This is a genomic window from Robiginitalea aurantiaca (genome assembly GCF_030380815.1).
Taxonomy (GTDB): Bacteria; Bacteroidota; Bacteroidia; order Flavobacteriales; family Flavobacteriaceae; genus Robiginitalea; species Robiginitalea aurantiaca.
Genome location: NZ_JAUDUY010000004.1, coordinates 1 through 57,671 on the forward strand (window position 1 = coordinate 1; position 57,671 = coordinate 57,671).

General features: G+C 46.7%; 51 protein-coding genes and 1 pseudogene (1 of these 52 running past the window's edge). 18 read left to right on the forward strand and 34 right to left on the reverse strand.

Features of this window, described 5'->3' with window-relative positions:
* Window positions 1-209 precede the first annotated feature (209 nt).
* Both QU605_RS09005 and QU605_RS09010 read left to right on the forward strand, forming a co-directional pair.
* Window positions 210-584: a hypothetical protein gene (locus QU605_RS09005; RefSeq protein WP_289724971.1), complete on the forward strand. Its 375-nt coding sequence runs from the start codon at window positions 210-212 to the stop codon at window positions 582-584.
* A 261-nt stretch (window positions 585-845) separates the two neighbouring features.
* Window positions 846-1,532, forward strand: coding sequence for a recombinase family protein (locus QU605_RS09010; RefSeq protein ID WP_289724972.1), 687 nt, complete (start codon window positions 846-848; stop codon window positions 1,530-1,532).
* Here the strand turns inward: QU605_RS09010 and QU605_RS09015 are convergent.
* The 6 genes from QU605_RS09015 to QU605_RS09035 form a co-directional block, all read right to left on the reverse strand.
* Window positions 1,510-1,995, reverse strand: coding sequence for a hypothetical protein (locus QU605_RS09015; RefSeq protein ID WP_289724973.1), 486 nt, complete (start codon window positions 1,993-1,995; stop codon window positions 1,510-1,512). The genes QU605_RS09010 and QU605_RS09015 overlap by 23 nt on opposite strands.
* A 54-nt stretch (window positions 1,996-2,049) precedes the next feature.
* Window positions 2,050-2,514, reverse strand: coding sequence for a hypothetical protein (locus tag QU605_RS09020; RefSeq protein ID WP_289724974.1), 465 nt, complete (start codon window positions 2,512-2,514; stop codon window positions 2,050-2,052).
* A 178-nt stretch (window positions 2,515-2,692) separates the two neighbouring features.
* The gene (locus QU605_RS09025) at window positions 2,693-3,235 is read right to left on the reverse strand and encodes a hypothetical protein (RefSeq protein ID WP_289724975.1); all 543 of its coding nucleotides are present in this window, start codon (window positions 3,233-3,235) and stop codon (window positions 2,693-2,695) included.
* Window positions 3,236-3,282: 47 nt separating this feature from the next.
* Entirely contained in the window at window positions 3,283-3,417 is a 135-nt protein-coding gene (locus QU605_RS15465; RefSeq protein WP_434967922.1) for a plasmid mobilization protein, read from the reverse strand.
* Window positions 3,414-3,605, reverse strand: a complete 192-nt coding sequence (locus QU605_RS09030; protein ID WP_289724976.1) for a hypothetical protein — start codon at window positions 3,603-3,605, stop codon at window positions 3,414-3,416. Before QU605_RS09030 ends, QU605_RS15465 begins: the two co-directional genes overlap by 4 nt.
* Window positions 3,606-4,001: 396 nt before the next feature.
* Entirely contained in the window at window positions 4,002-4,718 is a 717-nt protein-coding gene (locus QU605_RS09035; protein ID WP_289724977.1) for a hypothetical protein, read from the reverse strand.
* A gap of 159 nt (window positions 4,719-4,877) precedes the next feature.
* On the opposite strand from QU605_RS09035, the pseudogene QU605_RS09040 reads away from it, so the two are divergent.
* Window positions 4,878-5,597: pseudogene (locus tag QU605_RS09040) on the forward strand (ATP-binding protein); the annotation flags it as partial.
* Between the two features lie 172 nt (window positions 5,598-5,769).
* On the opposite strand, the gene QU605_RS09045 reads toward QU605_RS09040, so the two are convergent.
* Window positions 5,770-6,576, reverse strand: coding sequence for a DUF6090 family protein (locus QU605_RS09045; protein WP_289724978.1), 807 nt, complete (start codon window positions 6,574-6,576; stop codon window positions 5,770-5,772).
* 235 nt (window positions 6,577-6,811) lie between these two features.
* Window positions 6,812-7,297 (reverse strand): hypothetical protein, encoded by a 486-nt coding sequence (locus tag QU605_RS09050; RefSeq protein ID WP_289724979.1) that lies wholly within the window; start codon window positions 7,295-7,297, stop codon window positions 6,812-6,814.
* Between the two features lie 421 nt (window positions 7,298-7,718).
* On the opposite strand from QU605_RS09050, the gene QU605_RS09055 reads away from it, so the two are divergent.
* On the forward strand, window positions 7,719-9,023 hold the full coding sequence (locus QU605_RS09055) for a serine hydrolase domain-containing protein (protein WP_289724980.1): 1,305 nt from the start codon (window positions 7,719-7,721) through the stop codon (window positions 9,021-9,023).
* Window positions 9,024-9,064: 41 nt separating this feature from the next.
* Here QU605_RS09055 and QU605_RS09060 read toward each other — a convergent pair whose 3' ends face one another.
* The 10 genes from QU605_RS09060 to QU605_RS09105 form a co-directional block, all read right to left on the reverse strand.
* Window positions 9,065-9,787: a DUF6090 family protein gene (locus QU605_RS09060; protein ID WP_289724981.1), complete on the reverse strand. Its 723-nt coding sequence runs from the start codon at window positions 9,785-9,787 to the stop codon at window positions 9,065-9,067.
* Between the two features lie 85 nt (window positions 9,788-9,872).
* On the reverse strand, window positions 9,873-10,766 hold the full coding sequence (gene ypfJ, locus QU605_RS09065; RefSeq protein WP_289724982.1) for a KPN_02809 family neutral zinc metallopeptidase: 894 nt from the start codon (window positions 10,764-10,766) through the stop codon (window positions 9,873-9,875).
* 157 nt (window positions 10,767-10,923) lie between these two features.
* The gene (locus QU605_RS09070) at window positions 10,924-12,651 is read right to left on the reverse strand and encodes an amidohydrolase (RefSeq protein ID WP_289724983.1); all 1,728 of its coding nucleotides are present in this window, start codon (window positions 12,649-12,651) and stop codon (window positions 10,924-10,926) included.
* 132 nt (window positions 12,652-12,783) lie between these two features.
* Window positions 12,784-14,013, reverse strand: a complete 1,230-nt coding sequence (locus QU605_RS09075) for an aminotransferase class V-fold PLP-dependent enzyme (RefSeq protein WP_289724984.1) — start codon at window positions 14,011-14,013, stop codon at window positions 12,784-12,786.
* Between the two features lie 155 nt (window positions 14,014-14,168).
* Window positions 14,169-14,444 carry a hypothetical protein gene (locus QU605_RS09080; protein ID WP_289724985.1) on the reverse strand — a complete coding sequence of 92 codons (276 nt, stop codon included), beginning with the start codon at window positions 14,442-14,444 and terminating at the stop codon, window positions 14,169-14,171.
* 183 nt (window positions 14,445-14,627) lie between these two features.
* Window positions 14,628-15,899, reverse strand: a complete 1,272-nt coding sequence (locus tag QU605_RS09085) for an MFS transporter (RefSeq protein WP_289724986.1) — start codon at window positions 15,897-15,899, stop codon at window positions 14,628-14,630.
* 190 nt (window positions 15,900-16,089) lie between these two features.
* On the reverse strand, window positions 16,090-16,302 hold the full coding sequence (locus QU605_RS09090) for a hypothetical protein (protein ID WP_289724987.1): 213 nt from the start codon (window positions 16,300-16,302) through the stop codon (window positions 16,090-16,092).
* A 175-nt stretch (window positions 16,303-16,477) separates the two neighbouring features.
* Complete coding sequence (locus QU605_RS09095) at window positions 16,478-17,590, reverse strand: pyridoxal phosphate-dependent aminotransferase (RefSeq protein WP_289724988.1); 1,113 nt, start codon at window positions 17,588-17,590, stop codon at window positions 16,478-16,480.
* A gap of 91 nt (window positions 17,591-17,681) precedes the next feature.
* Complete coding sequence (locus QU605_RS09100) at window positions 17,682-17,975, reverse strand: hypothetical protein (RefSeq protein WP_289724989.1); 294 nt, start codon at window positions 17,973-17,975, stop codon at window positions 17,682-17,684.
* A 16-nt stretch (window positions 17,976-17,991) separates the two neighbouring features.
* Window positions 17,992-18,435, reverse strand: coding sequence for a hypothetical protein (locus QU605_RS09105; protein ID WP_289724990.1), 444 nt, complete (start codon window positions 18,433-18,435; stop codon window positions 17,992-17,994).
* 198 nt (window positions 18,436-18,633) lie between these two features.
* Here QU605_RS09105 and QU605_RS09110 point away from each other — a divergent pair, with 198 nt between their 5' ends.
* Genes QU605_RS09110 through QU605_RS09125 form a run of 4 tightly spaced genes read left to right on the forward strand, consistent with a single transcriptional unit; the run spans window position 18,634 to window position 22,143 of the window.
* Complete coding sequence (locus tag QU605_RS09110) at window positions 18,634-19,821, forward strand: Nramp family divalent metal transporter (RefSeq protein WP_289724991.1); 1,188 nt, start codon at window positions 18,634-18,636, stop codon at window positions 19,819-19,821.
* Between the two features lie 7 nt (window positions 19,822-19,828).
* The gene (pxpA, locus tag QU605_RS09115) at window positions 19,829-20,572 is read left to right on the forward strand and encodes a 5-oxoprolinase subunit PxpA (RefSeq protein WP_289724992.1); all 744 of its coding nucleotides are present in this window, start codon (window positions 19,829-19,831) and stop codon (window positions 20,570-20,572) included.
* Complete coding sequence (gene pxpB / locus QU605_RS09120) at window positions 20,565-21,308, forward strand: 5-oxoprolinase subunit PxpB (protein ID WP_289724993.1); 744 nt, start codon at window positions 20,565-20,567, stop codon at window positions 21,306-21,308. Before pxpA ends, pxpB begins: the two co-directional genes overlap by 8 nt.
* The gene (locus QU605_RS09125; protein WP_289724994.1) at window positions 21,295-22,143 is read left to right on the forward strand and encodes a 5-oxoprolinase subunit C family protein; all 849 of its coding nucleotides are present in this window, start codon (window positions 21,295-21,297) and stop codon (window positions 22,141-22,143) included. Before pxpB ends, QU605_RS09125 begins: the two co-directional genes overlap by 14 nt.
* Here the strand turns inward: QU605_RS09125 and QU605_RS09130 are convergent.
* Complete coding sequence (locus QU605_RS09130) at window positions 22,140-22,868, reverse strand: nitroreductase family protein (RefSeq protein ID WP_289724995.1); 729 nt, start codon at window positions 22,866-22,868, stop codon at window positions 22,140-22,142. The two genes, QU605_RS09125 and QU605_RS09130, sit on opposite strands and share 4 nt — an antisense overlap.
* Before the next feature lie 287 nt (window positions 22,869-23,155).
* Between QU605_RS09130 and ilvD the strand changes: the two genes are divergently transcribed.
* The 5 genes from ilvD to QU605_RS09155 are packed head-to-tail and all read left to right on the forward strand — an operon-like array spanning window position 23,156 to window position 30,312.
* Window positions 23,156-24,829 carry a dihydroxy-acid dehydratase gene (gene ilvD, locus QU605_RS09135; protein WP_289724996.1) on the forward strand — a complete coding sequence of 558 codons (1,674 nt, stop codon included), beginning with the start codon at window positions 23,156-23,158 and terminating at the stop codon, window positions 24,827-24,829.
* Between the two features lie 21 nt (window positions 24,830-24,850).
* Window positions 24,851-26,584, forward strand: a complete 1,734-nt coding sequence (ilvB, locus tag QU605_RS09140) for a biosynthetic-type acetolactate synthase large subunit (protein WP_289724997.1) — start codon at window positions 24,851-24,853, stop codon at window positions 26,582-26,584.
* Window positions 26,585-26,628: 44 nt separating this feature from the next.
* Window positions 26,629-27,153 (forward strand): acetolactate synthase small subunit, encoded by a 525-nt coding sequence (gene ilvN, locus QU605_RS09145; protein ID WP_289724998.1) that lies wholly within the window; start codon window positions 26,629-26,631, stop codon window positions 27,151-27,153.
* Window positions 27,154-27,189: 36 nt separating this feature from the next.
* A complete protein-coding gene (gene ilvC, locus QU605_RS09150) occupies window positions 27,190-28,665 on the forward strand; it encodes a ketol-acid reductoisomerase (protein ID WP_289724999.1) in 1,476 nt (491 codons plus the stop codon).
* A gap of 57 nt (window positions 28,666-28,722) precedes the next feature.
* Window positions 28,723-30,312, forward strand: a complete 1,590-nt coding sequence (locus QU605_RS09155) for an NADP-dependent glyceraldehyde-3-phosphate dehydrogenase (protein ID WP_289725000.1) — start codon at window positions 28,723-28,725, stop codon at window positions 30,310-30,312.
* A 16-nt stretch (window positions 30,313-30,328) separates the two neighbouring features.
* Here the strand turns inward: QU605_RS09155 and QU605_RS09160 are convergent, their stop codons facing one another.
* The 4 genes from QU605_RS09160 to recG all read right to left on the reverse strand — a co-directional run bounded on the left by QU605_RS09160 (window position 30,329) and on the right by recG (window position 36,235).
* Entirely contained in the window at window positions 30,329-31,849 is a 1,521-nt protein-coding gene (locus QU605_RS09160) for a hydroxymethylglutaryl-CoA lyase-like TIM-barrel protein (RefSeq protein WP_289725001.1), read from the reverse strand.
* A gap of 37 nt (window positions 31,850-31,886) precedes the next feature.
* Complete coding sequence (leuD, locus tag QU605_RS09165) at window positions 31,887-32,483, reverse strand: 3-isopropylmalate dehydratase small subunit (protein WP_289725002.1); 597 nt, start codon at window positions 32,481-32,483, stop codon at window positions 31,887-31,889.
* Between the two features lie 11 nt (window positions 32,484-32,494).
* Window positions 32,495-33,907: a 3-isopropylmalate dehydratase large subunit gene (leuC, locus tag QU605_RS09170; RefSeq protein ID WP_289725003.1), complete on the reverse strand. Its 1,413-nt coding sequence runs from the start codon at window positions 33,905-33,907 to the stop codon at window positions 32,495-32,497.
* A gap of 222 nt (window positions 33,908-34,129) precedes the next feature.
* Window positions 34,130-36,235 carry an ATP-dependent DNA helicase RecG gene (gene recG / locus QU605_RS09175; RefSeq protein WP_289725004.1) on the reverse strand — a complete coding sequence of 702 codons (2,106 nt, stop codon included), beginning with the start codon at window positions 36,233-36,235 and terminating at the stop codon, window positions 34,130-34,132.
* Between the two features lie 60 nt (window positions 36,236-36,295).
* Here recG and QU605_RS09180 point away from each other — a divergent pair, with 60 nt between their 5' ends.
* Both QU605_RS09180 and QU605_RS09185 read left to right on the forward strand, forming a co-directional pair.
* Window positions 36,296-38,404: a M1 family metallopeptidase gene (locus QU605_RS09180; protein WP_289725005.1), complete on the forward strand. Its 2,109-nt coding sequence runs from the start codon at window positions 36,296-36,298 to the stop codon at window positions 38,402-38,404.
* Window positions 38,401-39,306 carry a patatin-like phospholipase family protein gene (locus QU605_RS09185; protein ID WP_289725006.1) on the forward strand — a complete coding sequence of 302 codons (906 nt, stop codon included), beginning with the start codon at window positions 38,401-38,403 and terminating at the stop codon, window positions 39,304-39,306. Before QU605_RS09180 ends, QU605_RS09185 begins: the two co-directional genes overlap by 4 nt.
* Before the next feature lie 3 nt (window positions 39,307-39,309).
* On the opposite strand, the gene QU605_RS09190 is transcribed toward QU605_RS09185, so the two are convergent.
* The 4 genes from QU605_RS09190 to QU605_RS09205 all read right to left on the reverse strand — a co-directional run bounded on the left by QU605_RS09190 (window position 39,310) and on the right by QU605_RS09205 (window position 42,674).
* Complete coding sequence (locus QU605_RS09190; RefSeq protein ID WP_289725007.1) at window positions 39,310-39,828, reverse strand: DUF7935 family protein; 519 nt, start codon at window positions 39,826-39,828, stop codon at window positions 39,310-39,312.
* Window positions 39,829-39,910: 82 nt separating this feature from the next.
* A complete protein-coding gene (locus tag QU605_RS09195; RefSeq protein ID WP_289725008.1) occupies window positions 39,911-40,702 on the reverse strand; it encodes an HlyD family secretion protein in 792 nt (263 codons plus the stop codon).
* Window positions 40,703-40,838: 136 nt separating this feature from the next.
* On the reverse strand, window positions 40,839-42,122 hold the full coding sequence (locus tag QU605_RS09200; RefSeq protein ID WP_434967923.1) for an amidohydrolase: 1,284 nt from the start codon (window positions 42,120-42,122) through the stop codon (window positions 40,839-40,841).
* 12 nt (window positions 42,123-42,134) lie between these two features.
* Window positions 42,135-42,674 carry a DsrE family protein gene (locus QU605_RS09205; RefSeq protein ID WP_289725009.1) on the reverse strand — a complete coding sequence of 180 codons (540 nt, stop codon included), beginning with the start codon at window positions 42,672-42,674 and terminating at the stop codon, window positions 42,135-42,137.
* Window positions 42,675-42,792: 118 nt separating this feature from the next.
* On the opposite strand from QU605_RS09205, the gene QU605_RS09210 reads away from it, so the two are divergent.
* Both QU605_RS09210 and QU605_RS09215 read left to right on the forward strand, forming a co-directional pair.
* Window positions 42,793-45,135, forward strand: coding sequence for an ATP-dependent helicase (locus tag QU605_RS09210; protein WP_289725010.1), 2,343 nt, complete (start codon window positions 42,793-42,795; stop codon window positions 45,133-45,135).
* 60 nt (window positions 45,136-45,195) lie between these two features.
* Window positions 45,196-45,816 carry an L-threonylcarbamoyladenylate synthase gene (locus QU605_RS09215; protein ID WP_289725011.1) on the forward strand — a complete coding sequence of 207 codons (621 nt, stop codon included), beginning with the start codon at window positions 45,196-45,198 and terminating at the stop codon, window positions 45,814-45,816.
* 55 nt (window positions 45,817-45,871) lie between these two features.
* Here QU605_RS09215 and QU605_RS09220 read toward each other — a convergent pair whose 3' ends face one another.
* The 3 genes from QU605_RS09220 to QU605_RS09230 form a co-directional block, all read right to left on the reverse strand.
* The gene (locus QU605_RS09220) at window positions 45,872-46,735 is read right to left on the reverse strand and encodes an OmpA/MotB family protein (RefSeq protein WP_289725012.1); all 864 of its coding nucleotides are present in this window, start codon (window positions 46,733-46,735) and stop codon (window positions 45,872-45,874) included.
* Between the two features lie 93 nt (window positions 46,736-46,828).
* On the reverse strand, window positions 46,829-47,845 hold the full coding sequence (locus QU605_RS09225; protein ID WP_289725013.1) for a glycosyltransferase family 2 protein: 1,017 nt from the start codon (window positions 47,843-47,845) through the stop codon (window positions 46,829-46,831).
* Window positions 47,846-47,945: 100 nt separating this feature from the next.
* The gene (locus QU605_RS09230; protein ID WP_289725014.1) at window positions 47,946-48,389 is read right to left on the reverse strand and encodes a type I restriction enzyme HsdR N-terminal domain-containing protein; all 444 of its coding nucleotides are present in this window, start codon (window positions 48,387-48,389) and stop codon (window positions 47,946-47,948) included.
* 20 nt (window positions 48,390-48,409) lie between these two features.
* Between QU605_RS09230 and holA the strand changes: the two genes are divergently transcribed.
* Entirely contained in the window at window positions 48,410-49,414 is a 1,005-nt protein-coding gene (holA, locus tag QU605_RS09235; protein WP_289725015.1) for a DNA polymerase III subunit delta, read from the forward strand.
* A 1-nt stretch (window position 49,415) separates the two neighbouring features.
* On the opposite strand, the gene QU605_RS09240 is transcribed toward holA, so the two are convergent.
* From QU605_RS09240 to QU605_RS09255, 4 genes are all read right to left on the reverse strand, one after another.
* On the reverse strand, window positions 49,416-49,796 hold the full coding sequence (locus QU605_RS09240; RefSeq protein ID WP_289725016.1) for a DoxX family protein: 381 nt from the start codon (window positions 49,794-49,796) through the stop codon (window positions 49,416-49,418).
* 37 nt (window positions 49,797-49,833) lie between these two features.
* Complete coding sequence (locus QU605_RS09245) at window positions 49,834-52,080, reverse strand: aminotransferase class III-fold pyridoxal phosphate-dependent enzyme (protein ID WP_289725017.1); 2,247 nt, start codon at window positions 52,078-52,080, stop codon at window positions 49,834-49,836.
* Between the two features lie 234 nt (window positions 52,081-52,314).
* Window positions 52,315-54,726, reverse strand: a complete 2,412-nt coding sequence (locus tag QU605_RS09250) for an alpha-ketoacid dehydrogenase subunit alpha/beta (RefSeq protein WP_289725018.1) — start codon at window positions 54,724-54,726, stop codon at window positions 52,315-52,317.
* 156 nt (window positions 54,727-54,882) lie between these two features.
* Window positions 54,883-57,671: the 3' portion of a gluzincin family metallopeptidase gene (locus QU605_RS09255; protein ID WP_289725019.1), read on the reverse strand. It continues 58 nt past the right edge of the window; the window shows 2,789 of its 2,847 coding nt (coding positions 59-2,847); its start codon lies beyond the right edge, outside the window; it ends in the stop codon at window positions 54,883-54,885.

A 57,671-nucleotide genomic window follows, 5' to 3' on the forward strand; every position in this document is an offset into this window, starting at 1 on the left:
TCGATTATGAAATACCCGCTGAAGTATTTAAAAAAGCAGCATGAATATTTATATAAATTTGAAAGAAAGCTGTCCTAAAGATTGGGGGATCTACAGGTAAAACAGACCTTGAATTTTCCTTATCAGGATCATCCAAAGCAATCAACTACGTAACAAAACCATATTTTGATCAAGTAGAAAAAAGTGCTGAGGAAAGAAGAAAAAAAGAAATGCAAGAGGAAGAGCAATTCATATTAACTGTTGAAGCGATGCCCGATAAATTTGACTGTAATACGCCATTACAAGCGGTTTATAGTTTTGAACCATATGAATACTATTTAAATTTCGAAGATAAAGACGGGTACGATGGTCAATTTTGGTTGGATAAATCAAATGAAATAAAAATTTATAATAGGTGGAAAGGAGATAAAATCTTAATAACAATAGATTTACCAAAAGGTTTAAAAGCATACTATACAACTATATCTGATTTAAACAAAGTAACGCTCGATCCTGTTGTAGAGTTTTTTAAAAACAACGAAATAGCCTTGAAGAATAATTGCCCAGGATTAACAGATGATCAATTTAACATGATTGAGAATTAGCATAAGCGTCCGTACGACTCAAAACCGTAGATTTTCAAACAGGCCGATATTAAGACCGATATTATTCATCGAACGTCCAACTGCAAGTTTGGTGCAGTCCAGGAGCATATATTTAACCAGCTTAATTGTTTTCATTAACCCCTGAGATTTTTGAGGTGAATCTTGGGGGTTTTCTATATGTTAATGATATCACATAACTTAAACGGTCGTTTGTGATTTGTGAAATTTATTGTATCTTAGATATAACAAACAAGAGAAGCCATGAAATACGTTGTCTATTATCGGGTTAGTACAAAGGATCAGAACTTAGGACTGGATGCTCAACGGAGTATGGTAGAGAAATCCTTGAAGGCAGAAGATGAGGTGCTGAGGTCTTTTACAGAGAAGGAGACAGGAACTAACAAGAAGTTTCGTCCTATTCTGCAAGAGGCTCTTAACTTATGCAAGGAGACAGGAGCTATATTGCTTATAGCTAAATTGGATAGGTTAGCCAGGAACGTTAGCGTTATCTCTACTCTTATGGAATCTGGTATTCAGTTCCAGGCGGTGGATATGCCTGCGGCAACTAATCTTACTATTCACATATTTGCGGCTATTGCAGAACATGAGGCCGATATAATTTCACAAAGAACAAAGTCCGCTCTTAAAGAAATCAAAAGCAACATAAAAGAGAATGGACATCATATATCCAAAAGTGGTAATAAGGTAACCTCTCTTGGATCTCCTTCTAACTTGACAGACGAGGCGAGGAGGAAGGCGGTTGAGGCCATAAAGAATAAGAAAAGGCTGAACCCAAGAAACAGGCAAGCAAAAGCGCTTATACGCTCTTTACACAAGGAAGGCAAGAAACTGTCAGAGATAGCGAGAGAACTTAATGATAACGGCTTTACGGCTTCAAGAGGTGGTAAGTTCAGAGCGGAGCAAGTTAAGAGGCTAATTGAGGCATAATCATTGCCCAAAATTGGCTAATGGCAACTGCAGCACCTAAAAACGTAAGGATGACCATTAGTATTTTAACCCATGCACGCTCATACCAATGAATATCCCTCTCGTGAGCATTTACTGTAGGCTGATCCTCCTCAGAAACAATTACCGTAGACCGATCCTCCGCATATAATGGCCCATTTGTTAAATATTTCCTGTCCTCTATCGGTATGTTCCATCCATTATCCAAAATATATAGTCCACGGGCAATATTATTGCCAGTAGCAAACGGAAATGGATATCTTCCTAAATTTCTACGCTGGTTTTGTTTTGCGTACCTTAATACAACTTGTACAGGGTACTGAGAATCATCTGCCTTAGAGGGAATCCTTCTAATCTCTCTAACCTTTGGATCAATTTCCCAAGTCTCGGAGAACTTATCTGTTAATTCTTCTAAATCTTTATTTGAGAGGTTGGATGGATTCATTACATAAAGATACATTATCGTAATCTTTAATACTTAACAGTACCCCAATTCTGTTCAAGAGGAAGGTTCAAACATCTTCTTATATTCTGCCTCGTTCTCGACAGAACCTATAAAGTGGTAATTAACCTCCTGACCTTCTTTGAATACGTCAAACACATGGAACGGATAGTTTCCTTCTGTCTGTACCACCATAAAGAACTTAGCCTCTTCTTTATCCATTATTGACCTGGACATATTAATCTCTTCGACCAAAGACAGGAAGGCTTTAATCTGTGGTGTAGGCTCAATGCGGTTGTGAACGAGGTCGCTGACAAACTGGGTATGGTGATGCTTTACTTCTATGATCTTTGTTATACTCACATCGTCATTACGAAATTGGTACTGCGCATAGGTGGCGTTCTCTGTCCATTGTAACTGAATACCGTCAATGTCGGTGGCATAGCAGTTGTTAAGACTGTAATGCTCTTTAGCCCACCTGGGCTGACTCTCACGTCCATATTTCCTACGCTCCTTTGGCATTACTTATCTCCTGATTTTGGACGCTTAATGTATCTCCCAAATGCGTTACAGAGACCGTAGTCCTCAGGCTCTACGAAAGGCAGGAAGATATAACTATCCTTGATTTTCATATCAGAGAACCTTTCATGAATTTGCTGACGGAAAGAGAGGTCTGACTTCTTCTTCTTGCGACCAAACATCAAGCAGAAACTTTTTGTAGCAATCGACAGGCTTGTTCATAGCGATGAATGTTCACTTCATGCACCCCGTCAGGCCGTTTAATGATAGAATGTCGGATAGGCTCAGGAAAAGAGTTTATAACGTCCATAGCCTTACGGAGGACATCGTAATCTTCTCTCAAATCTTCTTCGAGATAGGCTACATGAGATTCTTTCACCTCTTGCAGAAAGTCCTCTTTGATGCGAGGCTTACCGTCCTGTCTTTTAATGGCCTTCTTTGGGGGAAATCCAGCCTCCTGGAGTGCAATTAAAGAGTTGTATTCGGCTTTTATGCCAAAGGCATCAGATGCTACTTGGAGGTTCTTAAAATGCGTCTCCGCCTTTAAAACGGCTTCAAGCTGACTCAGAGTTTTTACTTCCTTTTCTACGACCTCCGAACATTCAGTAAGGATTGCCTCGCATTTATTCAAGCGTATTAGTTGCTCACGCAAATCTTCTACGTCCTTGGCGTATCTCGCACCATCAAAGTGCAGTTGATAGTCTTCATTTACAAATGGAATCATAGTATTTAGTTTTTAATGTGGGGCTATCGCCCCGATGTTTATAAAAGTTAGAGGATGGCCTCTCGTATGTAGTTGCTGATCGTTTTACCTTCAAGCAGAGCCAGTTCACGTACTTGTAACTTCTCGTCCTTAGTCAGCCTTACGAATAAACGCTCGGACTTTCTTTCTTCTCGTGTTTTCATTTGATGCCGTATTTGTCTTTGATATTTTGTAGCATCTTATTTAACTCATGAACTTTCCTTGCACGATCTGTACTTGCCTGGGATTTAAGAATGAGCCGTTTTGCAAAGTCAGCATCTTGTGTTACGTGGAGGTATCCGTAACCCGATTCGGCTACTCTACCTGTTGTGTTGTTATTAGACTTTTTCATAGTATATTGATTTACAGTTGTTTAAAAGAGGTCTCTAATCCTCATTATTATTCTCTCTCTGAGTATCAGTCATTTACAGGATTTGTTCAATGTATTGATATAGAGTATTTTATGTGATTTCTTATTAAATTGGTTCTTTCTGTGTTATTCCTTTCTGTATCGTTCCAGGCTACGCTGTTTGTGCGCTTCGCCTTTCACTAATTCAGATCGTATTTCTTAGACATCTACTTTTTCTTAAATATCCGAGCCGTCAGGCGAGCCGCAAACTTGCTCTATCCGTACAGTTGCTCAATCCTTCTCTATGATTGTTTAGACACGCATCCATTTTGTAAAAGCGGAAATTCGGTCTTATATATAAGTAGAGGCGTTTTTCCAGTTTTACAATTCCTCGATTCACTAGGCCGATCTTCGGTTCTCTTCATAGTATCGTCTTATCATCTGTTGTTCTTCAGTTCCCGAATTGGATTTAATTGCATCATACATTTCTCTCAACTCAGGGTGTTCTTTTAGGTAGCTGCTAACGGTTTTATTACTTAAACCGATAAGGTCAGCCAGATGGCTTTTGGTTAACGTCCTGCTGTTAAGATCGTAGTCAGCCAGGGCAATTTCAATAATCTCAAACGTCTCGGATCTGCGCTCTTGTCCAAGTAGCTGATTGATTTCTTTGGTCTCAGAATTATCTTCACTAACCTTCCTTAAGTAATAAGGATTCTTTAAAAACCGAATACTCCTGTTCGGCCTTATCTCCATGGTATCCTTTTCTATTATGGCATCATTGACAAATTCAAGAAGTACATCATCTGGAATCCTGTAGCCTAGACATCTATTTTGAATGTCCACGCCGACCTTCATTAAATACCCTCGTAGAATTGATTCATCCAACCATTTGTAGGCGTTCGATATTAGTTTTAAATAATATTTCGTCTCGCTGATGATCTGGTGACGGTCAATTACCCCGACCATTGAAATATTGAAATCGAATACCTTTACCGAGTCACCTTTTCTTGCAATCGCAATCCTGGACTTATCGGGATTGGACATAAGAAATTCCTTATGTTGTCTTTTTAGCAATTTGACTGTATTGACAACTGGGAGTTCGAATTCTGATTCCATATACTTAAGTGTTCTTAGATTAATTGGTCTCGTCATAGGAATAACGAAAAAGTGTATATTCCGTTTTAAAATCTATACGTTCAAATCGTATGATATTCCTATAAAGGCAATGGATATAGGTATTACGATACATAGCGTATATATTTCGATACCGCCACAAATAACACTATAACAGATATCGCACTAATTGGAGGCGGGAGTTACCCCCAACCAGGGGAGATCTCCCTGGCCCATAACGGGGTGCTTTTTCTCGATGAATTGCCTGAGTTTAAGCGGCATGTACTTGAGGTATTGCGTCAGCCTCTGGAAGACCGGCAGATTACAATTTCAAGATCTCGTTTTACCATTACCTATCCCAGTAGTTTTATGCTTGTAGCGAGTATGAATCCGAGCCCCAATGGATATTTTTCATCCTCCCTTTCAGATGCGTCCGCAAACAGCCCGAATGAGATGCGCAGGTATATGAGCCGTATTTCAGGTCCTTTACTGGACCGGATCGACATCCACCTGGAGGTGAACCCTGTTCCTTTTGATGAAATGTCCTCCGGGAGACAGGGAGCATCCAGTGCACAGATTCGTTCCAGGGTAGTACAGGCACGAAACCGCCAGTTGATACGGTTTAAGCAGGAGGCCGGGGTGTATTCAAATGCCCAGATGAACTCACGGCTCATCAGGAGGCATTGTGGACTGAGACCCGGGCCAAAAAAATTACTCAAGCATGCCATGCAGCGCCTGGGACTATCCGCCCGGGCTTATGACCGGATTTTGAAGGTAGGGAGGACCATTGCGGATCTGGATGCAAGCGTGGACATCCGGGAGGTCCATCTCGCCGAAGCCATTCAATATCGGAGCCTGGACCGGGAGGGGTGGTTGGGGTAGATTTTAAGCGTCGTATATGACATGGGCACGAGGAGAAAATTGGCAATGGCAGTTCATTGTTCTATCTCAAGCTTTATTTGTTCAAGCTCGTTGGAGCCCATTACAGAGCATTTATATAGGCAGATCCCGAACTGGTTTTATGAGGAAACGTAAAACCCAAAGAGAACTATAATTACTCAGATGTCTTTAAAGAGTTATTTTCAATATACTCTATTAAACCGTCGGCATAGTCTATGACCCCATTCCCAACTGTAATGATCCAGGCCGCCTCTCGAATAAGTAATTTAATCAGAAATATCCGCTTCTGGTGGTCTTTAATCGCCATTAAAGGATCATCTATTTTAAAAAACATATTGGTTAATAAGCCATCTTCACCTAAAGAGGCTTCCCATTCGGCTATCTGATCATGAAACTTGATTTGATTTCGCTCTCCCAGACGATGGGACCAATAATCGTAATAGCCGTTTATGGCATTTTTGAGTTCATGGTTATCGATATATGAAAATACACCGGTGCTTTTTAATTCGTCAATTGTCGAGGTATTTAAATTTTGAGATACAGACCGATGAGACCATAACAAGGCTAATCCAATGAATTCTTTATCATATTCTTCCGGTATTTCTTCTGTCCAAATTGCACTTGGGCTATAAACAGGCATAAGCACCTCGTCTGTGGTTGGATCATAGATGTCTTCCCCAAGTTGCGTTAAAATATACTGCAACGAATGATATCTGAAATTATGGACTTCGACGGCACTTTTCATCGTTTCCTGATCTTCCTTTAGATCATCAACAAAATCCTCAAGGTAAAGTTTAACCACCTCTTTTTTTTGCAACTCTTCATTGTAATTATCTATGCTTAAGGCAATTAATATCCCAATTACAACAAGGATTATTTCGCCAATAGCATATTTTAAATAGTTCCCTATTTTATTTTTTTCGATTAAATCAATTCTATTTTTTCTGAATAATTTTAACATTGGTTGATGAATGATTAAAGGACCTTTAGTTAAAGTTTGAATGGACCAGTAACGTGACGCCTAACACGCTTAAATGTTTACGAGTAACTATTCAATGTTCAAAAACCTAAGATAATAAATAAGCTTTTACCGGACCGGGAGGGGTGTTTTGGTATATCGCGTGAAAGTTTCAAATGATCTTCGGCGATAGTCCGGTCTATTTCTGTGATTTCTATGTGTTTTTGAGGAATGATACCTAAGACTTCCTTCTAAAGGTATATCCTATTTTCAAGGAAGCGGAAATAACACCTGTATTGGTTTGGCTCCAGTTTTCCGCAGCGATATTAGGCCCTGCATCAATTTGAAGTGTCAAGCCCTTATGAGCCATGAACTCAAAGCCTATGGGAACATAGACGATCGCCTGCCGGTCGCCCCAGTCACCCAAAAAATTCCATTCCCTTATGGAACCTACCTGAGCCCCGATATAGAAGAAAGCCTTCTTTGCAGGTTTTCGGTTGAAATAGTAATTGGCCCCGGCATGGCAGCTAAAACCTACCCCAAAACCCGCGTTGACCGAAAATTTCTGGTTTATGTTGTAATTCAAATGCACCCCGAGAGCTTCAGCCCCCCCGAGTTGTCCCAAAAGGGAAGCGCTACCCGCAATGCCTGAGGTCCTGTCCTGGGCAAAAAGGGCGCCTTGAATAAGGAGTATGACCAGGATGACACATCGGTTGAAAGGCATATTCAGCTTATTTTTCCTAGCATTTTGACATTGTTTTATCATCGCTTTTCAGTTTAAATGAGACCTTGAGGCCAATTTAGGAGTCGGGTTGGATTTGCCGTCCGGATTTTCATTTCCATCAAAATCCCGGACAAATTCTTCCTTTTTTTTATATCATACACTGAGGTGCCACCTTTAGCATGCTCAGGGCCTATGAGGCAGAAATATGAAGGAACACTTCCTGCGCTCTTCGTCTTAATGGGAAACGTACCCTTCACATAACTTTGAGGGGTCGGGAATACAGGTGCTTCAAGTGCTTAGAGAGCCTTTTAACAAGGTAAGAATGCGAGGAATGCATAATAATTGTAGTTTTATTGGGTTAATAAAGTAGTAATTCCCAATTTTTACCTGGGTTCCCAAGAGGGGCCATTGCTTAATACAAATGCAGCGATTCAAGATTTTAATCACTTCAGTTTTACTGATCATTACCCTTTTTGTGCTGGCCATTGGGGGAAATCACGATGTTTCGGGGTCGGAATCGAAACCAACTGTAGTATTGGATAAGCCAATACAAAATGCCCTGGAAAGGGAAGCCGCTGAGCTTGCCAATCGCCAGCGGAAAGCCCTGCAGAAGTCCTTAAACACTTACTTTCTCAATGCGATTTCCAGAGGAGATATCGTTGGAGCAGGGGTGAGTATCGTCAAAGGGGACGAAATTCTTTATTCTGATGGTTTTGGGAAACGCAACAGCGACGAAGCGGACGGGGTAGACGGAGAAACCATCTTCAGGCTTGGATCCCTTTCAAAAGGATTTACAGGGGTTTTGGCCGCTAACATTAAGCATGATGGCAAGGTAAACTGGGATGATAAGGTAACAGATTATATTCCTGGTTTTCAGTTGGGAAATAAAGAAAACACAAGTCGCATTACCCTTGCACACCTATTGTCCCATTCCTCCGGGGCTCCATATCACAGTTATACCAATTTGGTCGAAGCGGGCCTGTCTGTATCCGAAATTGCGGAGCAATTTAATAAGGTAGAACCGATTAGCGAACCTGGAGCCATGTACAGCTATCAGAATGCGCTATTTGCGCTTTCTGGTGAAATATTGTGTAAAGCTTCAGGAGAAGAAGTCGCTGTGTCCCTGGAGAACCGGTTGTTTAACCCTTTGGAAATGTGTTCCACAAATATGGACCACGAATCCCTGATGCTGGAAGATAATGTGGCCCTGCCTCATTACCGCAGGGGAAGGAGTTGGAAGCCCAGAAAACTAGTTGACAATTACTACAATGCCATCCCCGCGGGAGGTATTAACGCTAGCGCCGCTGACATGGCCCGTTGGATGCGTTTCCTGTTGGGATACAATCCAGAAGTTATGGATCGCTCAGCGATTGCAGAAGCCTTTAAGCCTGTAATTGAAATCCCCGGACGCAGTAAATACTATCAACGCTGGCCAGGGCATATTTCTTCGCATTACGCCTTCGGGTGGCGGATCCATAAATTTCAGGAGGAGGGCAGCAAGGACGAGAAAACGATTTGGCACCACGGGGGAAGTGTAAACAATTTTCGCAACGAAATCGCCATTTTTCCGGAGGCCGACCTGGGGATATGCGTCCTTTTGAATTCCAATTCAAAAATTTCCAGGAACCTCATTCCGGATTTATACCGGATTGTTGAGGAGGTCTACCAGACCGGGGAGTCAGCATTGGCTTTGAACCACGGGACCGTAGCAGTTCACAAAAAATAAGGGTCAGAAGGGCTTCCTTTTCACAGATAGTGCTGTTTTCCTTAGAAGGATTGAATTTCAGCATTAACCTGCTGAATGATTTCCTCGAGTGATTTTAGGAGGTATCCCTGAAAGTTGCACATTTGAGAGCAAATTCGCACGGTGTGCATCAGGACCTGTTTGTATTCCCCATTGGCAATAAATCCGTCGTAATCATTTAGGATTAATGTGTTATCGGCATTTACACCGAAAGCCTCCATGACCATTGGTCTGAAGTAGTTTTCGTAGTGCTCGTTTAGCATCCGTTTTTCAAGTTCCAGATACAGATTGATTGGGCGGGTATAAAATTCCGATACTGAAATCCGTATGGTATCATTGGAAATCATATTCACGCCGTTCTGCCTGATATTGTCGAAGGTCGTTCGATTAATGGAAAAGGTCTGGAAGGGCTCCATCCATAAAAAATGCGGCAGCAGGGAATCGTGATAGGGTAGGGACGCTTCAATATGCTTTAAAATCACTTGGTTAGAACGGATAATATGTTGAAAATTAGAACTGTCGCTCTTAATGTCTTCTCGTGTCTGTAGCAGATCTGCTTTTAGTTCTTTCAGGGTCTTTAATTCGATGTTCCTCGATTTTCTATCCTCGTTCCAATCATTGATTTGCAATGCGATGAGAATACCAATAACCACAAGTACAATCTCCCCCAAGGCATACTTTATGTACTTCCCGGTTTTGTTAGTGGCCAGAAGCCGCGATCGGATTTTACGGAAATAGGTAATCACTTGAATCTTTTTAGTTTACTGCCCTTTTGAGAAACCCGGGATTAACAAAAAATATTCTGGAAAGACCCTTGGTTGAATACTTATTTCACAAAGGATTCGCATTAAAAGTATCTCCCTGGCTCAGGTCCCCGGTGTCGTAACCTTTTTTAAACCATCGCATACGTTGTTCCGATGTTCCATGGGTAAAGGAATCGGGTACGACAAATCCCCTTTGTTGTTTTTGCAGGCGGTCATCACCAATCGCGTATGCCGCATTCAGCGCTTCCTGAAGATCCCCTGCCTCCATCATCTGGCTCATTTCCTGTGAATGGTGTGCCCAGACCCCTGCAAGGAAATCAGCCTGCAATTCCAAACGTACGGAGTACTTGTTGAATTCTGTTTTTGACATCTGCCCCCTCATTTGATCCATTCTGTCGGTGATCCCCATCAGGTTTTGAATATGGTGACCAACCTCATGGGCGATGACGTAGGCCTGGGCAAAATCTCCGGGTGCGTTCATTTGGCGATCCATTTCGTCGAAAAAACTCATATCCAGGTACAATTTCTCATCCCCCGGACAATAGAAGGGCCCTGTAGCACTCGAAGCGCGGCCACAAGCGGAGGCTACCGAGCCGCTAAACAAAACCAGGGTGGGCTCCCGATAATTTTCAAGCAGGTTATTCCAGACATCTTCTGTATTGGCCAGAATCGTTGAACTGAAAGCGGCCATTTCTGTTTCCTTGGCATTTCCCTGATAGGTTCCCGGAGCAGAACTTACTGCCGGATTCCCCCCACCCATAATAAAACTTAAAGGATTTGTGCCGGTTACCAGCCCAAGGACAATCAGAATACCTACTATAATAAGGCCTGTTTTGGAAAACAAAAGCCTAAGTAGCGGACCTATCAGTAAAGGGTTGAATCCCCTGCCACCTGTACTAGGTCCCCTTTGACCTCTTCGATCTTCAATATTTGAGCTTTGTCGCCTGCCTTGCCATTTCATAATGATTAGTTTATCAGAGTTATCGATGTATTTAAGTTAATGCGTTAGATCTATAATTAGATATATAATTTGGATTGAACTACATGTTTATGCTGGGAATCCCAACTTAAATCAATGCCGGATTCACCTGTCATCACTCGGGCCGAAAGAGCCGATATCAGTCCGTTTTCTCATACACGATCCGTCCATCAAAAATGGTCATTACTACTTCAGTACGGAGAATATCCTCTTCGGGCACCGTCATTAAATCCTGATTATATATTGTAAAATCGGCTAATTTTCCGGGGGTTATAGAACCTTTAATCTCTTCTTCAAAAGCGCCATAAGCAGCATCAAGGGTATACGATTTTAAGGCTTGATCACGGGTCATGCGCTCTTTGGGTTCGTACCCTCCATCCGGATTTCCTTTTAAAGTTTTCCGGGTAACACTGGCATAAAAACTCGGGATGGGGTTCAGCGGTTCTACGGGTACGTCTGTACCGTTTACGATCGGAATCCCACTTTCCAGGAGGGATTGCCACATATAGGCCCCTTCTTTTATGCGTTTTTCCCCTAATCGATCGATAGCCCAGGGCCGATCTGACGACAAATGAACGGCTTGCATGGCGGGGATTACCCCTAATTCCGCAAACCGGGGGATATCCTCCGGATGCAGGTGCTGGGCATGCTCAATCCGATATCGATGGTCGTTGGTAAGTTCTGGTAATTCTTTAAAGGCAGCTTCATACCGATCGAGTATTTCGCGGTTGGCCCGGTCTCCTATGGCATGTGAACATACCTGAAACCCATGCTGCAGCCCGTTAAGGGCGGTCTCTTTCACAAAATCCATTGGTAGGGTTTCATGCCCAAAGTGGCCAGGCCTGTCCGAATACGATTCGAGAAGCCATGCCCCTCTTGATCCAAGGGCACCATCGCAGTTCAGCTTTACGGATCGGATAGTCAAAAGGTGATCGGGATCTACAAGGGGACCTCTTTCGTACCATTCCTGCAGTAATTCCTTGTCCCAGCCGGTGAGCATGGTGTAGAGACGTACATTCATTTTGCCTTCGGCCTTCATTTGCTCAAAAAGCGCAATGGCCTCCCTGCCGATGCCCGCATCGTGAAAACCTGTAATTCCATCTCTCTGGCAGGCAGCCACCGCTAATTCAAATGCCTTTCTGTCCGTTTCCGGAGTACTTTCTGGGATTTGTCTTGTAATCAGTGTTTGGGCGCGCTCATTAAAGACACCTGTGGGCCTGCCCAGATCATCGCGAATAACCTCACCGCCTTCGACTTCAAATTCATCAATGCCTTCCTGTGGTAAAAGCTTAAGGCCGGAGATTTCCATGGCTTTGGCGTTGGCAAAACCCGCGTGACCGCTGGCGTGGCGAAGGTAAACCGGATTGTCCGGGGATACAGAACTCAATAAATCGTGGGTTTGAAAGCCCTTTACCGTTTCCTCGGGCATTTCGTCCCACTTGCTCTGATGCCATCCACGTCCGGTAATCCATTCGCCGGGTTCGGCCGTTTTTACCCGTTCCGCAACGGCATCTACAATTTCCTGATAACTTGTAGTGTTTATCAGGTCCAGATTCATTTCATTGTAACCCAGGCCCATAAAGTGTCCGTGCCCTTCAATAAGTCCGGGAGTCATTGTCCTGCCCTGTAAATCAATTACCTTAGTCTGTTCCCCTTTATAGGCCTCGGCCTCTTCGAGGCTTCCAGCGAAAAGGATGATATTATCTTTAGTCGCCACCGCCTCTACGACAGCCTGAGTCGTATCCACAGTATAAATCGGACCTCCGTATATAAGCAGGGTGGCAGGTTCTTTTTTAGGGGTGGAACAAGCTGCAATAGTTAGCAATATGACTACTGCAGTCAGAAAAGGAAATTTGTGGATTCTCATTAATGGTGTTTTTAGTTGGTTTAGGCAATTTACAAAATTGGCTTTCAGCTGGGCGAAGGGGTCCAAGAGATTTTCAATTTCCTTTGTACACGATCAGAAAACCTGATAAAAATAATTAAAGTGAAAGTTTATTTAATCTAATGCATTATTCAATCCTTCAATTAGTTGTGATATATCATCAGGGCTTGTGTAATGCATAAAAGACATTCGGATGACGCCTGGGTCTTCAGGGATTTCCATATCCATGAGGGGCCTTACGGCATAAAAATCGCCCATACCGAGCATGAGTTTGTGCGCTGTCAGGGAATGATATACTTCCTTCAAATCCTTCTTCAGAGGAATAATTGAAACGATAGGGGCCCTGGACTCTGAACGTTCAGGTCCAACGATCTGCACATCATCACGCTGGTTGAGAAACTCAAGGAGGGGTTTCATCAACGCTTCTTCATGAGCGTGAAAAAGTTGATTCAGGGCCTTATTGCGCGCCGCAGGGGCCGCTTCCGCATCAAAATGATGCTCGTAGACCGCGTCAAAGTAATCGATTATCCCCTGTGCAGAAGCAATTTGGGCATGATCCGGCCCTGCAGGAGTGATCATGCTCCTGGATACACCTTCTTTGAAGAAATGGGACTGATTTTCCAGTTTTCCAATTAGGTTTTTATTTACATACATCAAACCTAAGTGGGGGCCGAAGGTTTTATAGAGTGAAAATAGATAAATATCGGCGCCCAGATCTTTCAGATCCGGAAATCCATGCGGTGCATACCCGACCCCGTCCACAACGCAGAGTGCATTTGAACTATGGGCCATATCGGATATCCGCCGGACTGGATTTACATCGCCAATTACATTGGAGCAATGTGGAAAAGCGACCATTCGGGTGCGGTCTGTAAACAGGGATTTAAGTGTGGCCGTATCCAGCAATCCGGTTTCGGGATCAACATGCCATTCAATAACCTTGATCCCTTTATTGGAAAGCCTTCTCCAGGCTCCTGCATTTGCTTCGTGGTCCTGGCAGGAAACAATTATTTCATCTCCTTCATCCCACATGGGGCGCATCGCATTGGCCAGGACATATACATTCTGGGTGGTTGAGGGGCCAAAATGAATCTCCTCAGGAGCCACATTGAGATAGCCTGCCATCCTTCTGTAGGATTCATCCATCAATTCCCCTCCGCGGGCCGAAGCGGGGTAGGGGTAATACGGTTGCACTTTATTTTTAGTGTAGAAATCTGTCAGGCGCCTGATGACTTGCTTACAGGGGTAAGAACCTCCGGCATTCTCAAAAAAGGCCCATCCTTCAAGCGTTGGTTCAGAAAAGGCCGGGAAATGTGAGCGAACAAAAGGTAAATCTATTTGCATTTGAAATCTTTAAATGATGCATTTGTGGAATGTTTCAAGATACAGAATATTCAGCGTATTCATCATTATTTAAGGCGTGTTTTCACTTCCATAACGATCAAAAAAAAGCCCGATCCTCACAGGATCGGGCTTTCTATAATACTATGCCGCTCAGGTTATGACCCGAGATTGGCAAGTTCACATATTAGACCAATGAATTCAGCCGGATCTACGCCTTCGAGATCACTTGCGGGAAAAGTTTCTGATTCTCCGCCGCCACTCAGGGTAAACGTCCCATCACCATTATCGCAAATCTCGATAGTCTGGCCCTGGGCCGCGCAGGAAGTACAATCTTTCTCCGCCGCCGCCGCGTCATCGTCACTGGAACAACTGAGTAATCCCATGGACATTGTAACGAGAAGGCTAATCCCAAACATACATTTTTTAAACATAATTTCCTGTTTTTTAAAAAGTTATTGGACCTATAACGAAAATTCTTACAACTTATTGGAAACGGGGAATAATTCTTGAAATATCAGGCCGTACTCACCTGTGCTTTTATGTGAGGGGAATAGACTAAAGGCCTAATCCCCATAGCGGCTGTAGGATCAGGAAAATGTTACTTCAATTGAAACTCAGACTTCGACTTTACGGTACAGCCTGTGATAGACCAAAGCGGCAATACCACCGAGAAGGGAAAAAAATGCGAGCATCCAGAAAACATCCTGATGCCCTGCTTCTCCAGGAGATCGATCCAATAAAACACCCATTGCAGGGCCTGCAAAAATATCCGGTGTATAGCCAACCAGAGATATCAACCCTACGGCGGTTCCGGTTAAAACGAGGGGTATTCTACCCCGCTCCATAACCGCAAAATAAAGGGAACGGGCTGCGTAGACACCGGTAGCCACGACCATAATGGATATAAAAAACAGCAGGGTGGAGGTATCTGAGATGATCCCGCTGGCAAAAAGGATTGCCCCAAAGAAGGATACCACAAAACTGACGAACAACCAAAATGTGATTTGCGTCCGGTCCGCCAGAATCCCTATGAGAACCCCGATAACCGGACGAATAAAAAGCAAGAGCATACCCACCTGGGCCGATTCTACCTGATCGTAGCGCATTACATCCTGTGCGTAAAGCGAAAAGACATCCGTAATCTTATAGCCCACATAGGCACATAGAATTATAACCATGAGAAGCCAGACTGCCGGAAGCCGCATTACTTGTTTGATCTGAGGGATGGAAATCCGCTCCAGTACTATGGCCTTTTCCTGTTTTGGATCCAATTTCATAAATACCCAAACTAAAATCCCTACGACACTTACAACACCCGCAGATACCAGTATCACATACCGGAAGGCCTCCCGATTTTCAGCCGGGCTGGGTTCAGCGAGGTCTATATTGAGAAAAAGTGAAAAGATAAAAACGCCCATAGCACCGAAGAGCGCGCCAACCAGGCCCCGACCCCCGTCGAGGAATCCAAAAGCTTTTCCCTGTGAAGCTGAGCCTCCCCAAATCCGAGTCGCTTTGATCATGGGAGCCCAGCATAAAAATATCGTTGTGAACCCCCAATACCCGTAAAGGATTTGCAGGGTATTGAACCCTGGAAAGGTAGCGTAAAGCATTCCACCCGCCGCAGTCATCCAAAGGCCGGTAGCAATAAGTTTTCTAGGAGGGAAACGGTCTGCGAGCGGACCTCCGAAAAGGTAGGAAATCACAGCGACCATGCCGTAGATAGAAAAGCATAGACCCAACTCCGTGTTGTCCAGGCGAAAGGATTCAAGAACCGTAGGCCGAAACACCCGGGCCAATACAAAGGGAAGGATGAAAACCGATTCGCCCGCGAGAATAAGCAGTACAAGGAAATACCATGGAGCGTTCTGTTTTTTTGTCTTGCCCATTAAAATTTATGATAAGTAAAGATCAGAGAGGTTCCCCAGTTAAAAAGAATCGGATTTTATCAGGATTTTTTTTCGTTATCGTCTTTGCGAAAGGTTTTCCAGTACCTCAGCAATAAACGCACACCCAATCGCGCAAAAAGGATAATTGCAATAAGCGTAATGATATTGACAGCATCCAAAAAACGAGGTCTTAACTTGTTTTAGAATCGGGTCGGCCAGTTACCCCATCTCCATCAATGTCTCGGGATAAGTGTTCTTCCAAAGCCTCAAGTGTTTTCCGGAGTTGCGTTCTGGTGTGCGCCAGTTCCACTTCTAATTGTGATACGCGTTCCTCAAGGTTATTCGCTTTTTTTTCCTGCTTCTCCAATTCATCCTGTTGCAGCAAATCCCAAAATATTCCCATGTCTCAATCTTTGTTATTCGATTAACTTCTATTCATAAAATTCGCATTCAGCATGGAGTATCCCCATGGATTCGTACGTGTTTTGCCGGGGTAGGGGCGATCCTGAATGGTTGTATTCAAGAGGTTTCCCTTCAAGAAAAATCATAGCAGGGCAGCTTTGCAATTCCCTAACAGGCTATGTTAAGACGCGTTGAAGGCCCCGATTGAAGGCTTCGACCTCTTCAATTCTTCCGGTGCTAATACGCGCCCAATCCAATAGTGGTGGGAAGGGTCGCCCAATCTGCACACCTTCAGCACCCATTTTTTCAATCAAATTTCCAATGGGCATCCCGCTCTTGAAAAACACAAAATTTGTATGGGATTTGATATAGGGTAAGTTCATCTGATCTAACTGGGCATAGATCATATCTTTACATTTTTCATTTTGCGCCAAACTGAATTTATAGAAATCAGTGTCCGCAAGGGCCTGTTTCGCTGCTAAAATGGCCAGGGAATTTGTATTAGCCATAAGGGAATCCTGCAGTCTGCTTGCTATATCCGGACGCGCCACAAGATACCCGATGCGCATGCCTGCCAGGCCGTATACTTTTGAAAAGGTCTTGGATACAATAACATTGTACCCTTCCCGAACCAAACTTGTCATAGAGGGGTAATCCGGCTCTGTGATATAATCGTAATAGGCTTCATCGCTGAAGACAACTGCCCGTGAGGCCGTAGAACTGCAAAAATCCCTCAGCTTTCCGGAATCGAGGAGCGTTCCGGATGGGTTGTTTGGATTACAGATAAAAATCAGGCGTGTTTTTCCGGTAACCCTGCGTTCCATGGCATCGAGGTCGTGGGTAAGTGAGGCATCAAGAGGTACCCGATGCACATATCCTCCGAAATATTCGGCATACCGCAATAGCGCTTGAAAGGTTGGGTCGGCGGCCACAATCTCGCCCCCCTCCAGTCCGTATACCAGGCCAGCGGCTTTAAGTCCTTCCGTAGATCCTCCGGTTAGGACAATACAATCTTCTGATACTTCTTCTTTTTTTGCAATATCGCGGACCAGGTCCTTCATATACTGAAAGGGGTACCGGCAACCCACTTCAAAGTTTTCCTGAATAACCTTTCGTACGGACTCTGAGGGGCCGAAAGGATTTTCATTTGAGTTGAGCTTGGCAAGTCCTTTAAAAGGGGATTGGGCATCTGGTGTTAGGGAAGCATAGCCCTGTAGGCCTCCTAAAAGCGTAAAACCACCTCCTAATGCGACGGTTTTTAGCCAGTTTCTTCTATCTGTAGTGTTCATTGGTGCACCTTTGAAGCAAAAGGTACAAATAATCCTGAACTCATTCGGGAATTATCCGCTGCAAAAAAGAGAAGGGGCCCGAATTCGGGAATTAGCTGTAAAAGGTATTGCTGAGTAAAATTGCCAGGATGAGGACCACCATGGTGAGGTTTACCGTAAGGGCAATTACTTTTTTTTCCGTCAGGGGTTCGTGAATCCCCTTAAGGATAAAATAGGTGCCCGCCAGACCGAGGATTCCCGATCCTATTATTGGTAAGCCAAACAGGACCTTGGTAATTACAGGCTGAATGTTCAGACTTATGACCACTACGGCCAATCCAAGGAGGCTTAAAATCCACATGCTCATTTTGTAAGAGCGGTTCGTATACATAAAATCCTGTTGCATGGTTCTGAAGTTTAGGTTAAACGGCCCGAACGTTGAGTCTGAGGCCTTCGATAATCCCCAGAATATTCTCAACGCTTTCCTGTAAGTGGTTCTGGATCAGGAAATGTGGGATTCGAATGGTCGTAAACCCATTTTTAAATGAATGCATTGCGGCTTCCAGATCATTCATGGCCTGACGATGGGAAAGTGCTTCATAACCCGTGTCTATTTCTATATTGAGTTTTACACGGGAAATTGCCAAGTCAACGGTGTTTGTGCCATCCCACCAGGCGATCATGGGTTTTACACCGGCCTGTATCAGTCCGTAATACAAAATAGCAGCTTCTTTAGGGACCTGCCCCTTGTTTACGAGACGTTCAAGGCGTTTGCGATGACTCGAACACAGTTCGGTTTGAAATAACTCGATCGATTGGCGGTGGTCCAGATAACTTAACTTCTTATTGCATTCCAGACATGTCATTGAGTAGCATTATTTGGGTGTATTCAGAAGTAAATAACCCCAGGACAAAAAAAATAGTATATACATTTCGATGTACGACACCCTTCAGGTCGATCAAAGACCCTTTTTTAGATGAACTGCACAATTAGGTGATAATCTTTACGGCTATTTTGGCAACTGAGAATTCCTATCTTTAGGCCGAACCCAATCCAAAGTTTGATGTTTAAAAAGGCCGGGCCGGGAATGCTGATTGCTGCTGCTTTTGTTGGCCCGGGTACGGTCACCACCTGTATACGGGCTGGGGTCGACTGGCAGTTAGGGCTGTTGTGGGCATTGCTTTTGTCGGTTGGAGCTACGCTTATTTTACAGGAAATGGCAGGCCGGCTTGGTCTGAGTGCATCGGGAGGAATCCCTGGTTTCATAAGGACCTCCATAAGCAACCACGGGATACGTGTCCTCCTACTTGGTATCGTGTTATCTGGTATAGTGATCGGGAATGCCGCCTATGAAGCGGGCAATATATCAGGAGCTGTTCTTGGTTTCGAGGCTCTTTTTGGCCCTAAGGGGTCGGCATTTTTCCCCGGTCTAGCCGGAGGCCTGGCCTTTTTACTTCTGTGGTTCGGGAGCTACCGAAACCTGGAACGCGTTTTTACAACCCTTGTGCTGGTGATGAGTTTGTCCTTTCTGATCACGGCAATACTTACCCGTCCGGACCCGGTGGAGATACTCAAAGGCCTATTGGTTCCAGGTGTATCCGGGGAAAACCTCCTGACCATTGTAGCTCTTGTCGGCACGACCGTTGTTCCGTATAATTTATTTCTGTACACCTCCCTGGTGGGTGAGAAATGGGGTTCAATAGCTTCGATTCGTCCAATGCGACGCGATATAGTAGTTTCTGTTCTGATAGGCGGATTGGTTTCCATGGCAATTTTGATTACAGCCGCGGGCAGCGGTACAACAGCAGTGGCTTCTGTAATGGATTTAGCGACAAGCCTTGAGCCTATCTATGGTAAGGCGGCCCGTTACGGGATAGGAATTGGGCTTTTGGCCGCTGGGATTACCTCTGCTATCACAGCTCCATTGGCCGCGGCTTTTGTGGCCAGACAGTGTTTTGGATGGGGTCCCGATCGAACCGACTGGAAATTCAGGTCGGTATGGATAGGCGTACTTCTTATAGGTATTCTGACATTGAATTTTGAAGTCCGACCCCTGGAGGTGATCTATTTTGCTCAGGTAGCCAATGGCATTTTGCTTCCGGTGATAGGGTTTATTCTCCTCTGGGCAGTAAACCGGACTTCGCTGATGGGGGTTTTTAAGAACACACCAATCCAGAATATTTTGGCACTTGCGGTACTCCTTTTGGTGACAGGTTTGGGGATTTGGAGTATATTTAAAATCCTCATCTGAATAGCGTATGGCAACCGGTATTGATTTGAATTGCGATGTAGGGGAGGGGGTAGGCAACGAAGCCCTTCTTTTTCCTTATATATCTTCCTGCAATATTGCAACAGGCGGGCATGCCGGGGATGTCAGTTCCATGACCCAGGTCGCTTCTCTGGCAAAAGCACAACAACTTCTTATCGGGGCACATCCATCGTATCCCGACCGCGCTAATTTTGGAAGGGTTTCCCTGGAAATGGAAAAACAGGGGTTTCAGGAAAGTATGCGATCCCAGCTAAATTCAATACGGGAGGTGCTTTCTGCCCTGAACCTAAAATTGGATCATATAAAGGCCCACGGCGCGCTCTACAACGACCTCGCCAAGGGAGGAGCCCTTGCCGATGCCTATCTCCAGGTCATGGAGCCATTTCGGGGTGAGTGTATGCTTTATGTCCCGTGTGGATCAGAATTTGCAAAAATCGCCAGAGACCGGGGCTTCGAGATATGGGAAGAGGCTTTTGCAGACAGGGCGTATCACAGTGATGGCCGACTCGTATCCAGGTCGGTTCCCGGTGCAGTGCTCACAGATCCGGAGGCAGTCTGTAATCAGGTGCTTCAAATGATTTCAGAAAACAGGGTGATGTGTACGGACGGATCCTTTTTGCACATACAACCCGACACAATTTGTGTCCACGGGGATAACCCCGAAGCCCTTGAAATTCTTAAACGGCTGCGCAGCACCTTATTTGAGGCCTCAATCCCCGTGAAAAATGAGTAAGATCCCCTTTGTCACTAAACCCTTTGGCCCTGACGCCGTTTTGTTGGAGTGGCCTAAGAAAGTAGATACGGATATTTTGATGGATATTCTCGGATTCAGGGAATACCTGCTAAAAAAACACTTATTGGAACCTGGGTGGGAATTAATCCCGGTGTACCATTCCCTGACCCTGATCAATCGAATGAAGGAGGTTAACGTTGCTGAACTCATAGGTGTTTTGCCCAAGTGGTATGCCCAGCGGAAGGGAAAACGGAGTCCCAGGACACGCCATTGGGTATTGCCGGTTTGCTACGACACTGAATTTGCCCCGGATCTCGAGGAGGTATCTGAAAGGCTTGGGATGGCACCAGAGGAGCTCATAGAGGCGCATACTGCTCAACCTTACAGGGTTTATGGGATCGGATTCCTGCCGGGATTCCTTTACCTGGGCGGGATACCTGAAAGATTGAAGTTGACGCGGCGGGATGAGCCCCGTCTTCATGTCGCAGCAGGTTCCGTGGGCCTGGCCGGAGAACAGACGGGAATTTATCCCCAGACCTCACCAGGCGGCTGGCATATTATTGGAAGTTGTCCGGTGCCCCTGTTTGTTCCTGAAAAAAATCCACCTTGTGTCGTGGCTCCGGGTGATCAGATACGCTTCAGGGCTATTAGCAGGGCCGAGTACGACCTGCACAAGATTGAAGGGGAAATAGGGATCTATAAATACAAAAGAGGACAAAGTCGTGCTGAAAATTAACAATCCGGGGTTTTATACGAGCATACAGGATTTGGGCCGCTTCGGGTATCGCCACCTGGGTGTTCCTGTTTCAGGGGCATTGCACCTGAAGGCCTTTAAGCGCGCAAATGCACTCCTGGAAAATGACCCAAACGATGCCGCCCTCGAAATCACGATGACCGGTCCTGATCTGGAATTTACGGAACCGACAATCATGGTGCTTTGCGGAGCGCCTCTTGAGGCTTCAATGGATGGGGTGACTTTGGAAATGAATCAGGTTTATCAGGTGCCGGCTGGAGCCCTGTTTAAATCCGGGCATGTTCGTGAAGGGCTTCGAACCTATCTCGCAATAAAGGGTGGGCTGAAATCGGAATTGAAACTCGGATCACGATCCCAGTTTTATCCGATCACGCTGTCTGGAACGGTCAAAAAAAACAGTTTAATCCCCTATGATCCCTATGCGGATTTCTCGCCTAAATTACTGAAGATATCCCCTTCGAAATCTTTTGGAGATAAAGCACTTATCGCTTACCCAGGCCCTGAATATGAATATCTTGAAGAAAAACACTTAAATGAGTTGTTTAATAAAGATTTTAAGATATCCAAAAACCACAACCGCATGGCGTGTCAGCTGGAACCCACCCTTCCCGCCCATACAATACGCATGATCACTTCGGCTACCCTGCCAGGCACGGTACAGATCACGCCTTCCGGAAGACTCATTATCCTTTTGAGGGATGGGCAGACCACAGGAGGGTATCCGAGGATTTTGCAATTGGATGGTGATTCCCTGGATCGGGTCGGGCAAAAGCAGTTTGGGGACATCGTTTGTTTTGAGAAAATCAAACAGCCCTAGATCTGCGTATAAACCTCCTCAAAAGGGATGCGGAATCGCGGCCCGTAGATCCCTTTTTCATTTCGAATACCACAACCGATAATCATATTGATTTCTGCAGAGGCGGGCAGACCCAGCACTTTTTTGACCCGCAGCGAGTCAAAACCTTCCATGGGACAGGTGTCATAGCCTATTGCGGCCATTGAAATCATAAAATTTTCCGCAGCCAGTGCGGCACTTTTATGAGCCACAATCCTAAGATCTGATTTTCGTACCTGTCGGTAAATGGGCCTGAACAGTCCTACAACCCAGAAAAACAGGAATCGGATCAGGCCCAAAAACCCGAGGAATTCCGTGTAGAGGGTGGGTATGAGTTTTCCGTAATAATTCATAGCCATCTTGCGGCGGCGTTTCCAGCGCTGCGGATCTGTATTGTTTTCGAACTGTGTTTGCAGAAACTGGGTATTGGCCCGGGCTCTTTTTCTCCACAGGTCCCGCCTTGCAACGACAACCACTATTTGCCGGGCCGTTTTTGCCGCGTTCTGGTCAAAACAACATTTCGAAATTGCTTTTAAGGTATCGGGCTTTGTAACGTGAATGAATTCCCAGAGTTGGAGGTTGCTGCTGGTAGGGGCAAGTGCGCCATTTCGAATGCAGTTTCTCACATGCTCCTGATCTATGGGGATATCCTCAAAAACACGTACAGCCCTTCTGTAGGCGATGGCTTCAGTAACCGTTTTTTCCATTCTTGTCGTATGAATCAGGCCGCAAGATACGTAAATGGGGGATGTCAGTTATAACCGAAGCGTTATAGCAGTTTCATTGGTATCCCCGTGGAATGCACAATGAATGGATGCGCTATCCGGAGGATTGAATATGGTATTTTGGAAGGCGTAACACACACAATATCAGATGCCTAAGTATTTATAGTATAAAATGAGCCTCTAAACCCGGCGATTATCCGGAATTACGGGCTATCCAAACCCATATCTTTGACAAAAACGAGTTTAATCCGGCTTTTCCTTCCACCAATATGCTTAATAAATTCAGTAAAAACATTACTCAGGATCCGACCCAGCCTGCAGCCCAGGCTATGCTTTATGCCCTTGGCCTGTCAGAATCAGACCTGGAAAAACCCTTGGTCGGTATCGCAAGTACGGGTTATGAGGGCAATCCGTGTAATATGCACCTCAATGATCTCGCCCTTCATGTTAAAAAGGGGACGGCGGAGGCAGATCTCGTCGGTCTTATTTTTAACACCATAGGTGTGAGTGATGGGATTTCCATGGGGACTTACGGGATGCGGTATTCACTTCCATCCCGTGATATTATCGCTGATTCTATGGAAACAGTGGTTCAGGCGATGAATTACGATGGCCTGGTAACCGTTGTGGGATGTGATAAAAATATGCCTGGAGCCTTAATGGCCATGATTCGGTTGAACCGCCCTTCTATTATGGTTTATGGGGGAACGATTGCATCGGGGTGTTGGAAGGACCAAAAGCTCGATGTGGTTTCAGCCTTTGAAGCCTGGGGTCAAAAGGTCGCCGGGACAATGGATGAAGCCTCCTACAAACAGGTGATCCAACATGCCTGTCCCGGAGCCGGTGCTTGTGGAGGCATGTATACGGCAAACACAATGGCCTCGGCCATTGAGGCTCTTGGGATGTCTCTGCCGTACAGTTCTTCGAACCCTGCAGTGGGAGGTGAAAAGGAAGGGGATGCTTTGCAGGCCGGGAAGATGCTTCGAAATCTGATGGAACTGGATCTAAAACCTCTCGATATCATCACTCGGGAATCCCTTGAAAACGCCATACGTCTGATCGTCCTTATGGGAGGCTCTACCAATGCTGTGCTGCATTTTCTGGCCATAGCCAGAGCTGCAGAAATTCCCTTTACCCTTGATGATTTTCAACGTGTCAGTGATCGGACGCCATTCCTGGCAGACCTTAAACCCAGTGGAAAATACCTGATGGAAGATGTCCACAGGGTAGGGGGCGTGCCTGCTGTTTTGAAGTTTATGCTTGAAAACGGAATGTTAAACGGGGATTGTATGACCGTTACAGGGAAAACCCTTGCAGAAAACCTCAGGGATATTCCAGGGCTAGCCCAGGGTCAGAAAGTGATTCACCCCCTCGAAAACCCAATCAAAGAAACAGGACATCTGCGAATCCTTTATGGAAACCTTTCCCCCGAAGGCTCTGTAGCCAAAATTACCGGGAAAGAGGGCCTGAAATTTGAGGGCCCCGCGCGGGTTTTTGAAGGGGAATTTGAAGCGAATAAAGGAATTGGTGAAGGAAGCGTCAAGGCCGGGGACGTGGTCGTAATACGTTACGAAGGGCCTAAGGGAGGACCCGGAATGCCCGAAATGCTCAAGCCGACAAGTGCAATAATGGGCGCGGGTCTGGGCAAAGATGTTGCCCTGATCACCGATGGCCGGTTTTCCGGGGGAACGCACGGGTTTGTCGTCGGCCATGTCACTCCTGAAGCGCAGAGTGGCGGGCCCATAGCGCTGATCCAGGACGGTGATCTGATCTCTATCGATGCAGAAAAAAACACGCTTTCGGTTGCGCTTTCGAGCGCAGAACTCGAAAAAAGACGCGATAAATGGAAGGCACCTGAGCTAAAAGTGCGCAAAGGAAGCTTGTACAAATACGCAATGACCGTATCCTCGGCCTCACAGGGATGCGTTACCGATGAAATATAAAGTAAATCTGGTTACTCCAATATGGAAAATACACAAACAGCAAATAAGCCCAAAGCGACTGCAAAGAAGCTCCGGATTAGCGGGGCAGAAGCAATAATCCATTGCCTGCTTGCAGAAGGGGTAGATCTAATCTACGGTTATCCGGGTGGCGCCATAATGCCCGTGTATGACGAGCTCTACAAATTCAGCGACAGGTTGAACCATGTGCTCACCCGTCATGAACAGGCCGCTACACATGCAGCTCAGGGATATGCCCGGGTAAGCGGGAAAGTCGGCGTAGCCATGGCAACTTCCGGCCCAGGGGCTACTAATCTGGTTACGGGTCTTGCGGACGCCCAGATCGACTCCACGCCCATGGTCTGTATCACCGGACAGGTTGCACGGCATCTTTTGGGCTCTGATGCTTTTCAGGAAACCGACATCATTGGGATTTCCACACCCGTGACCAAATGGAATTATCAGATAACCAGGGCATCCGAAATTCCGGCAATACTGGCGAAAGCCTTTTTTATCGCCCGTTCCGGAAGGCCAGGCCCTGTTTTGATCGACATTACAAAAAATGCCCAATTTGACGAACTTGACTTTGAATACACCCACTGTAAGGGTGTTCGAAGTTATAATCCGGTTCCGAAACCGGATGCAGACGCCATTGAAAAAGCCGCTGAGCTGATCAACCAGGCTAAAAAGCCATTTATCGTATTCGGACAGGGTGTAATTCTGGGCCATGCTGAAAAGCAGCTCAAAGCCCTTGTTGAAAAATCAGGGATTCCAGCGGCCTGGACCATCCTGGGCCTTTCCGCCCTCGATTCGGATCATCCCTTGAACGTAGGAATGGTAGGCATGCATGGAAATTACGGACCCAATGTGCTCACCAATGAATGTGATGTGCTTATCGCTATAGGCATGCGATTCGATGACCGGGTTACCGGTAATCTCGATTCCTATGCCAAACAGGCCCGGATTATCCATTTTGAGATAGACCCGGCCGAGATTGATAAAAATGTACCAACCGATGTGGCTGTTTTAGGGGATGCACGGGAAACCCTGTCACTCTTACTCCCAAAGATTCGTGAGAATAGCCATTCGGAATGGTTGGGAGAGTTCCACCAGAAGTATGAAGAAGAGTTCAAACAGGTTATCGAAAAGGATATTCACCCGGTTAAACCGGGCCTTACCATGGGGGAAGTTGTGGCGCAGATCAACGACGCTTCAGGACATGAGGCGGTGATCGTGACCGATGTAGGACAGCACCAAATGGTCACCTGCAGATATGCCAAGTTTAAAGAGTCCAAAAGCAATATAACTTCCGGTGGCCTCGGGACCATGGGGTTTGCCCTGCCTGCAGCCATTGGAGCTAAAATGGGCGCCTTAAATCGCCAGGTTGTGGCGGTAATCGGGGATGGTGGCTACCAGATGACCATACAGGAACTCGCCACGATCTATCAGAATAAACTCGCGGTTAAAATCGTAGTGCTCAACAATGATTTCCTCGGGATGGTCCGCCAGTGGCAGGAACTCTTCTTTGAAAGCCGTTACGCCTCTACGGTAATGGTAAATCCTGATTTTGTCAAAATTGCAGAGGGTTATTACATCAAAGCAAGACGCGTTGAGAAAAGAGAAGACCTGGCAGAAGCCGTATCCGAAATGATGGCTTCAGAGGAAGCCTATTTCCTCGAGGTACGCGTGGAGAAAGAGGGCAATGTTTTCCCGATGATTCCCTCCGGGGCATCGGTGTCTGAGATTCGCCTGAAGTGATGCCATCGATTTAACAATAGAGAAATATTTAGTGCTACTACACCATGGAAAAAAGCTGGTTTACCATATCTGTCTACTCTGAAAATAACGTGGGATTGCTGAACAGGATTTCAGGGATATTCTTAAAGCGTCACATTAATATCGAAAGTTTAAATGTTTCTAAATCAGAGATTGATGAAGTTTCTAAATTTACAATTGTCGTCAACACCACGGAGTCGTGGACACGGCGTATTGTTTCACAAATCGAGAAACAGGTAGAGGTGATCAAGGCGTTTTATCATACAGATGAGGAGACCATATATCAGGAATCGGCCCTGTTTAAGATAGCCTCCCATTTGCTTTTCGACGAGCGACAGATCCAGAACATCATAAAAGAAAGCAATAGCCAGATTGTGACGGTGAGTCGTGATTTCTTTGTGCTTGCCAAGTCCGGCAGGCGGCATGAAATTGACCAGATGTATTTTGAACTGGAGCCCTTTGGCATCATGCAATTTGTCCGGAGTGGAAGAATTGCAGTAACCAAATCAGAAATGCCCATTACATCTCTACTCGAAAAATTCCAGCATTAAACCTAACTGACAAATTATACTTTAAAAAAGCAAACTATGACGAATTACTTCAATACCCTTTCACTGCGGGAAAAACTCGAACAACTAGGGAAATGCCGCTTTATGGAGGCTTCGGAATTCTCAGATGGGGTGAGTGCCCTGAAAGGAAAGAAGGTCGTGATTGTGGGCTGCGGAGCCCAGGGACTTAATCAGGGGTTAAATATGCGCGATTCAGGCCTGGACATTTCATATGCGTTGCGGCCAGCTGCCATTTCCGAAAAACGGGACTCTTTTGTCAATGCCACTGAGAACGGTTTTACAGTAGGGACCTATGAAGAATTGATTCCCGATGCAGATTTGGTCATCAATCTGACCCCCGATAAACAGCACACGGCCGTGGTGGGTGCCGTAATGCCACTTATGAAAAAAGGGGCAACGCTTTCATATTCCCACGGGTTCAATATCGTGGAGGAGGGGATGCAGGTGCGAAATGACCTTACCGTAATCATGGTAGCCCCTAAAAGTCCGGGATCGGAGGTGCGGGAAGAATTTAAACGCGGCTTCGGGGTACCTACCCTGATTGCAGTGCACCCCGAGAATGACCCGGAGCAAAAGGGGCTGGCCCAGGCCAAGGCTTATGCTGTAGGAACCGGAGGCCATAAAGCAGGGGTTTTGGAGTCTTCATTTGTCGCCGAAGTCAAATCGGATTTGATGGGAGAACAAACGATTCTCTGCGGCCTCTTGCAGACCGGGTCAATACTCTGTTTTGACAAGATGGTAGCCGAAGGGATAGCGCCTTCTTATGCAGCCAGGTTGGTGCAATACGGATGGGAAAATATTACCGAAGGACTCAAATATGGGGGGATTACAAATATGATGGACCGTTTGTCCAATCCCGCAAAAATTGAGGCATTCAGGCTTTCAGAAACCCTCAAAGATATAATGCGTCCGTTGTTTCGAAAGCATATGGACGATATCATGAGCGGGGAATTCTCCAAAACCATGATGCAGGACTGGGCTAATGGGGATGCAAACCTGCTGAAATGGAGAAGCGCCACAGGGGAAACGGCTTTCGAAAAAACCAGCGCAGCTGATATTGAAATTAGTGAGCAGGAATGCTACGATAAAGGTGTGCTTATGGTAGCCTTTGTCAGGGCGGGTGTTGAACTCGCCTATGAAGCCATGACAGAATCCGGTATTGTGGGGGAATCCGCCTATTACGAATCCCTTCACGAAACCCCGTTGATCGCCAACACCATCGCCCGGAAAAAACTCTTTGAAATGAATCGGGTTATCTCGGATACGGCCGAATACGGTTGTTATCTTTTTGACCATGCCTGTAAACCACTGCTGTCCGATTTTATGGAAACCATTTCTACGGAAGTTATCGGGAAAACATTTGGGGAGGGAGAAGACACTACTGTAGACAATGCGGAACTGATCCACGTTAATAAGGCCCTGAGAAGTCATCCCGTTGAAAAGGTCGGCACAAGACTCAGAGAGTCCATGACGGCCATGAAGCCGGCTATTTAGGTACGCAATGAGTGCCCAGGGAAGTTAAACCCTCTTTTTATCTGAAATTCCATACACATGAATGATTTCGTCAAAATTCCAGAAAAATTTACCCTGAAAGCACCCATTGATCAACGTCAATACCTGGTGGATGGCGACTTGTTGTCCTGGACGGGCAAGACTTCAGAGGTGTATTCCACTATTTCCTCCACTCCCGCGTACGCTCCAACCCTTTTGGGGAGCATTCCGGATATGGGGGAGCAGGAAGCCATGGCGGCCCTTGATGCGGCTTTACAGGCCTATGATCAGGGCCAAGGTACCTGGCCCACAATGAAGGTAAGGGATCGTATTGCCTGCATGGAGAAGTTCCTGGATCAAATGAAGTCCAAAAGGGATCCGATCGTCACCCTTTTGATGTGGGAGATCGGGAAGTCACTTCCGGACTCCGAAAAGGAATTCGACCGCACCGTAGAATACATCGAGGATACCATAGAAGAATACAAAACCCTGGACCGGAATGCCGCCCGTTTCGACAAGCACGATGGGGTCTATGCTCATATCCGCAGAGGCCCTTTGGGTGTTGTATTGTGCCTGGGGCCGTACAATTATCCCCTAAACGAAACTTTCGCCTTGTTAATCCCCGCAATCATTATGGGGAATACAACAGTATTTAAGCCTGCCAAACACGGTGTATTGCTAATCACCCCGCTTTTGGAGGCGTTTCAGAATAGTTTTCCTAAAGGGGTGATCAATGTGCTTTTTGGAAGAGGAAGGGCTGTAGCGGCCCCAATTATGAAAACCGGTAAAGTGGATGTTCTGGCCCTGATCGGAAACAGCAAATCGGCAAATGCACTTCAGGACCAGCACCCCAAGAGCAATCGACTGCGCCTCGTGCTGGGGCTTGAAGCAAAAAACCCTGCCATTATCCTGCCGGATGCAGACCTGGATTTAACGGTACAGGAATGCCTCTCCGGAACCCTTTCCTTTAATGGACAACGGTGTACGGCCCTTAAAATCGTATACGTGCACAAAACGGTTGAGAAAGCGTTCCTGGATCGGTTTACCAAAGCGGTAGATGAGATGACGTTTGGAAATCCATGGGATCCGGGTGTAAAACTAACGCCCTTGCCGGAACCCGGAAAGTCGGATTACATACAGGAACTCATAGATGATGCGGTCGGTAAAGGAGCCCGGATTCTCAATGAGAAAGGGGGTACGCGTTATGACAACTTTATTTGGCCGGCCGTGCTATACCCTGTAACGGAAGAGATGCGTGTCTATAAAGAAGAACAATTTGGCCCCGTGATCCCTGTGGTACCATTTACATCCATAGAGGAACCCCTAAACGATATGGCAAAAAGCAATTACGGGCAGCAGGTGAGTCTTTTTGGAAAGGACATCCGGGCCCTGGCACCATTGATCGATACCCTGGCGAATTTGGTATGTCGGGTGAACCTGAACAGTTCCTGTCAGCGAGGCCCGGATGTATATCCCTTTACGGGCAGAAAAGATTCCGCACAATCCACCCTGAGCGTTTACGATGCCCTGAGGTCTTTCTCTATCAGGACTTTTGTTGCCTTCAAGGATAATGAGCTGAATAACCAGATTGTAGAAGAACTGCTTCAGGAGAAGAATTCCAATTTTATCAATACGGAATACCTCCTCTGAATACTGGGCTAATCCTTTAGCAACAGCGGTTTAGCATCTTTTCGGTGGCTTTGATCGCCGAAACGGTCTGATCCGAATCCAGGCCACGGGTGGTAAATTCCCTTTTTCCGGTTTTCCAGGTAATTACGGTCTCACACAGGGCATCTGAATTGGACCCGGGCGGGATGCGCACGGCGTAATCGATCAAATCCGGAAGCGGCCTGTTCAGGTCTTTATAGACTTTTCGTAGGGCGTTCATAAAGGCGTCGAATTGTCCGTCACCCCTGGCGTTTTCCTCGTAGGTTTTTCCTTCGATCTCAAGGAATACCGTGGTAGTCGGTTGCAGGCCCTTGGCATGGGTCAGTACATACGACCGGATAAATACCTGCTGCGGTTGGCCTTCCGTTCCGAGGACATCGGAAATAATATAAGGCAGGTCTTCCCGGGTAACCCGCTCCTTCCGATCGCCCAGTTCAATAATGCGGGCGGTAACCAGTTTTAGTTCTGCGTCACTAAGGCTTAGTCCAAGTTCCTGCAGGTTCTTCTGGATATTGGCTTTTCCGGATGTCTTGCCAAGGGCATATTTGCGTTTACGACCAAAACGCTCCGGCAACAGGTTATTGAAGTATAAATTCTTCTTATTGTCCCCATCTGCATGTATTCCAGCTGTTTGTGTAAAAACATTATCGCCAATAATGGGCTTGTTCGAAGGGATTCCAATTCCTGTAAAGGCCGAGACCAGCTTACTTACCTTGTAGAGAGAGGACTCACAAACCCCGATTTCCACTTCCGGTAAAAAGTCATTAATTACCGCGACAACACTTGAAAGGGGTGCATTTCCGGCGCGTTCCCCCATGCCGTTGACGGTTAGATGCAATCCATGTATTCCAGCCTTCAGGGCCTCAAGTACGTTAGCTACACTAAGATCGTAATCGTTGTGCCCGTGAAAGTCGAAATGCAAGTCCGGGTAACGCCCTAAAATTTCATTGAGATATGTAAACGTTTCCTCAGGCGTGAGAATTCCAAGGGTATCCGGAAGGAGGATACGATCCACAGGCTGGGTTTGCAGAAAGTCCAGGAATTGGAAAACATATTCTTTAGACTCCCTCATCCCATTGCTCCAGTCTTCGAGATATACGTTAGAGCGAATATCCATATCCTCTGCCCTGGATAAAACAGCTCCCACGGCTTTAAAATGCGCTTCCGGGGTCTTGCGAAGTTGGTGGGTCAGGTGGTTCATAGATCCCTTGGTCAGCAGATTCTGCGTTCTGCCACCGGCTTTATGGATCCACTCCAGGGAGGCGCCGTCATCGACAAAACTAAGGACCTCGATTTTCGGGAGCATCCCAGCTTCCCTGGCCCAACTGGCAATCTGCCGTACACTTTCATATTCGCCATCGGATACCCGCGCGGAGGCAACCTCAATACGATCCACCTGTAATTCCTCAAGCAGCAGACGTGCAAGGGTAAGTTTTTCAGGAGCTGTAAATGAGACCCCGGAGGTTTGTTCTCCATCCCTCAGGGTTGTATCCATTATTTCAATTCGCCTGGGCTTCATGTATTTTTATAGAATCACGCGTTTGTGGATCCCTCTGTTACAAAGGCGATTGAGCAGCAAAACTACTGATCTCCTCCTTCATGTTCAGCAGGTAATCGATGTCGTCAAAACCATTGAGCATATTGTCTTTCTTGTACCCGTTGATCTCAAAGGATTCGGTAGCTCCTGTTGCGGTTATCTGAATGCTCTGGGCAGGCAGGTCCACTTCGATTAGTGTTTCAGGATCTGCTTCGATGGCTTCAAAGATCTGCTGGAGGAACTCCGGACTTACCTGTACCGGGAGTACCCCGATATTCAGACAATTATTTCTGAAGATATCGGCAAAGAAGCTGGAGACAACACATCTGAAACCGTAATCATAAACCGCCCAGGCAGCGTGCTCCCTGGAGGAACCAGAACCAAAGTTTTTACCTCCCACGAGGATTTTACCACTGTAAATGGGGTTATTGAGCACAAAATGTGGTTTGGGACTGTTGTCGGGGTTGTACCTCCAGTCTCTGAACAGATTATCACCAAAACCTTTGCGTTCTGTCGCCTTGAGGAAGCGAGCCGGAATGATCTGATCGGTATCCACATTTTCTATCGGCAGGGGTACGGCCGAGCTTCTCAGTACATTGAATTTATCGTATGCCATAATCTTTTGTATTAGGATATTACTTCTGCCTGCAACAGTTCACGGGGGTCCGTAACTTCTCCTGTTACCGCAGCAGCTGCTGCCACAAGTGGGCTCGCCAAAAGCGTTCGCGCTCCTGGACCCTGTCGACCTTCGAAATTACGGTTGGATGTACTTACCGCGTATTTCCCGGCGGGTATCTTGTCATCATTCATCGCCAGGCAAGCCGAACACCCGGGTTCCCTGAGCTCAAAGCCGGCTTCTTCAAGAATATCCAACAGCCCCTCTTCGCGAATGGAGGATTCTACTTTGTGGGAGCCGGGTACCAGCCAGGCCGTGACATTCTCCGCCTTTTTCCGACCTTTAACCAAGGCTGTGAACGCCCGGAAATCCTCGATTCGTCCGTTTGTACAGCTGCCCAGAAATACAAAATCCACTTTTTTACCCAACATGGAATCTCCTTCCTGGAAATCCATATAGTCCAGCGACTTCTTGTAGGTAGCCTTGCCACTTCCAGCAGCTTCCGACAGGGGTATGGACTCTTTGATCCCCATGCCCATTCCCGGATTGGTCCCGTAAGTGATCATAGGTTCAATTTCAGAGCCCTCGAATGTAAGTTCCTTGTCAAAAAGGGCGTCCGAATCCGTGTAAAGTGTTTTCCAATATTCCATAGCCCGATCCCAATCCGGACCTGTTGGCGCAAACTCCCGACCCTTTATGTATGAAAAGGTCTTATCATCCGGTGCCATCATCCCGCCCCGTGCACCCATTTCGATACTGAGGTTGCAAACAGTCATTCGACCTTCCATAGACATGGCTTCAAAAACACTACCCGCATATTCCACGAAGTAACCCGTTGCACCAGAAGTGCTCAGTCGGGAAATAATAAAGAGGGCAACGTCCTTTGGGGTCACGGCCCTGTTCAGGCTGCCATTAATGGTAATGCGCATTCGTTTGGGTTTTGGCTGCATAATGCATTGCGTAGCCAGGACCATTTCCACCTCTGAAGTACCAATTCCAAACGCAATTGCGCCAAAAGCACCATGGGTAGATGTGTGGGAATCCCCGCATACTATGGTAGCCCCGGGCAGGGTAATTCCGTTTTCCGGCCCGATAACGTGCACGATTCCGTTTTTTTCATGTCCAAGCCCCCAATATGGAATATTGTGTTTGCCTGCGTTCTCTTCCAGGGCTTTTAATTGATTGGCCGAGAGGGGATCCGCAACGGGAAGGTGCTGGTTGCGGGTAGGTGTATTGTGGTCCGCGGTGGCAAATGTCCGCTCTGGGTAAAGTACCGGAATATTGCGGGATTTCAAACCCAGGAAGGCAACCGGGCTGGTAACTTCATGGACCAGGTGGCGATCTATAAAAAGGACATCTGGACCGTTGTCTACGTGTCGGACCACGTGAGAGTCCCAAACTTTGTCAAATAGCGTTTCGGGCATAAATAACTTGATTTTCTATACGGTTTTAAGGTTAGCGAAAATAGGATTCCCGATGCGATAAAATAAAGATGGGCGAAATGAAATTACGATGTTCAACATCCCTGTTTGACCCATATTAAAATGATTTTATCCTTGTCGGAAGAGTAACGGGACTAAAAATATTCTGAAAATCGTGTGAACAATGGAACTTTCTGAAGCGATAAAGCACCCTTAAGGCAGCGGTCAGCTAATGTAATCCCAGATGTTTTTGAAGACATCCATACGGCTCATCTTCTCACGGACCATCTGGTGCGAAACCGCCTCGAGTCCGGGATCATTTTTTAAGAGTTGCTGGGCGTAAAAACGCGCAGTTTTAAGAATATCACTATCCTTGACCACGTCTGCAATCTTCAGCGCCAGAATACCACTCTGCTGGGTACCCATAAGATTCCCAGGACCCCTCAGTTGCAGATCGGTCTCAGCGATTTCAAAACCATCATTCGTCCTGACCATGGTTTGCAGGCGGGTCCGTGCATCATCTGACAGTTTCCCACTGCTCATTAGAATACAATAACTCTGGTCCGCTCCCCGCCCAACGCGGCCGCGCAACTGGTGCAGTTGGGAAAGTCCAAAACGCTCTGCACTTTCGATTACCATAACAGAGGCGTTCGGGACATTGACCCCCACTTCAATAACCGTGGTAGCAACCATGATCTGGGTTTTACCGGCAACAAAACGCTGCATCTCGTATTCTTTGTCCTGAGGCTTCATTTTGCCATGGACAATGGAGATCTGGTAGGAGGGGGGCGGAAACTCCCTGCTAATACTTTCGAACCCATCCATCAGATCCTTATAATCGAGGGCCTCAGATTCCTGAATAAGCGGATAGACCACATACACCTGTCGGCCCAGCGCTATTTGTTCCCTGATAAACCCAAATACTTTCAGGCGATCAGAATCGGTACGGTGTACCGTGCGCACCGGTTTACGGCCGGGAGGCAGGGCGTCGATTACACTGATATCCAAATCCCCGTAAAGGCTCATGGCCAGGGTCCTGGGAATGGGGGTGGCCGTCATAACCAGGATGTGGGGCGGGGTGTCATTTTTTTTCCACATCCGAGCCCGTTGAGCGACTCCAAACCGATGCTGTTCATCTATAATAGCAAGACCCAGATTAGCAAACTGTACGGTTTCTTCCAACACGGCATGGGTGCCAATGAGGATGGACAAACTCTTGTTCTTTAAACCTTCATGAATCGGTTTGCGATCTTTGGTTTTTACAGAACCTGTCAGCAGGCCTACTTTTATACCCATGGGCTCCAGTAATTCGCTTACGGACTGGTGGTGTTGCTGCGCGAGGATTTCAGTGGGAGCTACCAGGCAGGCCTGAAACCCGTTATCCAGAGCGAGTAGTATGGTCATCACCGCAACGATGGTTTTCCCAGATCCCACATCGCCCTGAAGGAGTCGGTTCATCTGGGCATGGCTCCCCAGATCGGCGCGTATTTCTTTTAAAACCTTTTTCTGTGCTCCGGTAAGTTCAAAGGGCAGATGATTTTCAAAAAAGTCCGTAAACAGGGCCCCCACTTTTTCAAATACCAATCCCTTGATCCGGCTTTTTCTTCGGTTCTTTTTGGTGAGCAAGGCCAGTTGAATGTAAAAGAGTTCTTCAAACTTTAACCGGAACCTAGATTGTGCAAGCTCCTTTTGGGAGTCCGGGAAATGGACTTGCCAGAGCGCCCGCTGTTTCCCCGGCAAAACCAGGGCTTCCCGAACCTTTGCCGGTAAGGTTTCACCAATTTGGCCCCCTGTTTCTTCCAGGAGGAAATGTATCCATTTTGAAATCTGCCGATTGGTCACTCCCTGCTTGCTCAATTTCTCTGTTGAGGGATATACAGGTTGCATCACAATTCGCTTTTGCCCTTCGAATTGACTTAGCAATTCAATTTCGGGATGTGGCATCGAAAAGCTGCCGTTGAAATAGTTGGTGCGACCAAAAATAACGTAAGGCTCATTCAGTTTGATCCGGTCCTGAATCCATTTTTGACCCCGGAACCATACGAGTTCCAAAGAACCTGTATCATCTTTAAACGTGGCGACCAGGCGCTTGCCCTTTTTCTGTGCAACGGTTTTGATGTGCGTGATTCGCCCGATGATTTGTACCTCGGCCCCGGTACGCTCCAACTCTGAAATTTTATAAAATCTCGATTTATCGATATACCGGTTCGGGAAGAAATAAAGCAGGTCCTGGTAGGTCTCGATTCCCAATTCCCGCCCAAGCAGGGCCGCCCTGCCGGGCCCTACCCCTTTCAGATAGGTGATGGGCGTTTGAAGCGCGTTGGGATGCATCGGCCTAAATTACAGCTTCCCATATAGAACTGCAACCCGGCAAAATGCTAAATTTGAGGAATGTTATCAGAATACTACGGTTTAAAGCGGCTGCTGGCCCTTGCATCCATAGGCCTGTGTTCAGCAATGCTGCAGGCACAGGAGCTCATGCCGGATTTTCAAAGCGCTCAAATAGTGATCCGTCCAGATCCTATTGCCGAAATCATTAAAGGCGAGGTTCGCTATACCTTTGATATTCAGCCGGGAGTGGACAGTGTGATCCTGGATGCCCACAATATGGAATTTGAAAGCGTCCTGCTCAATGGTCGGCAAGTTGCCTTTCACTCCGGCGGTGGAAGGTTGGCCTTAAAGGCACCGGCGCTCGAGGGGAGACACAACCTACACATCACCTATACGGCTAATCCAAAACAGGCGGTTTATTTTATTGGCTGGAAGGACAGCATACCCGGAAATGAACAGATATGGACTCAGGGTCAGGGTAAGGATAGCAGTCATTGGGTCCCGGTTATTGATGCCATGGGAGACAAAATGGTTTTTGACCTGTCCGTACTTATGGATCCTTCGTACGAGGTAATTTCCAATGGGGTATTGACAGGGACGACCCTGGAAGGCGGACTTCTGCAATGGGATTTCGATATGAAAAACCCGATGAGCAGCTACCTCCTGGCCTTTGTCGTGGGCACCTATGAATACCTGGATCGGGAATCGTCCTCAGGTGTACCCTTAAAGTTGTATTACCCTGAGAATGCAGGAGATAAAGCGCACTGGACTTATCTGCATTCCGTTGAGATCTTAGATTTCCTGGAATCTGAAATTGGAATACCCTATCCATGGGGAGACTATAAGCAGGTTCCCGTGAGCGATTTTCTCTATGCCGGGATGGAGAATACGGGGGCCACCATCTTTTCTGACCGTTATTTAGTCGATTCCCTCGGGTTTAACGACGAGAATTATGTAAATATCAATGCGCATGAACTGGCCCATCAGTGGTTTGGCAATCTGGTCACCGAAAAAGACGCAGCGCACCACTGGCTTCACGAAGGGTTCGCGACCTACTATGCCTACAGGGCGGAAGCCGCTGTATTCGGACAGAAATACATCCATTGGAAACTCTACGAAACGGCAGGAATACTTGACGAAATGGATGTGCAAGGCAAGGGTGAAGCTTTGCTGGACCCGCAAGCAGGAAGTCTCACCTTCTATGAAAAAGGCGCCTGGGCCCTTGTCATCCTTCGCGACCAATTGGGTGCAGCGGTTTTTGACCAGGGGATCAGGAACTATCTTAAAAACCATGCTTATGCAACGGTTACGGTTCCGGAGTTTTTAAAAACCATGGAAGCGGCATCCGGCACTTCCCTCACCGAATTTCGCAAGAGCTGGTTGGAATCCAGTACCTTTCCGTTGCAGGAAGCCCTGGAATACCTGAAAGTGAACGAACCTGAAATAGGTGTTTTTATAGGGCTGAAGGATGAAGCGGAAAAACGGATAATACCCGAACCGAGTGGCTATCTGAATCAATGGGAATCAACTCCCAGCCCGGAGTTCAGGGCGCATTTAATTCGGCTTCTGGGAAATGGTGTTTCCCGCGAATTATGGGAGGCAGCGGCAGGGGAGGAGTCGCTGGAAATCCATAAGGCCCTGTTGGAGGTTACGGGCGATATAGAGCCCTGGATGGAGCCGTATTTAAGGGATTGGCTGGACGCCCCGAGCTATGTGATTCGGGAGAATACCCTTTTTAAATTATGGGTGTCCGATCCTGAGAATCGCAAGGCATACCTGGATCGGGTTTCCGATAACGGAAGTTTAGATGCGGTTCGGCTGGAACAACTGTGGTGGTTGCTCGCTACCCTGACACCGGAGTACAAAACCCCGGCAGTACAACAGGGCTATTTAAAGGAGTTAAGAAGGACTACAGCTCCGGGAAATTCCTGGGAAACACGTCAGAACGCCTTTGCAATGTTACATCAGGTAGATGCGCTTAACCTTCAAAATATCAAGGATTTAATGCAGGCAACAGAGCATCATTCCTGGCAGTTTCGAAAATTCAGCAGGAATTTACTCGGGGAAGTCCTTTCCCGTACTTCGGGGACAACAGACTGGGCCGAACTGGCCAGTACGTTCCCCAGGGAGAAATACAGGTATTTGTACGAATTAATCGAGAACCAATGAGGGCAATGGTGATTTCTGGAGGGGGGAGCAAGGGCGCTTTTGCAGGAGGGGTTGCTGAATACCTCCTCGAAACTAAAAAACACAGCTACGATCTTTTACTGGGCACATCCACAGGTAGTCTGCTGATCTCCCATCTCGGACTCAAGAAGACTGAAAAGATTCGCTCTATTTACACCTCGGTTACCCAGGATAGCATCTTTTCCAATTGTCCCTTCACCATTGAGCACAAATACGGCATAGCGACCATAGGGATCAACCACTGGAATGTCATCAAGAACTTTTTAAGAGGCGGGAAGACTTTCGGGGAGAGCCTGAACTTGCTCGATCTGATCAGAAACTCAGTGACGGAAGCCGAATTTGATTCCCTGAAGAACGGACCATTGGATATTGTGGTTACGGTATCGAATCTCACGCTCAATCGCGTGGAATACAAATCGATAAACGATTTTGACTATGATTCCTTCTGTGAGTGGATATGGATTTCCTGTAACTACATCCCCTTTATGAGTCTGGTCCGTAAAAATGGATATGAATACGCCGATGGAGGCCTCGGATGCATGGTCCCCATTGAGGAGGCCATCAATAGGGGGGCAAAGGTCGTGGATGCCATAGTTTTACATACGGAGGTTTCACACCTGAATCGGATGCCATCAAAAAATGCCTTTTCCCTTTTGACCAATATGTTTGCCTTTATGCTGGATCGCATTGAAGAACACAACATTAAGATCGGGAAATTTACAGCAAATCATCAGAATGCGATAATCAACTTCTACTATACCCCGACCGTCCTGACGACCAATTCGCTCGTGTTTGATAAAGAGCAAATGACAAAATGGTGGAAAAGCGGGTATATTTACGCTGAAACCCGGAGTGAGGCAAGCAGTGAACTGGAAATAACCTGAGACCTACCAGAGTGCTCCGATTTCCCTTTTGACGTAGGATAGGGCTGTGGCAGAGGGGGACGATTTTTCCATCATATCGTTCAGAAGATCTTCCCGTAATTTATCCGCATTGTCGGCTTCACTCATGGCAGATTTCCGAATCCCCTGAATCGTAGCGTTCTTAGCCGCCTTAATGACATTCCAGCATTCGTCTGTCATGTAAATTTGCTGGGAGAGGTTATGCTCGTACTCATTTTCGATGGTTCGGATTAAAAGATTTTCATAATCCGATTTATCCGCAGACTTAGGGGCTACCCGAACCACTAATTTTGGAATCGCAATCCGTTCCAGAAAAAGGGCCATCCGCTCATAAGCCTGCAACCGAATGGGCAAAGTGTTTTTCTGACTGTCTTTATGGAGCAGGAACCTGCGCCTGCCCTCCTCATTTTTAGTATGCATTTTAAAAAAATAGAAGGCCACTACGCCCGTGACTACAGCGGGCAGCAGGTACGCAAAGAGTTGCAAAATGTCAATTCCGTTCATCAGATCAGGGTAATAGGGTTATCGTTTGGATTAACGAATGAAAGGCCTAAAAATTATATAAACCGGCTGGTTTTCCCGCGACCTATCGCTTGACCTCGTCCTGCACCATTTTGTAGAACTTGCGGTAATCCGGATGTAGCAGGATATCCACACCTTCACTGAAATTTCCATCTCGCGCCCGCGTTTGCAGACGTGTTTCCGAAACTTCGTAAGTTCCCTGAAGCGCATTCATGACGGCTGTTGCCTGATTTGCAGCAAGGGTCATATCTCCGGTCATGGACAATCCCTCTACAGTAATTCCCATTCCCGGGTGGGCCTTGGCAAGCGCGGCAATTCGCTCTGTCCAGGTATTTCCGGCCTCGGTTAGGGTAGTCCCGGTATCGCTTCCGAAAAGGGTGGAGAGGGATCCGGAGATCACCAGACTTCCGGCGGCTACTTTGAGCTGTGCATCCGGCCCAAGTGTTCTCTTGGCATCGTTGAGGAGCACAATAATCGTTGAGTCATTAGCGCTGAACGATGATTCGATTCCCTTTAGTTGTCGTTCTTTAGCATTGAGGGATTCCAGTGCTTTGGAGAGGGCATCTTCTTTTTTATTGGAAACATTGGCAAAGCTGCCGAGATTCGTCATCAGGGTAGCGTTCGCTTCCTTTAATTCGTTTACCTGCGCCTCGTAGGATTCCGCCTTTGCCTGGGCAGCCCTGTTGCTTGCCTGGGCTTCTGATACCGATCTTTCAAGTCGCCTTACTTGTGCCTGTAAACTATCGATTTCGACAATAAGGTCCGATTTGCGCTGGGCCATTGCCAAAGGTCCAATCAGCAGACACGCAACCAGAACGCTATAAAAAGTAGAACATGTATGGGTAGTGGTTTTCATAAGCCTATAAAAATTAGACTGCAAAGATACACGCATTCACGGATAATATATGCAAGCACCTTCCCGAATATGTATTATGCCAACCGCTCTTGCTGGCAAGGGTTCATATTCGGGAAGAAGCTACAATAAATAGAAATTATCCCTTGCTCAGATAATCCAGACTGAGCTCGGAAAGCGCTTTTACACCGAGGATCAATCCCGATTCATCAATTCTGAAGTCCGGCGTGTGATGCGGGAAAGGTTCCTTATTCCCAGGGGTCATTCCTCCGAGAAAGAAGAAAAATCCAGGGACTTCCCTTTGATAATATGAGAAATCCTCCGCCCCGGTCACGGCTTTCTGAATTACAACGTTCTGGTCTCCGGCAACCCTGTTTAAGGTCGGCAGCATTGTAGTGACCAAATCCGGATCGTTGTAGGTAATGTCGGTAGCATCTTTGATTTCAACAACGGCTTCTCCTCCATAGGCTTTCGCTATATCGGGTATCATTTCCATCATTCTTCGGTTGATGTGGTCTTTCATGTCGTAGTCCAGAGTTCGGATGGTACCCAACATTTCTGCACTCTCCGGAATGATATTAAAGCGTACCCCACTCTTTATTTTACCAACTGTGATTACCGCAGCTTCATTGGTAAGATTGGCTTCCCGACTGATAATAGTCTGCAGGCCATCGATAATTTTTGCACTGATCAGAATGGGGTCAACCCCGGACCAGGGCTGTGATCCATGACTCTGTTTTCCTTTGACTTTCACGGTAAAACTCTGCGCTGCAGCCATCGTACCGCCAGATTTATAACGGATCATTCCCGCCGGTGTCTGGGAATTAATATGGAGTCCGAAAATGGCATCCACGTCTGGACTTTTAAGTACACCTTCCTTTACCATCAGCAAGGCTCCGCCTTCTTCTCCAGGGGGTGGTCCTTCCTCGGCTGGCTGGAAAATAAACTTTACAGTTCCGCGAATTTTATCTTTGTTCTTTGAGAGCACCTCGGCGACCCCCATGAGGATGGCCGTATGTGTGTCGTGGCCGCAGGCGTGCATCACTCCGACGGTTTCACCTAAAAATTCACTGGTTACTTCGGAACGGAACGGGAGGTCGTTTCGTTCATATACCGGCAGGGCATCGATATCCGCCCTTAAGGCGACAACCTTGCCGGGTTTTGATCCTTTAAGTACCCCAACTACTCCTGTGTGTGCTACTCCGGTTTGGACCTCAATACCCAGGGACTTTAAATGGGCCGCAATTTTCTCGGCAGTTTTAAACTCTCTGTTGGAGAGTTCAGGGTGTTGGTGGATATCCCGTCTCCATTCGATTACTTTAGGCTCAATAGCGGTGTAGTCCTTATCCAAGGACCAATTTTGACCATAAGTAGTTCCCAGGATAAGGAACATGACATAGAATGCTTTTGTATTTAGTTTCATCTTGTGGGTGGTTTAGAATTTTATAAGTCGGTACCCCTGATCCTGCAACTGCAGCAGGGCGGTCATTGCCGAAAGGGAGAGTTGTACCCCTTCTATGGTTTGTTCGATGGGGACCTGGCGGGCAATGGAAGATTGTCCGCAAAATATAACCTGTGCCCCGGATTCCATCAAGGCGCTCAAGAGGGCGTGATTTGGATTTTCTGAACCGAACCGCTCTTGGTATCCGGGATGGTCCAGAAGATCGGTACTGGCCTGATTGTGGACTACAAGGGCTACTTTGAGGTTTTCCGGGTCCATCCCTGCCGCAGCATGCATATTCAGAAAGCGGGCTGCGGTCTCAATCCAGGGATTAACCTGAGTGTGGTCTTCCGGGCTTTGCATGACATCGAAAACGGCCATTAATGTCCCGTCTTTATCCAATTGATAGGTCGCTCCGGGTATATCCCAGACAGGTCCGAATTCAGGAATGACGGGTCCGGTATGCTTTTCCTGAGCGAGTAAAATTGTTCCTGTATAAAAAAGGGTTGTAAATAAAAGAATCTTCAGCTTCATTTCGGGTAGCGGGAGTTTCGCCTAAAGATATTCAAATTGATCAAAACAAAAATACCCTGTTCATAATATCTCGGTTTTCCGGTTTGAGGTTGCAGTGAATAATGGCTAACTTTCACCCGTGAACAATTCAGATCAAAATACCTTCCTGAGTGTGCTCAATGAGGCACAGAAAGCCCCCGTTCTGCATAAGGACGGCCCGCTTATGGTCATTGCCGGAGCGGGGTCGGGCAAAACACGCGTGCTGACCTATCGCATTGCCCATTTAATGCGGCAGGAGGTCGATCCTTTTAACATTCTCGCCCTGACCTTTACCAATAAGGCGGCCCGGGAAATGAAAAAGCGGATTGCAGAACTCGTTGGAGGGTCTGAGGCCAAGAATCTCTGGATGGGCACTTTTCACTCTGTATTTGCCCGCTTGCTGCGCTTCGACGGGGACCGGTTGGGCTACCCCAGTAATTTCACCATTTATGACACTCAGGATTCTCAGCGCCTCATTTCATCGATTATCCGTGAAATGGGACTGGATAAGGATATTTACAAGTACAAGCAGATCCAGCAGCGTATATCTTCCTATAAGAATAGCCTGATAACCGTTAAAGCCTATTTTCAGAACCCTGAATTACTGGAGGCGGATGCCATGTCCAAACGGCCGCGCCTGGGAGAGATTTATCAGAACTACGTCGATCGCTGTTTTAAAGCCGGGGCTATGGATTTTGACGACCTGCTTTTGCGTACCAATGAACTGCTCACGCGATTCCCTGATGTGCTGATGAAATATCAGGACCGCTTTCGCTACATTCTGGTGGATGAGTATCAGGATACCAACCACTCACAGTATTTAATCGTGCGGGCCCTGGCAGACCGGTATCAGAATATCTGTGTGGTAGGTGACGATGCCCAGAGTATCTATTCCTTCAGGGGCGCAAACATCGACAATATCCTGAATTTTCAAAGAGATTACGACGATGTTGGTATGTACCGGCTGGAGCAGAATTATCGCTCAACAAAAAACATTGTCAATGCCGCAAACAGCATTATTGCGAATAACAAGAACCAACTTGAAAAAGTGGTTTGGACTGCCAATAGCGAAGGAAATCCAATACGAATACACCGAAGCCCGACCGATGCGGAGGAAGGCCGGTACGTAGCCTCTTCCATTTTTGAACACAAAATGCAGCAACAGCTTCCGAATGGATCCTTTGCCGTTTTGTATCGCACAAACTCCCAGTCCAGGGCGATAGAAGATGCCCTGCGTAAACGGGATATCCCGTATCGGATTTATGGAGGACTCTCGTTTTACCAGCGCAAGGAGATCAAAGATGTTCTGGCTTATCTGAGGCTGGTGATCAATCCCGGGGATGAGGAGGCACTCAAGCGGGTGATCAACTATCCGGCAAGGGGTATCGGGCAGGCAACCGTCGATAAGCTCGTGGTCGCAGCCAATCAGACTGGAAAAACCGTTTTTGAGGTAATGGAATCACTGGGGTCGACGGATATCGGCATTCACGCAGGGGGACGCCGCCGGCTCGAAGATTTCGTGACGATGATAAAAAGTTACCAGGTCCTCGACGCAACGGCTGATGCCTTCACCCTTGCAGAGCACGTAGCGAAGAAATCTGGTTTGCTCCAGGAATTCAAGAAGGATGGGACTCCGGAAGGAATTGCCCGAATGGAAAACATCGAGGAACTGTTAAACGGGATTAAGGATTTTGTTGAAGGGCAGAAGGAAATCGCCGATGCCAGAGGGGATATCAGTGAATTCCTGGAAGATGTCGCCCTGGCAACCGACCTGGATATGGATAAAGGGGATGATGACCGGGTGGCACTAATGACCATTCACCTGGCAAAAGGCCTGGAATTCCCATACGTCTATATCGTCGGAATGGAGGAAGACCTGTTTCCCTCGGCCATGAGTATGAATACGCGGAGTGAGCTCGAGGAAGAGCGAAGACTATTTTATGTTGCCCTGACGCGGGCTGAAACCCAGGCCTACCTGACCTATACCCAAAACAGGTATCGCTGGGGTAAGTTGATCGATGCTGAACCAAGCCGATTCCTTCAGGAGATCGATGAGAAGTATATCGAGAACCTCACTCCTGAAGACAGCTATCAATTTCGCCCCATGCTCAATGCGGCTATTTTTGGAGAAGTGGACAAACGGAATCTTCGCAGAGAGAAACCGGTAGCTGGAAAACCTCCGGGCCAAAACCAGCCCACTGAAAAGCAGCTCAGGCGATTGCGTAAAATAAGACCCCAACTCAGCCAGCCATCAGGATCTGAAGGCGTTTCGCTTGAGGGCTTAAAAGAGGGGAGTCTGGTGGATCATTCCCGATTTGGAAAGGGTACAGTGCTCAAAATTGAGGGAATTGGCAATGATAAAAAAGCTGAAATCCGGTTTGAACGAGGGGACGTAAAAAAACTGCTTCTGCGTTTTGCGAAGTTGCAGATTCTCGAATCCTGATGCCTGTATCGGAGCGGTCCATTCTTAGAGGGATGCGTGGTTTGATTTAAAACATTTACTATGGCTGAATTTATTCGGATTTACGAAGAGAACCCGAATCCCCGGGAGGTGGAACGCGTTGTGAAAATCCTTAGAAAAGGGGGACTCGTTATCTATCCAACCGATACAGTGTACGGTTTGGGGTGCGATTTCACGAATTCAAAGGCCCTCGAACGGCTTGCCCGGATTAAAGGGATAAAGGCCGGGAAGGCGAACTGGTCCTTTATATGTGCCGATTTAAGCAATTTGTCGGATTACGCACGCCAGATAGACACCCCGACTTTTAAAATACTCAAGCGCGCCCTTCCGGGCCCTTACACTTTTATTCTGCCTGGTAGCAACCAACTCCCGAAAGACTTTAAAAAACGTAAAACTGTAGGGATAAGGGTTCCGGATAACCAGATAGCCCGTGCTCTGGTCGAGGGTCTTGGAAATCCTATTGTATCGACGTCCATTCGCGATGAAGATGATGTTCTGGAGTATACTACAGATCCGGAACTCATTTATGAAAAGTGGAACAAATTAGTCGATGTTGTGATCGACGGGGGGTACGGGAATAATGTGGGTTCCACCGTAATAGACCTTTCCGGGGCGGAGCCAGAAGTCATCCGGCAGGGTAAGGGAGATTTGAGTATACTCTAAAAAAAGCCCCGCAGTTTACCTGCAGGGCTTCCATTCAATAGGTAGTCCTTTCAGACTATCTGTTTATTTCCGGATCATCCATCCCATCTTCGATCATGTCGTAAAACTGATCCAATTTAGGCAATACCACAATCCGTGTACGACGATTTTTCGCCCGATTGTCAGGCGTGTCATTGCTCACAAGAGGAATGTAGTGGCTACGTCCAGCAGCTGTCATTCTCGCAGGATCCACCTTGTAATCATTCTGAAGAACGCGAACCACGGAGGTTGCACGTTTCACGCTAAGATCCCAGTTGTCAAGCAATACACCACTGCGGTAAGGGACATTGTCTGTGTGTCCTTCCACCATAAACTCAAAATCAGGTTTATTATTTACCACCTGCGCGACTTTTCCAAGTACCGTCTTAGCTGCGGAGGTTACATTATAGCTCCCGCTTCTAAAGAGAAGTTTATCCGAAATAGAAATAAAGACCACTCCTTTTTCCACGCTGATTTCAATGTCCTCATCATCAAGGTTACCGAGAACTCCTTTCAGGCTCTGAACCAGAGAAAGGTTAACGGAATCCCGACGTGTAACGGCATCCTGAAGTCTGCGGATGGTCAGATCTTTTTCCTGCAGGCTTTCCAGTGACTTCTCAAGGTTGTCCGCACCTTTGGAAGTAAGGGTAGTCAAATCCCCCATGTTGTTGATCAGCTCCTGATTGTTGGCTTTCAGAAAGGCATTTTGCTCTTCGAGCGTCTTGAGTCTGGCATCTGCCGTGGCCTTATCCTCGAGGCAGCTGTTTAATTTAACGGTAGCTGAATTCAGCAAGTCCTGGGTTTCGCGTTGTTTCGATTCCAGATCTGCATATTTTTTCTGAGATACACAAGATGAAAGTACCAGAACTAGTCCCAGACTTCCAATCATCCATTTTTTCATAGGTTCAAAATTTTAAAAATTATTAGTCGTTTGTTTATTTCCTGTTTCTATAACAAAATTAACAAATGTCTCAACAGCATAGGCCCGAATCCGTTAATCTTTTACTAAAATGTCAAAAGTCTTTATCCTACTTACGTAATAGGACCATACGATGGATGTTGTCACGGCGTATTTTTCCACAAATTGTTTTCGCTCCCGCTTCCGCAAGGTTTTCGGCAGATGTCTGTAATAGCTCAAATGAGCCCGCAAGATCGCCCAGGCATGTCGAATTTTGAATTGAAAGACGAACCTCAGGGCCGCCACAGCATCCAGCAATAACCTCGAGAATACGATTGGGAAGGCCTTCCTTTTGGGCAGGTTTTTAGTAATGGAATAAAGTGAATTCCGAAAGTTCAGGAAGGTCTTCTTGGGGTTCATATTACTCAGGGTCGATCCCCCCATATGAAATACCTCAGAAGCCCCGGCATACAAAACCTGGTAGCCCTGATTATGGGCCCTCCAGCATAAGTCCACTTCCTCCTGATGCGCAAAATAGTCGGGGTCAAAACCACCGAGCTCCCGGAAGAGTTCCCTCTTTATAAACATACAGGCCCCGGTAGCCCAAAAAATCTCCCGGGTATCATTGTATTGACCGTTATCTGCCTCAAGGGTCTGGAAAATACGCCCTCTGCAGAACGGGTAGCCAAACAGGTCGAGAAAACCTCCGGCTGCCCCCGCGTACTCGAAATGAGTCGGCTTGTTCAGATCCTTTATTTTGGGTTGTACAATCCCAATGTCCGGGCGCTTCTGAAACAAACTGAATATGGGTTCCAGCCATCCCGGAGTGACTTCCACATCTGAATTCAGGAGACAGTACAAATCGGCATCCACATGTTCCAGGGCTTTATTGTACCCTCCGGCAAATCCGTAATTTTCTTCGTTGACCACGACCTGTATTTCCGGATACTTCTGGTTTACGAAGGAAACAGAGTCATCCGTGGAGGCATTGTCGGCGACCACAATCTGGGCTTCTCCACTATATGTAACCACGGAAGGAAGGAATCGTTCCAATAACGCTTTTCCGTTCCAATTTAGAATTACAATAGCAACAGAAGGAATAGAAGAGCCCAAGAAATCGCGTTTAAATGATGCTGTATTGAGAGGGCGCAAAGTAACTAAATATTTTGCAAAGCGTTATCCCTTTTTTGAACCCTTACCGGGATTGCGTCCGCTACTTATAATCAGGTAGGTCCGGCAGGAAGATGTATTCCTGTTTTTCGTAGTCCATTCTGCAGTAGTAGTGCTGCAACCCATTGGTGACCATCAGGAAATCGGCCCGCGCCTCCCAATTGTACCTCGCGATCTGATCGAAAACTTTTTGATCCAGGTTGATTTCCGGGGCTTTGCACTCCACGAGCAATTCTATTTTTCCGGCTCGATTGCAAATGGCAATATCCATTCTTTTATCCAGGTCCCCAACCTTGAGCCTGCGCTCGACCAGCGCAAGGCCTGAGGGGTATTTCTTGGATTTCAGCAGAAAATGCAGACAGTGCTGCCGTACCCATTCCTCTGGTGTTAATACGACATACTTTTTGCGAATGATGTCAAAAATCAGCGCTTTATTTTCCCTACTTTTGAATCGGAACTCGTATTTAGGAAAGTTGAGTTGTATCATACACTGGGCTGTGTTTTGCTATGGATGAAGTAAAGAAGATTATAGAAGAAATACAAAAGGGTAATCCCGCCCCCATATACTTCCTGATGGGGGAGGAGCCTTATTATATCGACCGTATCGAAAGATTCCTTGGTGAAAATGTGCTTACTGAAGATCAAAAAGGTTTTAATCAAATTGTGCTCTATGGTAAGGAAACTTCTTTGCCCGACATTATTTCCCAGGCCCGAAGATACCCCATGATGTCCGAATATCAGGTCGTCATTGTGCGGGAAGCGCAACATTTAAGCCGTACCATCGAACAACTGCAAACCTACGCCCAAAATCCACAGCCTTCAACAGTACTTGTGATTTGCTACAAATACAAGAGCCTGGACCGGAGAAAAAAACTGATAAAAACGCTGAAAGAAAACGGTTCTGTGGTCTTCGAAAGCAAAAAAATGTATGAAAACCAGGTGTCTGACTGGATCAGGAGGGTGCTTCTGGGCAGCGGATATAAAATATCACATAAAGCGTCGGCCTTACTTGTAGAGTATTTAGGTCAGGACCTTGGACGTATTAGCAATGAATTGGACAAGCTGAAATCCATCCTTCCCGAAGGTTCAGAGATCGACCCCGCCACAATAGAAAAGCATATAGGTATCAGCAAGGACTTCAACAACTTCGAATTGAAGAAGGCCATAGCGGAGCGCGATATCCCCAAGGCCACGCGAATCATTAAATACTTTGCCGAAAACCCAAAGGAGAATCCCTTTGTAATGACAATCTCCCTGCTCAATACCTTTTTCGCACAGTTACTCCAATATCACGGGTTGCAGGACCACAGTCCAAAGAATGTCGCAAGGGCGCTGAAAGTAAATCCATACTTTGTTCACGAATACCAAACGGCTGCACGGCACTACCCAATGCGAAAAGTAAGCCGCATTATCAGTACACTTAGAGAAATGGACTTAAAAGGTAAAGGGGTTGCAGCTCCAGCCATGAAACAGGATGACCTCTTAAAGGAATTACTGCACAAAATTCTTTAAGTTACTTTTTATCGACACTGTAAGCCCCGGGGCCAAGCAGGAAAATTGCGATAAAAATAACGGCGTAGAGCAAGGACTTCTCCTTCGATCCGAAAGGATCTCCCGCGTGCTGAATGAAACCTGCGACGAGCATGGTAATGATAATTGGGATACTCGCCCAACGGGTTTTAAAACCAATAAGTACAAAAACAGCACAAAGGAATTCCGCAAAAACAGCAAGGAAAAACGTAGGGCTGGCCCCTATACCGAGTGGATCCCCGAATTCAATGGGGTCCTCGCCGAAGAGGCGCTGAAGTTTTGGAACACCATGGGTGAGCATGAGTGCGGCTCCTCCTATACGAAGGATGGCAAGTCCAATTTGAGTTTGAAGGGAACTATTCATAGGTAGGTTGTTTGGGCCCTAAAATATTAATAAATGTTCAGGAAGCATTATGTTTTTTCAGGATTCTTGCCATATGTGATGTTAATTCATCACAATTCTCTGTATTGAAAGGGAGCGGGGGTTTGATCTTTAATACATTGTCGTCAGGTCCGTCCGTACCGATAAGTATATGCTCTTCCCGCAGCCTATTCTTAAGTTCCCGGGCCAATTGGGTATTGGGCCTCCCCATAGGATCCGATAATTCAATCCCAAGGAATAGACCATCACCCCGCACATCTGCGATACTACTGAAATTTGAACCCAGGTCCTCAAAACACTTTTTTAAATAATCCCCGGTAGCACGGGCATGTTCCCGGAGCCCTTCATCTTCCAATACGCGTAGCACGGCGTCCCCGGCAGCGCAGGAGACAGGATTCCCACCGAATGAACTAAAAAACTCCGGGCCGGCATCGAAGACGGACGCGATTTCCTCTGTGGTCACGACGGCTCCGATCGGATGCCCGTTTCCCATGGGTTTGCCAAGAATGACGAGGTCGGGGACTACATTGTATTTTTCATATCCCCAGTTCCAGGATCCCAGCCGGCCAAATCCTACCTGTACCTCATCGCTAATACACACGCCTCCCTGCCTGCGAACCATATTGTATACTTCAGATAGGAATTCTTGTGGAAGCGGCACCTGTCCGCCACAACCCATTATCGATTCTGCTATAAATGCACCGACTTCTTTCGGATGCGATTCGAGAAGGGTGCGGCATAACTCGGCATAATGCCTTCCGGCTGTACCATCATCCGGGTATCCCTTACCAAATATCTTTGGCATTGGGCATACTAGCGTGTTCGGGTATGATTCGCCTTCTTTGTGCTTATAATGACTGACCTCTATCCCCGCCAGGGTATTTCCGTGGTATCCGTGTTCCAGGGCCAGGACCTTGTTCTTTCCTGTATAGGCTTTGCTCAGGCGAAGGGCCAGGTCTGTGGCTGCACTTCCCGAATTCACAATAAAAACCCTGGACAGGGATGGAGGGAAATACCCCAGAAGTCGCTCACTATAGTCCAGGATCTCATCATAGAGATAGCGGGTGTTCGTATTGATGCGACTCAGGACGCTGGAGGTAGCTTCAACGACTTTTGGATGACAATGGCCTACCAGCATAATGTTATTGTAAGCATCCAGAAATCGATCTCCGCGATGGTTGAACATATATTGGAAAGCAGCCCGCTGCATGACAATCGGCCGGTTGTAACTCAGAGACAGTGATCGGGGAATCACACTGTTTCGCCTTTTGAGATAGCCTTCAGTATCCATGCGATCAGGAGGTAGGGGTAACCCTGCAGCACTGAGGAAATGCATGGCAGCCTTTTCAGGGGATATGGAAATCCATCGGTGCAACAGATCCCTCATCAGGTCTTCACTGATGCTGACATACTCCGAATCCGGGCGCCGCTTCTTCGCTAAGGCACTGTTGCAAAGACTCATGCAAATTCGCCCTGCAATAAGGTAGTAGAGCAGTTGAAGTTCTTCCGGTAATAATGGGAATTCCTTTTGAAATGCCGCGATTACAGTACCAGCCGCCGCCAAAGGGTCTTTTTTTTCAGCCATTACATAAGGCAGGGCGACAGCAAGGTCGTTGATCAGCCAGGAATGGCACATATCCCCGAAGTCGATCACTCCACTGATCTTCCCATGCTGTATAAGCAAGTTCCAATCGTTGAAGTCATTGTGAATAAGACATTTTCTAAGCGAATACCTTTTTGGTTCAACGACCTGCTCATATTGCAGGAGAAAATAGTTGATAAGTGCCCTGTCTTTTGCATTCGCAACGGCACTTGAATTCTGTTTGTGTATCGGGAGGTGTTTCAGGTCCCAGGCATCCGAACTCAAGGGAAGTGCATCTGTTTGCAAATTCATCCCAACCCGGGCTACGCTGCCCATAAAAGTCCCGAGGGACTCGATCAGCAGATTCGTATGCCGCACTTCTGCGAGGAACTCGCCCTCGAGAAATGGAAGCAGCCTTATGGAAGTTTCATTATAATGCTCCAGAAGATTCCCGTTTAAACTTCGAATGGGAACCGGAAAATCGTAGGGGAGGGCTTTAGCAAGTGCTGTCACATAATCGGATTCAACGGCCATGCGGTGCTTTATTCCGCGTACATCCTTATGAACCTTGAGTACGTATTTACCCTGTTGTGCATTCACCCGGAAGGTTTTGTCTTCGTAACCTTCCAGCAGGCGTATTTCCGTGACTTCCAGTCCGTAGTATTCCTTAAGAAATCCTTCCATACCCTCCATTACGCGTGCGTAGAGCTTTAAGGCAAACTTACATCATTAATTGGAGTCAGAAAAAGTGGGCCTAAAGGATCTGGTATAAGGTTGTTCCCGAACATCCTCCGCATAAAATGGCAAAAAGAGAATGCCGAAAAATGCGAACAGGGGAGGATCTCAAGCTGGTTGCAATCAAGAACAGCGGAAACATAAAGCAATAGGGGTTTCTACAAGAGAACCGGAGTCCGCGTCCTAAAGTAATGCAGGGAAATCCGAAGGCCGGACTTCGTGCATCATCGCATACACCATATCAAACACATCTTCCACCCCTGGCTTTGAGAAATAATCCCCATCACTGGCATAGGCAGGGCGATGGGCACGGGCGGTAAGCGTACGAGGGGCTGAATCCAGGAACTCATAGCCTCCCTGTTCTTCTAAAATCTGCTGTAAAAGATAGGCTGCACAGCCCCCGGGGACATCCTCGTCAACAATTAACAGCCGATTTGTTTTGCGAAGACTTTCCAGAGTGCGATGTTCCAGGTCAAAAGGAAGCAGCGTCTGCGCATCGATTACCTCCGCATCTATCCCAACTTCCTGTAACTCCAGAGCCGCCTGCATCACGACGCGAAAGGTGGAGCCATAGGAAACAATGGTGACATCATTACCTTCACGGACGACCTCTACTTTGCCAATCGGAGTACACAAATCCCCTAAATTTTTAGGCATTGGCTCTTTCAGGCGATAGCCATTCAGGCTTTCCACAATGAGTGCAGGTTCATCACTTTTCATCAGGGTATTATAAAATCCCGCGGCCTTGGTCATGTCCCTGGGCACGAGTAAATACATCCCCCGAAGCAGGTGTATCAGAGCTCCCATTTGAGAGCCTGAATGCCATATTCCTTCCAGACGATGCCCGCGGGTACGTACAATTAGCGGAGCTTTTTGCTTACCCACACTACGGTAATGAAGTGTTGCCAGGTCATCGCTCAGGGTTTGAAGTCCATAGAGAACATAATCCAGATACTGAATCTCAGCGATGGGCCGAAGTCCCCGCAGTGCCATACCAATACCCTGTCCCACAATCGTAGCTTCACGAATGCCCGTATCGGCTACCCTGAGGGATCCATATTTTTTTTGCAGTCCTTCAAGCCCCTGATTCACATCGCCGATGGCCCCACTATCCTCTCCAAAAATCAAGGCCTCCGGATAACGGGAAAATAGCTGATCAAAATTATCCCTGAGTATTATCCTTCCGTCTATCAATTCCGGATTGGCGTCGTATTGCGGGGGTACTTCGGATATATTGGTTGCCCTTCCCTCTAATTCCGAATACAGATGTGAGCTGTAAAGTGGCTGGCAAATTCCCGCATAATTCTGAGTCCATTTGCGCAACCTGTCTTTCGCCTCGTGGTTTTCTCCAAGCACATACCTCAGTGCTCTCCGCGCTTTGGTATGTAAATCACGTCTTAGGGGTTCTTCAATGGCGATCAGGTCATTGGTGAGCTTTTCGATAAAGACTTTATTGGGACTCTGCTCAGCCAGGGACTTCAAAAGTCCGATCAATTCTTTCTGATGCTCTTTCTGGGGCGCCAGAAACTCTGCCCATGCATCTTTTTTAGCTATTCTAACTTCCTTTTTAAGCGCCTTTTCAAGGATTTGAAGTTCTTCCTCCTCAGCAATATTGTTTTCAAGTATCCACTGTCTGAATTTCAAATTGCAGTCGTACTCCCTTTCCCACTCCAAACGCTCCTGGGACTTATAGCGCTCATGTGAACCTGAAGTGGAATGACCCTGAGGTTGCGTGAGTTCCATTACGTGGACCAGTACCGGGACATGGGATTCCCGGGCGATATCCGCTGCGTTCTCATAAGTGTGGATAAGGGCGGTATAATCCCATCCGTTCACCCTGAAAATTTCAAAGCCTGATTCGCTTTCCGTGCGTTGAAAACCCTTGAGGATTTCGGATATATTTTCTTTAGTGGTTTGGTATTTCGCAGGGACCGAAATTCCATAAGCATCATCCCATACACTCAGCACCATAGGGACCTGAAGTACTCCCGCGGCATTTACGGTCTCGAAGAAATGCCCTTCGCTAGTGGAGGCATTACCAATAGTTCCCCAGGCTACCTCATTGCCGTTTTCTGAAAAATTATCGGAAGGGGTCTGTGGAAGGTTTCGATAGATCTTTGAGGCTTGTGCCAGCCCAAGGAGTCTGGGCATCTGTCCAGCGGTAGGGGAGATGTCCGGGCTGCTATTGGGTTGAGCCAAGAGATTTTTCCAACTCCCGTCCTTATTCAGGCTGTGGGTTCCAAAATGCCCACCCATCTGCCGGCCTGCACTCATGGGCTCTTTTTCGAGGTCCGGTGTCGCATACAATCCATGAAAAAATGCCTTCGGATTAAGAATGCCCAGCGCCATCATAAACGTCTGATCCCGATAATAACCACTCCTGAAATCCCCATTTTTAAAAGCCCGTGCCATCGCCAGTTGCGGTAATTCTTTCCCATCCCCGAAAATCCCGAATTTGGCCTTGCCCGTGAGCACTTCGCGACGCCCTAGCAAACTGCATTCCCGGCTGATTACGGCAACCCGATAGTCTTCCAGAATTTGAGATTTGAAGTCGTTGAACGAAAGGTCTTTTTCAGGATCCAATTGAACTTTCATGGGCCAGAGGAGTTTGTTTCAAAGGTACTAAAGGAAGTCGATTCATGCAATACACGGCCGTATATCCATTGACGAATTCATAAAAATATTTAATGATAACGCCATATTTTGAAAATACTTTTAATAAAATGAAAAATAATTATAAATACCTCAAATTTAGAACCATTTACGGGTGAATAGGCCGGTAAGGGTTCGGGGGCTTAACGTGATCACAAATCGAATGCGCTCGTCGTAATTTGGTCCGGCAATTTCCCATCCATTATTGGAGTAGATCGGGAAATAAAGTTCAAAATAATCCGTAACCAGATTCAAGCGAATCCCGGAATCGTAAACAAAGCGTGCAGGAACATCCTCGTTCTTTAAAAATCCGATATCTCCGTATAATTCTATCCATCGCCATAAACTGAAACTCGTATTCCCGGTAACCAGCCATTGATTGGCAAACGGGTTTTCCAGCTTGGATTTAAACCCCCCTTCTGCGATTATCACTTGTTGACTCGTCAGGCCAGAATCCTCGGAACGTCCCAGATAATTCAAATCGAAGAGGTAATCGGTGGGTCTGTCTAGGGCGAAACTGAAAAAATCCGAGTTGGTATCATTTCTCAGGAAAGCGCCTGCAAAAAACCGCAGATTGATTTGCCGGTTATTGATCATAAGTCTCCTGTAGTCCACATTGAGAGCAACTTTGGTAAAGTCAGCTGAATGCTGGGCATCGGCAAACCAGGAGAAAAAGTTGATGATATTGTTGTTGAGATAGCTGTACCGAAAATTCAATACGCTGTAATCGGGATCCGTTTCCAGATCCAGGCTGGGATCGATCGTCCGAAAGACATTTACATAGCGCATCAGCAAACTGCTTCGAATGTTGGGGATTAAGTCGTCCGGCCGCCATCCAAAGGTCACTGCAGGGGTTATCGTAGAGTATCTGGAGTTCGTTTGAAAATGGAAGGAAGAACCCCTCAGGGAATAATTCGTAACGTAGAAACCGCTTTTTCCGTGATAGTGCCTGTATTGCAGGGAGCCGCCGCCTACCAAAGCCTTTTCTCTGAGTGCGTATTGGGGGAAAACATTAAACACAAAAGGCCTTGGGATGAGGGTTTTATTGGTAAGTCGAATCCCCGGTGCAAACCCGTCATAAATATTGAAGCTTAAAACAGGCATATAGAACACCTGGTTGTAGTACGGGTTTTCGGCGTCCCTGAAAAACTGAATTTTTAACCTCCTGTTTGAGGATAGGAATCCCCCCATCGATTTCCAGTTGTCCCTTTGACTGAATTCCGGAATCTTCTGGTCATAGTTCAGGACAAGGCGCTTTTCACCATTATCGGGAATCTGAAAGGTTTGCGATTCCTTGAAGCTTTTGAACCAGTAGTCCGAGACCACGGTGTCATTTCGCAGTCCAAAAAGGGAAATGGGCACCCCTGTACCCGTCTTGTTCTCAAGAGTCACCTCAATGGATTCTTCCACTCTTTCGGCTTTCTTGATCTTATAGTCGATCTGGTCACTGGTCGTAACATAGGTTCTGAAAAACCAGTCTATGTCCTTTTTGGAGTAGGCCTTAAGGGTGCGTTCGAAGTCTGTGGGAACCACATTCTTCAACTTATAACTTTCAAAGAAATCTTTTATGGCCGGATCGATGATCCCTCCCCCAGAATACGCATCGAGGTACGAAAGTCCGAGCCCTGCTTTGTAAGTATTCGCGATTTTCTGGTTGAATTTAATAAGCGAATCGTTGGAAGTTGTAAGGGCCTGATCGAGATTCCTGCGCGCCATCAGCATATAAAAGAAGGAGTACTGGTCGTTGAAGTCCATCTGAGCCAGATACGTTCCTCTTAAAAGCCAGCTTTTTGAGAGTTTGCCGAGAAGCTTCTGTTCGGGATAATAAGTATCCACATAATTGATCATCAGATAGTTGATGATAGCATCTGAAATCCATTTGTCCTTTCTGGGGTTCAGAAAAATAGACTCCCTCATATAGCTGCTGAGGGCGGTTTTCAGGAATTTCAGTTCAAACTGGAATTGTTCATCGTAGGGACGGATAAAGGAGGGCAACTGGTTTAAGCCATACAGGGGATTCTTATTGAAATCGATTTCACTGACCAGTAACTGCTCGTAGGGAAAGTCCCCGAGATTTTCATGGATAAATCGAATAATCCGCTCTATGGAAATACCCTGCAATATTTCGCTATACCGCCTGGATTTGATGTCGGTAACGACAAACAGGTGCGGAGTTGAATGTTTTTCAAAAGGGCCCCCTACGTTCAGGATCACATCACAACTTTTTCTCCCGACACCTTTTAGATTGGCATATTGTTTCCCTGGAAAACTCGTAAGGCTTAAATCCACATAATTGGTCCCGAGGTAGAGGGAGTCCGGAAAGATGAAATTTATGTTCGTGTCCGTGATGTCCGTGTACAGGTCCTCCAGATTCTTGTTGGAGTACAGGTTCCAGATGGAATCGTAAACAGCAGGAGTCAGGTACCAGTCTTTGAGGTAGTAGCTTCCATCTGCCCCATATCCGTATGGGGTAAACTTATTTGAGGGTAACTTAACGGTATAGGTTAAAAGAAGTTTGGCTGAGTCGCCTGGCGGCAGGGGAGTATTAAGGGTAAACCGGATAATGTCCCTGCCCGGTAAGTGTTCCCATTCGATGTTGCGATAGTCCTGGTCGGATACTGCCAGAATGTTTGTCGAGCCCCGCTCAGATTCTTTTGCCAGGTGCAGGGATTTGATGAACTCTTCCGAAAACCTTTGGGCAAGTGCCGTCGTTTTATCTGAATAGGAATTGGCCCAGTCATTAAAATAGAGCTCTCTAAGGACATCTTCGGAATCGTTGACATAGGTGAACTCCTGTTGGATTTCAATAAGTTTTGTTTCCTGATCCAGGGTAGCAGTCATTCTGTTCTGATGATGCTGGGCAAAGGAAGCCCAGGGCATATTCAGGA

Coding starts and splice junctions, on each gene's coding strand:
- QU605_RS09105 (WP_289724990.1), bottom strand. CDS start 18,435: ATGACATGTCTGGAATGCAATAAGAAGTTAAGTTATCTGGACCACCGC.
- pxpA (WP_289724992.1), top strand. CDS start 19,829: ATGGCAACCGGTATTGATTTGAATTGCGATGTAGGGGAGGGGGTAGGC.
- ilvB (WP_289724997.1), top strand. CDS start 24,851: ATGGAAAATACACAAACAGCAAATAAGCCCAAAGCGACTGCAAAGAAG.
- QU605_RS09190 (WP_289725007.1), bottom strand. CDS start 39,828: ATGAACGGAATTGACATTTTGCAACTCTTTGCGTACCTGCTGCCCGCT.
- recG (WP_289725004.1), bottom strand. CDS start 36,235: ATGCATCCCAACGCGCTTCAAACGCCCATCACCTATCTGAAAGGGGTA.
- ilvN (WP_289724998.1), top strand. CDS start 26,629: ATGGAAAAAAGCTGGTTTACCATATCTGTCTACTCTGAAAATAACGTG.
- QU605_RS09080 (WP_289724985.1), bottom strand. CDS start 14,444: ATGTTTAAAAAATGTATGTTTGGGATTAGCCTTCTCGTTACAATGTCC.
- QU605_RS15465 (WP_434967922.1), bottom strand. CDS start 3,417: ATGAAAACACGAGAAGAAAGAAAGTCCGAGCGTTTATTCGTAAGGCTG.
- QU605_RS09075 (WP_289724984.1), bottom strand. CDS start 14,013: ATGCAAATAGATTTACCTTTTGTTCGCTCACATTTCCCGGCCTTTTCT.
- QU605_RS09250 (WP_289725018.1), bottom strand. CDS start 54,726: ATGAAAGTTCAATTGGATCCTGAAAAAGACCTTTCGTTCAACGACTTC.
- ypfJ (WP_289724982.1), bottom strand. CDS start 10,766: ATGAAATGGCAAGGCAGGCGACAAAGCTCAAATATTGAAGATCGAAGA.
- QU605_RS09030 (WP_289724976.1), bottom strand. CDS start 3,605: ATGAAAAAGTCTAATAACAACACAACAGGTAGAGTAGCCGAATCGGGT.
- QU605_RS09110 (WP_289724991.1), top strand. CDS start 18,634: ATGTTTAAAAAGGCCGGGCCGGGAATGCTGATTGCTGCTGCTTTTGTT.
- QU605_RS09050 (WP_289724979.1), bottom strand. CDS start 7,297: ATGCCTTTCAACCGATGTGTCATCCTGGTCATACTCCTTATTCAAGGC.
- QU605_RS09195 (WP_289725008.1), bottom strand. CDS start 40,702: ATGAAAACCACTACCCATACATGTTCTACTTTTTATAGCGTTCTGGTT.
- QU605_RS09020 (WP_289724974.1), bottom strand. CDS start 2,514: ATGCCAAAGGAGCGTAGGAAATATGGACGTGAGAGTCAGCCCAGGTGG.
- QU605_RS09220 (WP_289725012.1), bottom strand. CDS start 46,735: ATGAAAAAATGGATGATTGGAAGTCTGGGACTAGTTCTGGTACTTTCA.
- QU605_RS09100 (WP_289724989.1), bottom strand. CDS start 17,975: ATGCAACAGGATTTTATGTATACGAACCGCTCTTACAAAATGAGCATG.
- ilvC (WP_289724999.1), top strand. CDS start 27,190: ATGACGAATTACTTCAATACCCTTTCACTGCGGGAAAAACTCGAACAA.
- QU605_RS09055 (WP_289724980.1), top strand. CDS start 7,719: ATGCAGCGATTCAAGATTTTAATCACTTCAGTTTTACTGATCATTACC.
- QU605_RS09090 (WP_289724987.1), bottom strand. CDS start 16,302: ATGGGAATATTTTGGGATTTGCTGCAACAGGATGAATTGGAGAAGCAG.
- pxpB (WP_289724993.1), top strand. CDS start 20,565: ATGAGTAAGATCCCCTTTGTCACTAAACCCTTTGGCCCTGACGCCGTT.
- QU605_RS09155 (WP_289725000.1), top strand. CDS start 28,723: ATGAATGATTTCGTCAAAATTCCAGAAAAATTTACCCTGAAAGCACCC.
- QU605_RS09160 (WP_289725001.1), bottom strand. CDS start 31,849: ATGAAGCCCAGGCGAATTGAAATAATGGATACAACCCTGAGGGATGGA.
- QU605_RS09185 (WP_289725006.1), top strand. CDS start 38,401: ATGAGGGCAATGGTGATTTCTGGAGGGGGGAGCAAGGGCGCTTTTGCA.
- QU605_RS09095 (WP_289724988.1), bottom strand. CDS start 17,590: ATGAACACTACAGATAGAAGAAACTGGCTAAAAACCGTCGCATTAGGA.
- QU605_RS09010 (WP_289724972.1), top strand. CDS start 846: ATGAAATACGTTGTCTATTATCGGGTTAGTACAAAGGATCAGAACTTA.
- QU605_RS09130 (WP_289724995.1), bottom strand. CDS start 22,868: ATGGAAAAAACGGTTACTGAAGCCATCGCCTACAGAAGGGCTGTACGT.
- QU605_RS09205 (WP_289725009.1), bottom strand. CDS start 42,674: ATGAAGCTGAAGATTCTTTTATTTACAACCCTTTTTTATACAGGAACA.
- QU605_RS09025 (WP_289724975.1), bottom strand. CDS start 3,235: ATGATTCCATTTGTAAATGAAGACTATCAACTGCACTTTGATGGTGCG.
- QU605_RS09245 (WP_289725017.1), bottom strand. CDS start 52,080: ATGGAAGGATTTCTTAAGGAATACTACGGACTGGAAGTCACGGAAATA.
- QU605_RS09200 (WP_434967923.1), bottom strand. CDS start 42,122: ATGAAACTAAATACAAAAGCATTCTATGTCATGTTCCTTATCCTGGGA.
- QU605_RS09085 (WP_289724986.1), bottom strand. CDS start 15,899: ATGGGCAAGACAAAAAAACAGAACGCTCCATGGTATTTCCTTGTACTG.
- QU605_RS09215 (WP_289725011.1), top strand. CDS start 45,196: ATGGCTGAATTTATTCGGATTTACGAAGAGAACCCGAATCCCCGGGAG.
- QU605_RS09015 (WP_289724973.1), bottom strand. CDS start 1,995: ATGAATCCATCCAACCTCTCAAATAAAGATTTAGAAGAATTAACAGAT.
- QU605_RS09035 (WP_289724977.1), bottom strand. CDS start 4,718: ATGGAATCAGAATTCGAACTCCCAGTTGTCAATACAGTCAAATTGCTA.
- leuC (WP_289725003.1), bottom strand. CDS start 33,907: ATGCCCGAAACGCTATTTGACAAAGTTTGGGACTCTCACGTGGTCCGA.
- leuD (WP_289725002.1), bottom strand. CDS start 32,483: ATGGCATACGATAAATTCAATGTACTGAGAAGCTCGGCCGTACCCCTG.
- QU605_RS09180 (WP_289725005.1), top strand. CDS start 36,296: ATGTTATCAGAATACTACGGTTTAAAGCGGCTGCTGGCCCTTGCATCC.
- ilvD (WP_289724996.1), top strand. CDS start 23,156: ATGCTTAATAAATTCAGTAAAAACATTACTCAGGATCCGACCCAGCCT.
- QU605_RS09240 (WP_289725016.1), bottom strand. CDS start 49,796: ATGAATAGTTCCCTTCAAACTCAAATTGGACTTGCCATCCTTCGTATA.
- QU605_RS09045 (WP_289724978.1), bottom strand. CDS start 6,576: ATGTTAAAATTATTCAGAAAAAATAGAATTGATTTAATCGAAAAAAAT.
- holA (WP_289725015.1), top strand. CDS start 48,410: ATGGATGAAGTAAAGAAGATTATAGAAGAAATACAAAAGGGTAATCCC.
- QU605_RS09005 (WP_289724971.1), top strand. CDS start 210: ATGCAAGAGGAAGAGCAATTCATATTAACTGTTGAAGCGATGCCCGAT.
- QU605_RS09070 (WP_289724983.1), bottom strand. CDS start 12,651: ATGAGAATCCACAAATTTCCTTTTCTGACTGCAGTAGTCATATTGCTA.
- QU605_RS09230 (WP_289725014.1), bottom strand. CDS start 48,389: ATGATACAACTCAACTTTCCTAAATACGAGTTCCGATTCAAAAGTAGG.